Source organism: Bradyrhizobium manausense (assembly GCF_018129685.1).
GTDB classification, from domain to species: domain Bacteria; phylum Pseudomonadota; class Alphaproteobacteria; order Rhizobiales; family Xanthobacteraceae; genus Bradyrhizobium; species Bradyrhizobium manausense_D.
In genome coordinates, this window is sequence record NZ_JAFCLG010000007.1 from 1 (window position 1) to 54,854 (window position 54,854).

General features: G+C 64.0%; 59 protein-coding genes and 1 pseudogene (1 of these 60 running past the window's edge). 33 read left to right on the forward strand and 27 right to left on the reverse strand.

Annotated elements, in window-relative coordinates; genetic code table 11:
- Positions 1-165: 165 nt before the first annotated feature.
- The 6 genes from JQ621_RS18140 to JQ621_RS18165 form a co-directional block, all read right to left on the reverse strand.
- A complete protein-coding gene (locus JQ621_RS18140) occupies positions 166-1,119 on the reverse strand; it encodes an alpha/beta hydrolase (RefSeq protein WP_212236035.1) in 954 nt (317 codons plus the stop codon).
- Between the two features lie 120 nt (positions 1,120-1,239).
- Entirely contained in the window at positions 1,240-2,484 is a 1,245-nt protein-coding gene (locus JQ621_RS18145) for an acyltransferase family protein (RefSeq protein WP_312015423.1), read from the reverse strand.
- Between the two features lie 271 nt (positions 2,485-2,755).
- A complete protein-coding gene (locus JQ621_RS18150) occupies positions 2,756-3,883 on the reverse strand; it encodes an acyltransferase family protein (RefSeq protein ID WP_249125378.1) in 1,128 nt (375 codons plus the stop codon).
- Positions 3,868-4,542, reverse strand: a complete 675-nt coding sequence (locus tag JQ621_RS18155; RefSeq protein ID WP_212236036.1) for an SGNH/GDSL hydrolase family protein — start codon at positions 4,540-4,542, stop codon at positions 3,868-3,870. The genes JQ621_RS18150 and JQ621_RS18155 overlap by 16 nt, the downstream gene beginning before the upstream one ends.
- Before the next feature lie 128 nt (positions 4,543-4,670).
- Positions 4,671-6,167 (reverse strand): hypothetical protein, encoded by a 1,497-nt coding sequence (locus JQ621_RS18160; RefSeq protein WP_212236037.1) that lies wholly within the window; start codon positions 6,165-6,167, stop codon positions 4,671-4,673.
- 461 nt (positions 6,168-6,628) lie between these two features.
- Positions 6,629-7,513, reverse strand: a complete 885-nt coding sequence (locus JQ621_RS18165) for an amidohydrolase family protein (RefSeq protein WP_212236038.1) — start codon at positions 7,511-7,513, stop codon at positions 6,629-6,631.
- 340 nt (positions 7,514-7,853) lie between these two features.
- Here JQ621_RS18165 and ykgO point away from each other — a divergent pair, with 340 nt between their 5' ends.
- The 4 genes and pseudogenes from ykgO to JQ621_RS18185 all read left to right on the forward strand — a co-directional run bounded on the left by ykgO (position 7,854) and on the right by JQ621_RS18185 (position 9,159).
- Entirely contained in the window at positions 7,854-7,979 is a 126-nt protein-coding gene (gene ykgO / locus JQ621_RS18170) for a type B 50S ribosomal protein L36 (RefSeq protein WP_006611362.1), read from the forward strand.
- A gap of 13 nt (positions 7,980-7,992) precedes the next feature.
- A pseudogene (locus JQ621_RS36020) lies at positions 7,993-8,097 on the forward strand (hypothetical protein); the annotation flags it as partial.
- A gap of 48 nt (positions 8,098-8,145) precedes the next feature.
- A complete protein-coding gene (locus JQ621_RS18180; protein WP_212236039.1) occupies positions 8,146-8,784 on the forward strand; it encodes a tetratricopeptide repeat protein in 639 nt (212 codons plus the stop codon).
- 114 nt (positions 8,785-8,898) lie between these two features.
- The gene (locus tag JQ621_RS18185; protein WP_212236040.1) at positions 8,899-9,159 is read left to right on the forward strand and encodes a hypothetical protein; all 261 of its coding nucleotides are present in this window, start codon (positions 8,899-8,901) and stop codon (positions 9,157-9,159) included.
- Here JQ621_RS18185 and JQ621_RS18190 read toward each other — a convergent pair.
- A complete protein-coding gene (locus JQ621_RS18190) occupies positions 9,156-9,338 on the reverse strand; it encodes a hypothetical protein (RefSeq protein ID WP_200296242.1) in 183 nt (60 codons plus the stop codon). The two genes, JQ621_RS18185 and JQ621_RS18190, sit on opposite strands and share 4 nt — an antisense overlap.
- Before the next feature lie 320 nt (positions 9,339-9,658).
- On the opposite strand from JQ621_RS18190, the gene JQ621_RS18195 reads away from it, so the two are divergent.
- Entirely contained in the window at positions 9,659-10,612 is a 954-nt protein-coding gene (locus JQ621_RS18195; protein WP_212236041.1) for an alpha/beta fold hydrolase, read from the forward strand.
- Positions 10,613-10,645: 33 nt separating this feature from the next.
- Here JQ621_RS18195 and cycA read toward each other — a convergent pair whose 3' ends face one another.
- On the reverse strand, positions 10,646-11,041 hold the full coding sequence (cycA, locus tag JQ621_RS18200; RefSeq protein WP_212236042.1) for a cytochrome c-550 CycA: 396 nt from the start codon (positions 11,039-11,041) through the stop codon (positions 10,646-10,648).
- 261 nt (positions 11,042-11,302) lie between these two features.
- Between cycA and JQ621_RS18205 the strand changes: the two genes are divergently transcribed.
- The 5 genes from JQ621_RS18205 to JQ621_RS18225 all read left to right on the forward strand — a co-directional run bounded on the left by JQ621_RS18205 (position 11,303) and on the right by JQ621_RS18225 (position 17,050).
- On the forward strand, positions 11,303-12,796 hold the full coding sequence (locus tag JQ621_RS18205) for an FAD-linked oxidase C-terminal domain-containing protein (RefSeq protein ID WP_212236043.1): 1,494 nt from the start codon (positions 11,303-11,305) through the stop codon (positions 12,794-12,796).
- A 29-nt stretch (positions 12,797-12,825) separates the two neighbouring features.
- A complete protein-coding gene (locus JQ621_RS18210) occupies positions 12,826-13,989 on the forward strand; it encodes an acyltransferase family protein (protein ID WP_212236044.1) in 1,164 nt (387 codons plus the stop codon).
- Between the two features lie 70 nt (positions 13,990-14,059).
- Positions 14,060-15,298: an FAD-binding protein gene (locus JQ621_RS18215; protein WP_212236045.1), complete on the forward strand. Its 1,239-nt coding sequence runs from the start codon at positions 14,060-14,062 to the stop codon at positions 15,296-15,298.
- Complete coding sequence (glcF, locus tag JQ621_RS18220) at positions 15,295-16,617, forward strand: glycolate oxidase subunit GlcF (RefSeq protein ID WP_212236046.1); 1,323 nt, start codon at positions 15,295-15,297, stop codon at positions 16,615-16,617. Before JQ621_RS18215 ends, glcF begins: the two co-directional genes overlap by 4 nt.
- A 70-nt stretch (positions 16,618-16,687) precedes the next feature.
- Positions 16,688-17,050 (forward strand): histone, encoded by a 363-nt coding sequence (locus JQ621_RS18225; RefSeq protein WP_212236047.1) that lies wholly within the window; start codon positions 16,688-16,690, stop codon positions 17,048-17,050.
- A 202-nt stretch (positions 17,051-17,252) separates the two neighbouring features.
- Here the strand turns inward: JQ621_RS18225 and JQ621_RS18230 are convergent, their stop codons facing one another.
- The gene (locus JQ621_RS18230; protein ID WP_212236337.1) at positions 17,253-17,561 is read right to left on the reverse strand and encodes a hypothetical protein; all 309 of its coding nucleotides are present in this window, start codon (positions 17,559-17,561) and stop codon (positions 17,253-17,255) included.
- On the opposite strand from JQ621_RS18230, the gene JQ621_RS18235 reads away from it, so the two are divergent.
- The gene (locus tag JQ621_RS18235) at positions 17,479-18,501 is read left to right on the forward strand and encodes a TorF family putative porin (protein ID WP_212236048.1); all 1,023 of its coding nucleotides are present in this window, start codon (positions 17,479-17,481) and stop codon (positions 18,499-18,501) included. The two genes, JQ621_RS18230 and JQ621_RS18235, sit on opposite strands and share 83 nt — an antisense overlap.
- Before the next feature lie 217 nt (positions 18,502-18,718).
- Here JQ621_RS18235 and JQ621_RS18240 read toward each other — a convergent pair whose 3' ends face one another.
- The gene (locus JQ621_RS18240; RefSeq protein WP_212236049.1) at positions 18,719-20,482 is read right to left on the reverse strand and encodes an ABC transporter ATP-binding protein/permease; all 1,764 of its coding nucleotides are present in this window, start codon (positions 20,480-20,482) and stop codon (positions 18,719-18,721) included.
- Between the two features lie 314 nt (positions 20,483-20,796).
- Between JQ621_RS18240 and JQ621_RS18245 the strand changes: the two genes are divergently transcribed.
- Both JQ621_RS18245 and JQ621_RS18250 read left to right on the forward strand, forming a co-directional pair.
- On the forward strand, positions 20,797-22,461 hold the full coding sequence (locus tag JQ621_RS18245; RefSeq protein ID WP_212236050.1) for an L-lactate permease: 1,665 nt from the start codon (positions 20,797-20,799) through the stop codon (positions 22,459-22,461).
- 135 nt (positions 22,462-22,596) lie between these two features.
- The gene (locus JQ621_RS18250) at positions 22,597-22,998 is read left to right on the forward strand and encodes an META domain-containing protein (RefSeq protein WP_212236051.1); all 402 of its coding nucleotides are present in this window, start codon (positions 22,597-22,599) and stop codon (positions 22,996-22,998) included.
- A 133-nt stretch (positions 22,999-23,131) separates the two neighbouring features.
- Here the strand turns inward: JQ621_RS18250 and JQ621_RS18255 are convergent, their stop codons facing one another.
- The 3 genes from JQ621_RS18255 to JQ621_RS18265 all read right to left on the reverse strand — a co-directional run bounded on the left by JQ621_RS18255 (position 23,132) and on the right by JQ621_RS18265 (position 26,525).
- Complete coding sequence (locus JQ621_RS18255; protein ID WP_212236052.1) at positions 23,132-24,343, reverse strand: hypothetical protein; 1,212 nt, start codon at positions 24,341-24,343, stop codon at positions 23,132-23,134.
- 140 nt (positions 24,344-24,483) lie between these two features.
- Entirely contained in the window at positions 24,484-26,112 is a 1,629-nt protein-coding gene (gene groL / locus JQ621_RS18260; RefSeq protein ID WP_212236053.1) for a chaperonin GroEL, read from the reverse strand.
- Positions 26,113-26,228: 116 nt separating this feature from the next.
- The gene (locus tag JQ621_RS18265) at positions 26,229-26,525 is read right to left on the reverse strand and encodes a co-chaperone GroES (protein ID WP_014491914.1); all 297 of its coding nucleotides are present in this window, start codon (positions 26,523-26,525) and stop codon (positions 26,229-26,231) included.
- A 318-nt stretch (positions 26,526-26,843) separates the two neighbouring features.
- On the opposite strand from JQ621_RS18265, the gene JQ621_RS18270 reads away from it, so the two are divergent.
- Positions 26,844-27,365, forward strand: a complete 522-nt coding sequence (locus JQ621_RS18270; RefSeq protein ID WP_212236054.1) for a hypothetical protein — start codon at positions 26,844-26,846, stop codon at positions 27,363-27,365.
- 166 nt (positions 27,366-27,531) lie between these two features.
- Here JQ621_RS18270 and JQ621_RS18275 read toward each other — a convergent pair whose 3' ends face one another.
- Positions 27,532-28,311 (reverse strand): protein phosphatase CheZ, encoded by a 780-nt coding sequence (locus JQ621_RS18275; protein WP_212236055.1) that lies wholly within the window; start codon positions 28,309-28,311, stop codon positions 27,532-27,534.
- Positions 28,312-28,625: 314 nt separating this feature from the next.
- On the opposite strand from JQ621_RS18275, the gene JQ621_RS18280 reads away from it, so the two are divergent.
- A complete protein-coding gene (locus tag JQ621_RS18280; RefSeq protein WP_212236056.1) occupies positions 28,626-29,441 on the forward strand; it encodes a L,D-transpeptidase in 816 nt (271 codons plus the stop codon).
- 69 nt (positions 29,442-29,510) lie between these two features.
- On the opposite strand, the gene JQ621_RS18285 is transcribed toward JQ621_RS18280, so the two are convergent.
- From JQ621_RS18285 to JQ621_RS18310, 6 genes are all read right to left on the reverse strand, one after another.
- The gene (locus JQ621_RS18285) at positions 29,511-30,314 is read right to left on the reverse strand and encodes a DUF2076 domain-containing protein (protein WP_212236057.1); all 804 of its coding nucleotides are present in this window, start codon (positions 30,312-30,314) and stop codon (positions 29,511-29,513) included.
- A 170-nt stretch (positions 30,315-30,484) separates the two neighbouring features.
- Positions 30,485-31,330, reverse strand: a complete 846-nt coding sequence (locus JQ621_RS18290; RefSeq protein ID WP_212236058.1) for a ChbG/HpnK family deacetylase — start codon at positions 31,328-31,330, stop codon at positions 30,485-30,487.
- The gene (locus JQ621_RS18295) at positions 31,327-32,433 is read right to left on the reverse strand and encodes a glycosyltransferase family 2 protein (protein ID WP_212236059.1); all 1,107 of its coding nucleotides are present in this window, start codon (positions 32,431-32,433) and stop codon (positions 31,327-31,329) included. The genes JQ621_RS18290 and JQ621_RS18295 overlap by 4 nt, the downstream gene beginning before the upstream one ends.
- Positions 32,434-32,531: 98 nt before the next feature.
- Positions 32,532-33,509 carry an ATP phosphoribosyltransferase gene (gene hisG, locus JQ621_RS18300; protein WP_212236060.1) on the reverse strand — a complete coding sequence of 326 codons (978 nt, stop codon included), beginning with the start codon at positions 33,507-33,509 and terminating at the stop codon, positions 32,532-32,534.
- A 3-nt stretch (positions 33,510-33,512) separates the two neighbouring features.
- Complete coding sequence (locus tag JQ621_RS18305; RefSeq protein ID WP_212236324.1) at positions 33,513-34,664, reverse strand: ATP phosphoribosyltransferase regulatory subunit; 1,152 nt, start codon at positions 34,662-34,664, stop codon at positions 33,513-33,515.
- A gap of 253 nt (positions 34,665-34,917) precedes the next feature.
- A complete protein-coding gene (locus tag JQ621_RS18310; protein WP_212236061.1) occupies positions 34,918-35,127 on the reverse strand; it encodes a hypothetical protein in 210 nt (69 codons plus the stop codon).
- A 270-nt stretch (positions 35,128-35,397) separates the two neighbouring features.
- On the opposite strand from JQ621_RS18310, the gene JQ621_RS18315 reads away from it, so the two are divergent.
- Positions 35,398-35,904, forward strand: coding sequence for a hypothetical protein (locus JQ621_RS18315; RefSeq protein WP_212236062.1), 507 nt, complete (start codon positions 35,398-35,400; stop codon positions 35,902-35,904).
- A gap of 10 nt (positions 35,905-35,914) precedes the next feature.
- Positions 35,915-36,922: a helix-turn-helix domain-containing protein gene (locus JQ621_RS18320; RefSeq protein WP_212236063.1), complete on the forward strand. Its 1,008-nt coding sequence runs from the start codon at positions 35,915-35,917 to the stop codon at positions 36,920-36,922.
- A 217-nt stretch (positions 36,923-37,139) separates the two neighbouring features.
- Here the strand turns inward: JQ621_RS18320 and JQ621_RS18325 are convergent, their stop codons facing one another.
- Positions 37,140-37,916: a 16S rRNA (uracil(1498)-N(3))-methyltransferase gene (locus JQ621_RS18325; RefSeq protein WP_212236064.1), complete on the reverse strand. Its 777-nt coding sequence runs from the start codon at positions 37,914-37,916 to the stop codon at positions 37,140-37,142.
- A 212-nt stretch (positions 37,917-38,128) separates the two neighbouring features.
- On the opposite strand from JQ621_RS18325, the gene JQ621_RS18330 reads away from it, so the two are divergent.
- Entirely contained in the window at positions 38,129-38,791 is a 663-nt protein-coding gene (locus JQ621_RS18330; protein ID WP_212236065.1) for a hypothetical protein, read from the forward strand.
- On the forward strand, positions 38,788-39,720 hold the full coding sequence (ubiA, locus tag JQ621_RS18335) for a 4-hydroxybenzoate octaprenyltransferase (protein ID WP_212236066.1): 933 nt from the start codon (positions 38,788-38,790) through the stop codon (positions 39,718-39,720). The genes JQ621_RS18330 and ubiA overlap by 4 nt, the downstream gene beginning before the upstream one ends.
- A 122-nt stretch (positions 39,721-39,842) precedes the next feature.
- Here ubiA and JQ621_RS18340 read toward each other — a convergent pair whose 3' ends face one another.
- The gene (locus JQ621_RS18340) at positions 39,843-40,361 is read right to left on the reverse strand and encodes a DUF6101 family protein (protein WP_212236067.1); all 519 of its coding nucleotides are present in this window, start codon (positions 40,359-40,361) and stop codon (positions 39,843-39,845) included.
- A 276-nt stretch (positions 40,362-40,637) separates the two neighbouring features.
- On the opposite strand from JQ621_RS18340, the gene JQ621_RS18345 reads away from it, so the two are divergent.
- The 7 genes from JQ621_RS18345 to JQ621_RS18375 all read left to right on the forward strand — a co-directional run bounded on the left by JQ621_RS18345 (position 40,638) and on the right by JQ621_RS18375 (position 46,718).
- Positions 40,638-42,029 (forward strand): TldD/PmbA family protein, encoded by a 1,392-nt coding sequence (locus JQ621_RS18345; protein ID WP_212236068.1) that lies wholly within the window; start codon positions 40,638-40,640, stop codon positions 42,027-42,029.
- Positions 42,016-42,828, forward strand: a complete 813-nt coding sequence (locus JQ621_RS18350; protein WP_212236069.1) for a 3'(2'),5'-bisphosphate nucleotidase CysQ — start codon at positions 42,016-42,018, stop codon at positions 42,826-42,828. The genes JQ621_RS18345 and JQ621_RS18350 overlap by 14 nt, the downstream gene beginning before the upstream one ends.
- A 60-nt stretch (positions 42,829-42,888) precedes the next feature.
- Entirely contained in the window at positions 42,889-43,134 is a 246-nt protein-coding gene (locus JQ621_RS18355) for a DUF4170 domain-containing protein (protein ID WP_212236070.1), read from the forward strand.
- Entirely contained in the window at positions 43,131-43,856 is a 726-nt protein-coding gene (locus JQ621_RS18360) for a lysophospholipid acyltransferase family protein (RefSeq protein WP_212236071.1), read from the forward strand. The genes JQ621_RS18355 and JQ621_RS18360 overlap by 4 nt, the downstream gene beginning before the upstream one ends.
- Complete coding sequence (locus tag JQ621_RS18365; protein WP_409334233.1) at positions 43,807-45,177, forward strand: 3-deoxy-D-manno-octulosonic acid transferase; 1,371 nt, start codon at positions 43,807-43,809, stop codon at positions 45,175-45,177. Before JQ621_RS18360 ends, JQ621_RS18365 begins: the two co-directional genes overlap by 50 nt.
- Positions 45,170-46,186 (forward strand): tetraacyldisaccharide 4'-kinase, encoded by a 1,017-nt coding sequence (gene lpxK / locus JQ621_RS18370; RefSeq protein ID WP_212236073.1) that lies wholly within the window; start codon positions 45,170-45,172, stop codon positions 46,184-46,186. The genes JQ621_RS18365 and lpxK overlap by 8 nt, the downstream gene beginning before the upstream one ends.
- A gap of 229 nt (positions 46,187-46,415) precedes the next feature.
- Positions 46,416-46,718 (forward strand): hypothetical protein, encoded by a 303-nt coding sequence (locus JQ621_RS18375; RefSeq protein WP_212236074.1) that lies wholly within the window; start codon positions 46,416-46,418, stop codon positions 46,716-46,718.
- Positions 46,719-46,734: 16 nt separating this feature from the next.
- Here JQ621_RS18375 and JQ621_RS18380 read toward each other — a convergent pair whose 3' ends face one another.
- Positions 46,735-46,962, reverse strand: coding sequence for a DUF2093 domain-containing protein (locus JQ621_RS18380; protein ID WP_212236075.1), 228 nt, complete (start codon positions 46,960-46,962; stop codon positions 46,735-46,737).
- A 176-nt stretch (positions 46,963-47,138) separates the two neighbouring features.
- Here JQ621_RS18380 and JQ621_RS18385 point away from each other — a divergent pair, with 176 nt between their 5' ends.
- Together JQ621_RS18385 and JQ621_RS18390 are read left to right on the forward strand one after the other, a co-directional pair.
- A complete protein-coding gene (locus tag JQ621_RS18385) occupies positions 47,139-47,963 on the forward strand; it encodes a dienelactone hydrolase family protein (RefSeq protein ID WP_212236076.1) in 825 nt (274 codons plus the stop codon).
- Between the two features lie 46 nt (positions 47,964-48,009).
- Complete coding sequence (locus JQ621_RS18390) at positions 48,010-48,159, forward strand: hypothetical protein (protein WP_212236077.1); 150 nt, start codon at positions 48,010-48,012, stop codon at positions 48,157-48,159.
- 269 nt (positions 48,160-48,428) lie between these two features.
- Here the strand turns inward: JQ621_RS18390 and xseA are convergent, their stop codons facing one another.
- Positions 48,429-50,063, reverse strand: coding sequence for an exodeoxyribonuclease VII large subunit (gene xseA, locus JQ621_RS18395; RefSeq protein WP_212236078.1), 1,635 nt, complete (start codon positions 50,061-50,063; stop codon positions 48,429-48,431).
- 119 nt (positions 50,064-50,182) lie between these two features.
- On the opposite strand from xseA, the gene JQ621_RS18400 reads away from it, so the two are divergent.
- The 5 genes from JQ621_RS18400 to JQ621_RS18420 all read left to right on the forward strand — a co-directional run bounded on the left by JQ621_RS18400 (position 50,183) and on the right by JQ621_RS18420 (position 53,551).
- The gene (locus JQ621_RS18400) at positions 50,183-51,193 is read left to right on the forward strand and encodes an alpha/beta fold hydrolase (RefSeq protein WP_212236079.1); all 1,011 of its coding nucleotides are present in this window, start codon (positions 50,183-50,185) and stop codon (positions 51,191-51,193) included.
- 310 nt (positions 51,194-51,503) lie between these two features.
- Positions 51,504-52,094, forward strand: coding sequence for an inner membrane-spanning protein YciB (locus tag JQ621_RS18405; RefSeq protein ID WP_212236080.1), 591 nt, complete (start codon positions 51,504-51,506; stop codon positions 52,092-52,094).
- 11 nt (positions 52,095-52,105) lie between these two features.
- The gene (locus tag JQ621_RS18410; RefSeq protein WP_212236081.1) at positions 52,106-52,657 is read left to right on the forward strand and encodes a hypothetical protein; all 552 of its coding nucleotides are present in this window, start codon (positions 52,106-52,108) and stop codon (positions 52,655-52,657) included.
- Positions 52,657-52,956, forward strand: coding sequence for a winged helix-turn-helix domain-containing protein (locus tag JQ621_RS18415; RefSeq protein WP_212236082.1), 300 nt, complete (start codon positions 52,657-52,659; stop codon positions 52,954-52,956). The genes JQ621_RS18410 and JQ621_RS18415 overlap by 1 nt, the downstream gene beginning before the upstream one ends.
- Positions 52,957-53,362: 406 nt before the next feature.
- Entirely contained in the window at positions 53,363-53,551 is a 189-nt protein-coding gene (locus tag JQ621_RS18420) for a hypothetical protein (RefSeq protein ID WP_212236083.1), read from the forward strand.
- A 78-nt stretch (positions 53,552-53,629) separates the two neighbouring features.
- On the opposite strand, the gene JQ621_RS18425 is transcribed toward JQ621_RS18420, so the two are convergent.
- The 3 genes from JQ621_RS18425 to JQ621_RS18435 form a co-directional block, all read right to left on the reverse strand.
- Positions 53,630-53,905, reverse strand: coding sequence for a hypothetical protein (locus JQ621_RS18425; protein ID WP_212236084.1), 276 nt, complete (start codon positions 53,903-53,905; stop codon positions 53,630-53,632).
- A gap of 76 nt (positions 53,906-53,981) precedes the next feature.
- Positions 53,982-54,338, reverse strand: a complete 357-nt coding sequence (locus JQ621_RS18430; RefSeq protein WP_212236085.1) for a hypothetical protein — start codon at positions 54,336-54,338, stop codon at positions 53,982-53,984.
- Positions 54,339-54,534: 196 nt separating this feature from the next.
- Positions 54,535-54,854: the end of a hypothetical protein gene (locus tag JQ621_RS18435; RefSeq protein ID WP_212236086.1), read on the reverse strand. The gene runs 1,399 nt beyond the window's last position; 320 of the gene's 1,719 nt are visible here — the last part of the coding sequence; its start codon lies off the right edge, out of view; its stop codon occupies positions 54,535-54,537.

The window sequence follows — 54,854 nt, forward strand, 5'->3', positions numbered from 1 at the left end:
CGACAAGCGCGCAGACATCTTCCTGTCTGCAATCCTGTTGGCAGCCGCAGTCTCATGGTGGACTAATTGAGTCCGGACCCTAGTCCGCCGATCGGCACGGTCATCGCTGCCATCAACAGACGTCCTGTCCGACAGCAGTGCGCTCGCGAACCGCGCTGGAGAAGCCTAATCAAAATACCGCCGGGCAAATTTGCGGAAGTTTTCCATCAAGAACCGATTCGCGCGCCTGCTGATTGGAGCGTCCGGTACCATCATATCGAAACCATGATAGGCGCCGTCGAACATTTCAAACTCAACCGGAATGTTGGCCCGGCGAAGATTTTCGACGTAGATCTGTGTTTCATCCCGAAACGGCTCGAGACTGCCGACGAACGTGATCGTCGGCGGCAATTTGGTATAGTCGGTGCAGCGTGCCGCCGCCGCGTAAGGCGTAATCGTCGTCACGCCGTCGAGATAGCGGGACCATGCCAGCCGGTTGGCTTTTTCATCCCAGACAGGCGCGTCGTTTCCGACGACCGATGCGCTATTCTGCCGGTCATCGATCATTGGATAGAGCGGCATTTGAAACGCTATTTTGACGTCGTCCGTGTCGGTCGCCTTGAGCGAGACGGCGGCCGCAAGCCCTCCGCCCGCGCTATGGCCCGACACGATGAATTTGTCGGTTCTTCCGCCGAGGGAGGCGGCGTGATCCCTGATCCACAGCAAGGTATCGTAGCAGTCATCGAATGCGGCGGGGAATGGCGCTTCAACGGCCTTTCGATAATCGGGCGCGACGATGATGCACGGCTCCGTATCGATGAAATTCCTGATGACCGAGCCGAATTGCTCGGGCACCCCGTGAACGTAACCGCCACCATGCAGGTAGAGCATGATCGGCAGCGGTCCACTGGCTGCGATCGGCCGATAGATTCTGACACGAATAGGCGCCCCGCCATTCGTGCGTGGAATGTGTCGCTCTTGGTTGACAAGTCCCCGGATGTTGCGTCCCCGCAAGACGGCCGCTGAGAAACGGAATACGAGCAGAGAGAACCATCCGGTATGAACAAAGCTCGCGACGATGCGGCCGACGGCATATCGGCCGCGCAGATCTTCATTCACCATTACTCTGGTGACCTTCATCCGACACGTCCCGCTTTAGCTCGAGGAACTCCCGCCATCCGCAGGCGCTGTTTGACCCAAGGCAGATGCGACAAGCTCGGCAAGCTAGTCTAAGGCGCGAAGGCCCCAGCAGGCTATCTTCTATCGCAGCGTCGCGATCATCTTTGCCGCGACGGGCGGCCGAAGGCCCAGCCCCCGGGAAAATTTCGGGCGCTTCGATGTCGGCAGTCTTTCGGGAAGCTGTCCGAAATATTTGATCGTCGTGGTCATCGCGCCCCTGATGACCGGCTCGACCTTCGTGCAGATCAACCAGCAGATCAGGACGAGGATGACCAGCTGGACCCACACCGCCGTGGTGGCATCCAGGCCGGCATCGACCAGGGCATGAATAACGGCGGTGCCGACGACGTTGTGGCTGAGATAGAGCGGATAGGTGATCAGTCCGAGCGTTCTCCAATAGGCCGGCGCCTCCGGAGCAGCGATACCGGCAGCGCACCTGTTCCTGTTCCGGTTCGCGGCCACGGCGATGAGGAGCACCGCGGCAGCCCAAACCATGATCGGCACGAGGGCTGACTGGTCCGCGATGGCCGGTATGCCGGTCAAGAAGAAAGACGCAAAATAGTAGATCTCCGCGGCCCCCGAAAGACAGGTGACGGCGACGGCGATCCGTTCGAGCTTCGTCAATTCCCTGTTTGCAGAAATGAACAGCCAGATGCCCAGTGCAAAGAAGCAGCCGTGATTCAACAAATATGCTGCGGCCGGCACCCGGAACATCAGAATGATGAGATAGAGCAAATCGGACGGCGTCGTGCACGACAGCACCAGCAGCGAGAAGGCATTGAATACCGCGCTGTAGATGGTGAGACCCCAGGCCAGGTGCCTCAGCGTCACCTTCTTCGACAGCATCGCGCAGTACACGAGCCCGTAAAACGCCGTCTCGGCAGCCAGCGTCCAGTACACGCCGTCAAGCCACTGACCCGTGACACCCTTGGGGACCATCAGCATGGCGTGGATGTAGGGCAGGATGAATTCGGAGGCCGGTCCGCTTCCGAAGACAAGCAGAACCAGGAGGGTCGCGGTGGCGCAGATCCAGACCGCCGGATAAAGCCTCAAGGCCCGACCGAGCAAGAACTCGCCGGGCGAGGACTTGCAGGCGGAATTGGCGATCACGAAGCCGGAAATGACAAAGAAGATTTCGACGCCCACCCAGCCGAACCACGTGAAGGGCGCGGCAGACGGGTAGAGCACGTCGGCGGCGACGTAGCGCTCGAAGCCCGGGACGCCGATCGAAACCCAGGCCCATGACCAGAACATCTGGTGAAAAATGGCGACCCCGAGAGCGGTGGCGAAGCGCAGCGGATCCAGCAGTGCAAAATGGTTTTTCACGGGAGGGCTTCCGATCCAAGAAACGATCCAAGAAACGATCCCGTTGCAGATATTGGATCCCTTCATCGGGCTCTGCGACGTTGGTCACACTGTCTCCGCCCATGGTTCAAAATGCGCGGATTCTCCGCACGTATTGCCGGGCACTCCGGGCCGTGCTTCCGCGCTGCGTGATGCGCCTCACGAAAGCGCTGTCGCTGTCGCTGGATCGAATTTGGGATCGGCCCCGTCGCGTCCGGGTGGCTCGCTCGGCGCGGGGCGTAGCGCTCGCGTCTTATGGCGAAGCGATAGATGCCCCGGCGGCGCGCGGTTGTAACAAGGCGTCGCGGATCAGCCGCTGTGCCGGCGCTTCGAAATGACGGTAAATCAAATACGAGGCAAGCAGCGTCGTGCCGACGAAGACTCCGAAGAAGGCATTGTCATAGAGGGGGACTGGCGCCCGGATCAGTGAAAAGCCCAGCATCATCGTCAACTGAATTGGGAATTGCAGCAGATAGCTCGAATAAGTCATGTTGCCGGCAGTCTCGACAACCTGCTGCAGCCGGGCCGGCAGGATCACATCTCGGGAAAGACTGTAGAGCAGCACGGGGGTGCAGATCAGCATTACCGGCAGACCTATCGATTCCAGATGGCCATTCGTGAGCCGATATCCGCATAACAGGAACACGCCGGCAGCGAGCCAGCTTGCGCCCTCGACCGCCAGGGGATGAATCGTTCGAGACGTTACGCATTGCCGCGCCATCGCCGCGAGGCCGCCTGCATAAAAGAAGGCGAAACAGTCTGCGATCTGTCCGGGAATCATCAGGCTGATGGCGATGACCACCAGATTGAGCAGCCACGACCGGGTCACCAGCAACATCACGAAGAAAAAGAAATAGACCAGCACTTCGACGGAGATCGACCAGATCGGTCCGTTGAAACTCAGGGCGTCCTGGGTCGTGCCGTTGCTCGACATCAACAGCTGAAGAAGAAAATGGAGGGCATCGTTGTTCTGGTAGACGAAGAAGGATCCGGTGAGCTGGAAGTACAGCGGCTGAAGCGCGGCGACCAGCAGAAGCGTCGCGACGTGCAGCGGATAGAGCCGCGAGAAACGCAGGACGAAGAATCTCCATCCGTCGAGCACGCGACCGGCGATCGCATCGCGATACTTCCAGAAGAAAATGAAGCCGCTAATGCACCAGAATATCCGGACCGCATACGGGCCGCTCTGGTAGAGCGGGCCGAACAGCCAATGGAGCGGCAGCTGATCCTGAACGAGATCCACTTCCCTGTCGCCCACGAAGGCGAATTGGCGATAGTGGAACAGCAGAATGGCAACAGCCGTCAGGAAGCGCAACAGCTCCAATCCCGGAAGCTTGTTCGATCGCACAGCATCAGCCGCCGGTTTCATGTCGGGTCGCATGAGACCGCTGCTCCCTTCAAAACGGCCTCATTCCAAAGCTGATACCCCGCGGCGCTCAGATGTACGCCGTCGATCGTGTGCGGCGTCGGCAGCGACGGCAAGGCAGCGAAGGTCGCGCCGTTGCGGACGGCGAGGGCCGGCAGAGCGGAATTGTAGCTGTCGATGAGCGGCGTCGCCTTCGTTCGCCTCTCGACGGGAAGACGAGGCGACGCGTCGAGCGGCGGAATGCCCAGCATGATCACACGGGCGGTCGCCTTCGAAAGCGTCGCCACGAGCGAGCTGTAGTTCGCCTCGAACTGCGGCACGTCCCGCGCGGCTCCCAGCGCGTCATTGATCCCCAGCGCGATCACGATGGCGGCGGCGGGTTTGCCGTCGAGTGCATCCATCAGCCAGCCGCCCAGATCGCTGGTCGTCGAGGCACCATCCAGGCCAGCGTTGACGATGGCATGGCCGCACAGCTCGCGCGGCAGGGTAGAGGCTTCGACAATGCTGTCGCCCAGAACGATGATGGGATGATCGATCCGGCTCAGCGTGTAATAAAGGATGGTTTGCCGGCTTCGACGGTGCGACTCGGCAAAGGCCTGCTTTTTGACGATGGAGGCGCTGACCGAAACAGCACCGATTGCAAGGACCGCAAGGCCGATAAGCACCCGGTTCATGTACGCACTCGAACATATCAGTGGTTCAAACCGGTAAAAGATAGACCCGTGAAGGTTAAGACAATCCGCCAACGATCAGCAAAATGATCGTGACCGGCTGGCCGCGGACATGTTTGGTCTATGCCTCGTCAACGTCCCGGTGCCGGCCTCGTATAGACGCTCTCGTAAAGACCGGTATGCGCCTCCGTCCATCCCCGCTTTCCGACGAGGAACTGTCTCAGCTGTTCATGCCCCTTCAGCCACAACACGGCGTCGATGTGGTATTTTTCAAGCACGTCGTCCCAGGTGCTTTCGTCGACCTCCCAGTGAACGAGCCTGAAATAGTCTCGCAAGAGTTCGTCTGGATAGGCGGTCGCGGCCCGCCCATCCACGAACAGCGGGATTGATCCATGGGTGAGAAGGATCAGATATCCTCCCACGTTCCAGTGATTGAGCACGCGCGCATGCGCGAGATGTGTCTGCAGATATTCGGCGTCTTGCTCCGATAGCATCTCGGGCAGCGCCAGCGCCGGCTTGATCTGAAGGAACGTCAGAGGGAGCACACACACGCCGGCGATCGCTGCGGTCATGAGGGCGCGCTGAACCTGTCGCTGAGGCAGCCGCTCGGGCAGAAATCGATCGAGGTGCACAGCCACGGGAATCGCCGAAAAAATGAAGAAGAACGACAAATAGCGAAACTGGTAGAGCCCAAGGGCAAGAAAGACCCAGGAAAGAATGCGAGGCTCGAGGCGAATTTTCGTGGAGGCGCCATAGCGCAATTCGAGTGCGACAAACGCCAGAATGTAAGCCATTCCGGGAATGCTGCCTGGCATTTCGATGTTGTGGGAGTAGGGCAGCCACTCGCCGATATTCGCCTGGACAAAGTGTCCCAAGGTCGCGGTCACACCTTCGTAGACCTGCCAACCCAATGGATTGACGAAGGTCGCAGCGAAGCAACCGACCCCGGCCAGCGTTATGGCTTTGAGGCTGCTCCAGTCGCGCCGGAACAGGGCCCCTGCGCCGAAGACGGCGAGGATCATGAAGCCCAGCACGAATCCTCCGTGCAGGTTGACCCAAAGCATCATCAGCAAGGGCAACAGCAGGATTTTCAATGGCCGCAAGCACTCGCGGTAAAAGATGACGCTGAACAACATGGTCGCGACGTTCGGAGATGCTGCCAGGTAGATGTTGGGAGCAGCCTCGTAGGTGGGATACAACAGGCAGGTCGCGAAAATTGCGATGCAGGCAGCGAGCCCGGAAGCCCCGGCCCTCAAGCAGGCAGACGTCAGATACCCGGCGATCAACGCGCCGCACGCGACAACCAGGCCGACCAGACCCCCATAGCCCGCATATTTGAAAATCAAGCTGGCGATGACATCCCATAGCCAGGAGAGGTTGAACCACTGCCTGGTCCCGAGCGTGAATGACCAGGGGTCCTGGAACGGAACCTGCGCTTCGCTTCTGATCAGGTCGCCCGCGGCCAGATGCCAGCCGAGGTCGTAATGACCCAGGATGAGCGAGGCGTTGGAAATGTAGAATACGCTCAAGAGCGAGATCAGGAATGCATAGGTTCCGAACGTCGACGGCGGTGTCGCCCCTGATGGCCCGGCAGGGTTCTGGAGCACCTGGACATTCCGCGCGTTCATTCCAATACTTCCAACTCTGACCTACGCCGGCTTGCTGCCGCCGGTTGTCATTCCGCCAACCGCTTATCAGCGAATGATCTAAGGTAGAGTGAAGATTGATTGTGCAATCGAAGTTCCACAAGCAACAGAAAGGGATAGTTAATGCCGGCTTAGGCCTGGCAGCGCGCATCTTGTGCGCCGACGTCCGCCCTCAGGCGATCAGCGGACGTCGCGGAGACGCGCCTAAAGCGCGATGGAGTCAGGTTCGATCGGCGTCAGGGTTTACCTCTCCCCGACGGGGAGAGGTTGGATTGCTATGGCGCGCAATTGCGCGCCTGAGCAATCCGGGTGAGGGGCCGCGGCAACCAGTGAGACCGAAACCCCTCACCCGGATCGCATCTTCGATGCGATCCGACCTCTCCCTGCGGGAGAGGTGATCTGAGCTCTCGGTTCGCATCGATTCAACCAAAACACATCATGCTTCAGATCCCCAATATCTTCCTTGCGTTGGCCTTCAGCACCTTCGGCCGGATCTCGTCGCGGATGTCGAGCTTGGCGAAGTCGGCGAGCCAGCGGTCCGGCGTGATCACCGGCCAGTCCGAGCCGAACAGCATCTTGTCCTGCAGGATCGAGTTGATGTAGCGCACCAGGATCGGCGGGAAGTATTTCGGCGACCAGCCGGAGAGGTCGATGTAGACGTTCGGCTTGTGGGTCGCGACCGACAGCGCCTCTTCCTGCCAGGGGAAGGAGGGATGGGCGAGGATGATCTTGAGGTCGGGGAAGTCGGCCGCGACGTCATCCATGTACATCGGGTTGGAATATTTCAGCCGCATGCCCATGCCGCCGGGCATGCCGGAGCCGACGCCGGTCTGGCCGGTGTGGAACAGCGCGATTGCGCCGCCATTGTTGATCTCTTCGTAGAGCGGATAGGCCATGCGGTCGTTGGCATAGAAGCCCTGCATGGTCGGATGGAATTTGAAGCCGCGCACGCCGTATTCCTCGATCAGTTTGCGCGCTTCGCGGGCGCCCAGCTTGCCCTTGTGCGGGTCGATCGAGACGAAGGGGATCAGGACGTCGAGATGGTCGGAGGCGACCTCGATCATCTCGTAATTGTTGTAGCGGCGGAATCCGGTCTCGCGTTCAGCGTCGACCGGGAAGATCACCGCGGCGATGTTCTTGGAGCGGTAATAGGCCGCGGTCTCCGGGACGGTCGGCGGATGCTTGTGCGGCGACTTGAAATAGTCGGCCATCTGCGCCTGGAAATCGTCATAGCCGTCGTCGCCATGCATGCCGCACGGCTCCTCGGCATGGGTGTGGATGTCGATCGCGACGACCTTCTCGATATCAGGCAGCTTCAGCTTCGGCATTGTTTCCTCCCGAGGGTTGTCGAATTGATTATATGATATAACGAATTTGGCAAGGCGTTGCTGGACGGAAAACTGCAGTCGGCGAAAGTCTTTGCCTGATTTGGCGGGGCGAAGTCAGGATCGGGCCGATCCGGCCGTTTCTACTGTGCATGGGGTTGTTTTCACCGATTTGGCTGAGTGGAACCCGGCAGTTAACATTGACACGACCTCCCGCCATGCCTTAAGAACCGCCCCGTCCCGGGCGGTCGGTCCGCCAGCGGGAAAGATCTCATTTTGCCACATTCGCGCGTGCCGAAACGGCTGTGCCGAACACGGCCTTTGGAACGTTCAGGATTCTGCCATGAAGGTCCGTAACTCGTTGAAGTCGCTGCGCGGTCGCCATCGCGCCAACCGCCTGGTCCGCCGCAAGGGCCGGGTCTATGTGATCAACAAGGTGCAGCGCCGCTTCAAGGCTCGCCAAGGCTGATCTCAGCAACGCTGATCTCAGTAAGGCTGATCTCAGTAAGGCTGATCTCAGCAGGCTGAGTTGCCCTCGCGATCGCCTTACGCGCGCCCCGCAAGACCACGGTCTCACACGAGTTTGACGCCGCCTTTGCTTGGCAAGGGCGGCTTTGCGCGTTTAGACTTGCCGCATGGCAGTGAGATTCCTTTTCGCGCGCATGCTGGGCCTGGCCCTGGTCCTCGGAGCGGCCGGCATCGCGCCGGTGCTGGCGCAGAACGATCCGGCACCGCCGGCAAAGCAGCTGAAGAAGCTGCCCGAGCCGCCCGCCAAGCTGCCCAAGGCCGATCGCACCAAGAATCTCGATTTCCTGTTCGGCGCGCTGAAGGCCGCGCCCGATGACGTCAGCGCAAAGCATGTCGAGGCGCGGATCTGGGCGATCTGGCTGCAGACGCCGAGCGACACCGCCGCACTCCTGATGACGCGGGCCAAGGCAGCCGTCGATGCGCAGAAGATCGACGTCGCGATCAAGCTGCTCGATTCCGTCATCAAGCTCCGGCCCGACTACATCGAAGCCTGGAACCGGCGCGCCACGCTTTATTACATGCAGAACGACTATGGCCGCTCGCTTGCCGACATCCGCGAGGTCCTGACCCGCGAGCCCCGTCATTTCGGCGCGCTCGCAGGGCTCGGCATGATCATGCAGGACGTCGGTGACGAGAAGCGCGCGCTCGAGGCCTATCGCAAGGCGCTCGCCGTCAATCCGCACCTCGAGAAGATCCCCGAGCAGGTGAAGGCTTTGACCGAGAAGGTCGAAGGCCGCGACATCTAGTCGACAAGTTGAGCTGATGTGGCGCGGCGGGGTTAACCACGATCGGAAGCGCTGTGTCGCAAGGACTATTGCCGGCGCGGCCGCGGGTTTACCTGCATGGCAGGAGCAAAAGCCATGAAGCGTTTGATCTTTGCTTGCAGCTTGCTGTTGGCGTCGGAAACGACGAGCCTCGCCGACGGGCTGTTCTGGGTGGTCGGCAATCGCGCCACCGGCAAATGCAACATCGTGACCAGCAATCCGGTCATCTACGGCGACGTCTGGTTCGGCGACGGTCCTTACAAGTCAAAGGACGACGCCAAGCTTGCGCGCTCGACCATCCGCGCCTGTCCCGCGCTCTCGCCCGAGGAGCAAAAGGCCGAGGACAGCGCTGGTTAGTGCAGGACGCTGGTGCCGCGTTCGGCGAGACCGCGATCAGCCGCCGCGGCGTAGGCCTTGGCGAGCTCGGTCTCGAGATGCTCGTTGATCAGCAGCAGCGCCCGCACGGCACCGCGCAGATCGCCGTTGCAGCTTGCGACGATCTCGTCGATCGCGGTGTCGTTCGATCTGAAGCTCATCGAAAATCCTCCGGTTCAAACCAGGACAACCCTACCGGTCTTTCCCGCGTCCCCTGAGGTTGCGAGGAGGGATCGGCGCCCATCCGCTTCCAAGTGGCGGAACCGACCGTGGCGATTATAAGGAAGGCGCGATGACGGCTGCATGAAGCTGGTTCGTGGCTTGTGTGTCCGCGCGCGCCGCCATTGATTCTGCTGGGTTTTTAGTTCGGCAATTATGCACATATCCACAGGGCCGGCATTTGCGCCGGGCCTCCTCGTGCGAAACTACCGTCTGGGCTACTCGTAACTGTCATGTGCCCTGGATTGTCCGGACTCTCTCCATGATTGTGTTGTCAGCCGTGACGGCGCTGGCGGTTCTCGCGCTGGTGACGCAGGCCGGCGTTCTTGCCGTGCAACGTTCTTTTCCGCCCCAAGGCCGCATGATCGAGGTCGATGGTGCGACGCTCCATGTCGTCGACATCGGCCCGCGCGACGGCCTGCCGGTCGTGATGCTGCACGGTGCGAGCTCGAACCTCGAAGTGATGCGGAATCCGCTCGGCGAGATGCTCGCCAAGAACCATCGCGTCATCCTGATCGACCGCCCCGGCCACGGCTGGAGCACGCGTGCCCGCCTGCAGGATGCGACGCCTGACATCCAGGCGCGGATGATCGACGAGGCGCTTGGCAAGCTCGGGATCGATCGAGCGGTTTTCGTCGTGCATTCCTGGAGCGGCGCGCTCGGTGCGCGGCTGGCACTTGATCACGCGGGCCGCGTTGCCGGCCTCGTGATGCTGGCGCCCGTCACCCACCCCTGGCGCGGCGGCGTCGGCCGCTACAACGAGATCATCGCGACACCGGTGATCGGCCCGCTGCTCGCCTACACCATTACGCTGCCGCTGGGCTATTTCATCACGGGGTCTGGCGCGCGCGACGTGTTCCTGCCGCAGACGATGCCGGACGGCTTCGTGGAGGAGTCCGCAACGCCGCTCTTGCTGCGGCCGCGCGAATTCATCGCCAACGCCTATGATCTGGTGACGCTGAAGGCGTCGGTGGCCGCGCAAGCGCCGCGCTACGGCGAGATCAGAGTGCCCGTTACGATCATCGCCGGCGAGCCCGACAAGACGGTGCGGACCGACATCCACGCGCGCCCGTTCGCGGCGGCAGTGCCGAACACAAAGCTGATCGTGCTGCCCGATCTCGGCCACATGGTGCAGACCGCGATGCCGGATCTCGTGAAGACGGAGATCGATACGATGATCCGGAAGATCGCCCCGGTGCAGGCGGCCGCCGACTAAAGCGCGTGGCTCTGGCGGCCGCCATTGTCAGGTTTATTGCTTGATCTTCCCGTCCTTGTCGAACTGCGAGACATAGGTCCAGAGATTGTTGATCTCGGTCTCGTTCTTGATGCCGGCGAACGCCATCTTGGTGCCGGGGATCTTGGCCTTCGGATCCTTGATGTATTCCTTGAACTGCGCCTCGTTCCAGGTGATGCCGGAATTCTTGTTCGCGTCCGAGTAATTGTAGTCGGGCGCGGTGCCGGACTTGCGGCCGTCGAGACCGTTGAGCTCGGGGCCGACCTTGTTCTTGGCGCCTTCGCCGATCGCATGGCAGGCCAGGCACTTGTTGAATGACGTCTTGCCGGCCGCGGCGTCCTGCGCCATCGCGCTGGTGGCCGTGGCAGTGACGGTGAGGATCATCAGCGCGCCAAAAGTCAGTTTTTTCATGGGGTGCTCTTCGTCTCTTTCCCGGTGGGGTATCATTTCGTCGGCGATCGTCGAACCTGCCGGTTTTGGCATGGCCCGCTCGGCTTGGACAAGCCACGAAACCATGACAGGTTTCACGATTGTATGCTTGTTCCAGAGCGAACTTGCCCGCGATTGTCGATGCGACCTTCGGATGACCTACCCAAATCGTTCAGGACGTGATTGATTTGCCGCGAAAAATTGATCTGGCGGCGTGAGCCGGAAGTCCCGGAAGGATAAGTCATGGCCATCACGATGCCTGCGAGCGACCAGGCGGTGCTTGCACGCCGCGCGGAGATCGTTGCTGCATTGCGCGCAATCGTGCCCGGCGAAGGCGTCATCGACAGCGCGGCGGAGATGCGGGCCTATGAATCCGACGGGCTGACCGCCTATCGGCAGCCGCCGATGGTCGTGGTGCTGCCTGACACCACAGAGCAGGTCTCGCTGGTCCTGAAATATTGTGCCGCGCAGGGCATCAAAGTGGTGCCGCGCGGCTCCGGCACGTCGCTATCGGGCGGCGCGCTGCCGCTCGAGGACGGCGTGCTGCTCGGGCTCGGCAAGTTCAAGCGCATCCGCGAGATCGATTTCGACAACCGGGTCGTCGTCACCGAGCCCGGTGTCACCAACCTCGCGATCAGCCAGGCCGTTGCGCATGCCGGATTCTACTACGCGCCCGATCCGTCCTCGCAGATCGCCTGCTCGATCGGCGGCAATGTCGCGGAGAATTCCGGCGGGGTGCACTGCCTGAAATACGGCATGACCACCAACAACGTGCTCGGTTGCGAGATCGTCCTGATGAGCGGCGAGATCCTGCGCATCGGCGGCAAGGGGTGCGAGAACTCCGGCTACGATCTCATGGGCATCATCACCGGCTCCGAAGGCCTGCTCGGCGTCATCACCGAGATCACCGTGCGCATCCTGCAGAAGCCGGAAACGGCGCGCGCGCTGATGGTCGGCTTCGCGGAGGTCGAGGCAGCCGGCGAATGCGTCGCGCGCATCATCGGCGCCGGTATCATTCCAGGCGGCATGGAGATGATGGACAAGCCGGCGATCCACGCTGCCGAAGCCTTCGTCCATGCCGGCTATCCGCTCGATGTCGACGCCCTGCTGATCATTGAGCTCGACGGCCCCAAGATCGAGGTCGACGAGCTGATCACGCGGGTCGAGGCCATCGCGAACGCCTGCGGCTCGACCACCTGCCAGATCTCGACCTCGGAAGCGGAGCGCAATTTGTTCTGGGCCGGCCGCAAGGCCGCGTTTCCCGCCGTCGGCCGCATCTCGCCCGATTATCTCTGCATGGACGGCACCATCCCCCGCGGCGCGCTGCCGAAAGCCCTGGCGCGCATCCGCGAGCTCTCGGAAAAATACCAGCTCGGCTGCGCCAACGTGTTCCACGCCGGCGACGGCAATCTGCATCCGCTGATCCTCTACGATGCCAACAAGCCCGGCGAGATCGAGCGCGCCGAAGCCTTCGGCGCCGACATCCTGCGCGCCTGTGTCGAGTTCGGCGGCGTGCTCACCGGCGAGCACGGCGTCGGCATCGAGAAGCGGGATCTCATGCCCGAGATGTTCACCGAAATCGACCTGAACCAGCAGCAGCGGCTGAAATGCGCCTTCGATGCGCAGGGCCTGCTCAATCCCGGAAAAGTGTTTCCGACCCTGCACCGCTGCGCCGAGCTCGGCCGCATGCATGTGCACGCGGGGAAGGTGGCATTTCCCGACATTCCAAGGTTCTGAGCGTTTGACATATCAGTCCAGGTGGCGGCATGGCCGACATTCCGATAGGTGCGACGACGATAACATCAGCCGCGACGCAGGCGCCGCCGCGGCTGCTGTTCATCGACAACATCAGATGGTCGATGATCATTCTCGTGCTCAGCATGCACGCGGCCGACACCTACTCTCCGTTCGGCAACTGGTACTATGTGGACCGACAGGCGACCGGCTTCGGGACGGCCCTGTTCTTCGGCATCTATCAGAGCTTCCTGCAGGCTTTCTTCATGGCCGCGCTGTTCTTCATCGCCGGCTATTTCGCGGCCGCATCGTTCGACAGGAAAGGGTTTTCGGCCTTCGCCCGTGACCGGTTGTTTCGCCTCGGCGTGCCGACCCTGGTCTACATGCTGGTGATCGGCCCGCTCACCCAGTATTTCCTGTCGCGCACATGGGGCCGTGGCGGCTTCGGTCATCAATGGCTCACCCATCTCGGCGATGGCGAATGGCTGTCGGAGACCGGGCCGATGTGGTTCTGCGCCGTGCTGCTGCTGTTCTCGCTGCTCTACGGGCTGATCCGGCTGTCGGGCCAGCAGGTGCAGGTGGTTGCGCTGCGCGGACCGATGGTCGTGGTCTTCGTCCTGGTCATGGCGGCCGCGACCTTTGCCGTGCGGGTCGTCGTGCCGGCCGGTGCATCAGTGCTCAACGTCCACCCCGGCGATCTGCCGCAATATGTTCTGATGTTCGCGGCCGGGGCCTATGGCTATCGCGGCGACTGGATGATCGGGCTTGCCGATCGATCCTGCCTGCGTTGGGGAGGCCTGGCGCTGGCGATCTCGGCGCCTCTGTTCGCGGCGCTGGTGCTGTTCGGTGGCGGCCTGAACGGCGACACGGCTCTCTATGCCGGCGGCTTCAATCTCGTCAGCGCGGGCAAGTGCCTGTGGGAGGCACTGGTCTGCGTCGGCATGGGCCTGTTGATGCTGACGGTCTATCGGCGCCATTGCGACACGCAAGGTCCGGTCGCCAAATGGCTCTCGGACAATGCCTTTGGCGTCTACCTGATCCACCCGCCGATCCTGATCGGTTTCGCGCTGCTCCTGCACACGCTGCCGCTGTTCGCCCTCACCAAGGCGCTGCTGCTGACATTGCTGGCGGCGATCGGCAGCCTGGCCGTTTCGGCGTTGATCCTGCGCCAATCGCCGCTGCGCGCGATCATCTGATCGTGCCGCGGACGGGCAAGGCAGGCCGGGCGAATTGATTTTCGCCGGGAATTTCGCTACCGCCTTTCCCGTGGATACGCTCAAGGTCAGAGACGCCAAAGACGTCGAAGAGGTGGTGCGCGCGGCGATTGCCAACGAGCAGCCGCTCGAGATCATCGGTCATGGCAGCAAGCGCAGCATCGGACACGCGATGGCGACCAACGCCGTGCTCGACGTCTCCGCGCTGAATGCCGTCACCTCCTACGAGCCGAATGAGCTCATCATCACACTCCAGGCCGGCGCGCCGCTGGCCGACGTGCTGTCGCTGATCGATGCCAAGAACCAGCAATTTGCCTTCGAGCCGATGAATACCGCGCCGCTGCTGGGCACGCCGGCGCTTGGAACCATCGGCGGCATGATCGCTTGCGGGCTCGCAGGCCCGCGCCGGATCAAGGCCGGTGGTGCGCGCGACCATCTCCTCGGCGCGCACGCCGTCTCCGGCTTCGGCGACAGCTTCAAGACCGGCGGCAAGGTGGTGAAGAACGTCACGGGTTACGACCTCTGCAAGCTGCTGGCGGGGTCCTGGGGCACGCTTTCGGTGATGACCGAAGTGACGCTGAAGGTGATGCCGAAGCCGGAAGCCGAGCGGACGCTTCTGCTGCGCGGGCTCGATGATGCCGTCGCCAACAGGGCGATGACCGCGGCCCTCGGCTCGCCTTACGATGTTTCCGCCGCCGCGCATCTGCCGTATCAGGCGTTTCGGGCCAGGACCGAAGGGCTTGGCGATATCGCCGGCCAGGGCGAAGGGGTGACCGCACTGCGGCTCGAGGGCATCACGGCTTCCGCCAGCCACCGCGCCGGCTCGCTGCGCGAATTGCTGGCGCCGTTTGGAACCGCGGCTGTTATCGAGGATGATGCGTCGTCCGCGCTGTGGGCCGCGATCCGTGACGTCCTACCATTCGCGGCCGACGGTGCACTCGGCGCCTGGCCGGTGTGGCGCATCGTCTGCCCACCGGCCTCGGGCGCGGCTCTCGGCGCGCAATTGGCGCGCGAGACCGGCGGCGACGTCATCTACGATTGGGGCGGCGGACTGATCTGGGCAGCGTTGCCGCCGACGAGCGATGCGCATGCGCCAAGCGTGCGCCAGCGCGCCGCTGCGTTCGGCGGACATGCCACGCTGATCCGGGCGACCGAGGACGTCAGGCGCGGCGTCGAGGTGTTCCACCCGCAGGCCTCGGGCATTGCCGCCCTCAGCGAGCGGGTCCGCGCCGGTTTCGATCCGAAATCCATCCTCAACCGGGGACGGCTGACGCGAGGCGCCACGGCATGAAGACCGAATTCTCGCTTGCGCAGCTCGCCGACCCCGACATTGCGGAAGCCGACAAGATCTTGCGCGCCTGCGTCCATTGCGGCTTTTGCACCGCGACCTGCCCGACCTATGTCCTGCTCGGCGATGAGCTCGATAGCCCGCGCGGGCGCATCTATCTGATCAAGGAGATGCTGGAAAAGGACCAGGCGCCAACGGCTGACGTGGTCAAGCATGTCGACCGCTGCCTGTCGTGCCTGGCTTGCATGACGACCTGCCCCTCCGGCGTGAACTACATGCACCTCGTCGATCAGGCCCGGGTCAGGATCGAGCAGCGTTATCAGCGGCCGCTCGCCGAGCGGCTGTTGCGCCAGGTGTTGGCTTTCGTGCTGCCCGACCCGCAGCGCTTTCGCATCAGCATGCAGCTGGCGCGGCTGGCCCGGCCGTTCGCTGTTTTCCTGCCGACCCCGCGCCCCTCGGCTACGCCCGGCCTGGTCCAGCGCCTGAAGGCGATGATGGCGCTGGCTCCCGGCCGGCTGCCCGCCCCCGGTGCCCTTCCGGGCAGCGTGTTCGCAGCGCTCGGCAAGAAGCGCGGCCGGGTCGCCCTGCTGCAGGGCTGTGCCCAGCAGGTGCTGGCGCCGCGCATCAACCAGGCGGCCATCAACCTGCTCACCCGCCACGGCATCGAGGTCGTCCTCGTCAGGGACGAGCAATGCTGCGGCGCGCTCACCCATCACCTCGGGTACGACGAGGATGCTCTGGCCCGCGCCCGCGCCAACGTCACGGCGTGGCAGAGGGAAGCGGCCGGCGAGGGGTTGGATGCCATCCTGGTGACGGCGTCCGGATGCGGCACGGTGATCAAGGACTACGGCTATCTGCTGCGCGAGGATCATGCCTTCGCAGCCGATGCGGCAAGGGTGTCCGCACTCGCGAAGGACATCACCGAATACGTCGCTGGTCTCAGTCTCGCGCCGAGCACGCGACAGGACAATATCGTCGTCGCCTATCACTCTGCATGTTCGTTGCAGCACGGGCAGAAAATCACGGGCCTTCCGAAAGAATTGCTTTCCAAGAATGGATTCGTGGTGAAAGATGTGCCGGAGAGCCATTTGTGTTGCGGTTCGGCGGGGACCTACAACATTCTCCAGCCCGAGCTTGCGGGCAGGTTGCGTGATCGCAAGGTCGCCAACATCGCAAGCGTCAAGCCGGACATGATTGCCGCGGGCAATATCGGCTGCATGGTGCAGATTGCCAGTGGCACGTCAGTTCCGGTCGTACACACGATTGAGCTTCTCGATTGGGCTACGGGCGGGCCGCGGCCGGCGTTGAACACGTCGCACTGAGCTTTCGTCCGGAGGTGACGGCTGAAGGATGCCCGATCGACCATTGTTCGGCGGCAACAGGAGGACCACGATGGCGAAAGCGAGCAAGAAGAAAAGCAAGAAGGCCAAAAAGGCCAAGAAGGTTGTAGCAGCGAAGAAGGCGACGAAGAAGAAGGCGGCCAAGAAGTCTGCGAAGAAGGCGTCCAAGAAAACCGCCAAGAAGGCTGCGCCGAAGAAGACCGCCAAGAAGGCCGCCAAGAAGGCCAAGAAGGCTGTAGCGAAGAAAGCGGCGCCGAAGCCCGCCGCAAAGAAAGCAGCACCGAAGAAGGCGAAGGCAGCTCCCGCGCCGAAGCCGGCTCCAATGGCCACGCCGGCTCCCGAGCCAGCTGCCGAGACAAGCTGGGCGATGCCTTCGTCTTCTGCGGAACCGACGCCGGCCGAAGGGCAAGGCTAGGCCCGCTGGCCAAGCCGGGGTTCGGGCTCGAGCCGGAGGCCGACCTATCCCTCGACCGATTGACCAGGAGAAGGCCGCAGCGGCGACGCTGCGGCCTTTTTGCATCGCCTGCCAGGGCCGCCGGGGATTGCCCGTTTTTGAGTCAGTTGATTCGTCCCACGCGGCCGGGGAGCCTCGGGCCTCCGTAGGAACCCGGGCCTTGCTATGCACTTCGGCGTGAAAATAATGTGATCGAGAAGCAACACCGACCGACAACCTTTTGTAGAATCGCCATAACGCCCAAAAAGTCGGCAGATGCCCGCGTTTTTTGCTTCTCGCTTGAGGTCGTTCCCTCCAGATTGCCGCTGTAACGCAATTTTGCAGTCAGGTCGTACGCCCGGGGGGCTTCCGGGAAATCGGACTGGGTGGAACTGGTAATGGGGATCGAAATGAAGAAAGTGGCTTTGTTGGCAACGGCGCTGGCAATGGTGACGGGCTCGGCTTTCGCGGCGGACATGGCTGTGAAGGCCAAGAAGGCCCCGCCTGTGGCTGCGTTCGATCCCTGGGATATCGCCTTCGGCGGCGCGGTCATGAACGACTACATCTTCCGCGGCGTGACGCAGTCGAACCACAAGCCGTCGGTCGCGGCCTATTTCGAGCCGCGTTACAACGTCACGAAGGACCTTCAGCTCTATGTCGGCCTGTCGGCCGAGAGCATCTCCTTTGCCAACCGGGCCGCAGCTGAAGTTGACATCTACGGCGGTATCCGCCCGACTTTCGGCGCCTTCGCCTTCGATATCGGCGTCTGGGGCTACCTGTATCCGGGCGGAAACTGCGCCGACAACGTGCTTGCTGCCGGCAACATTCCCGGTGGCGGCGTTTGTCCGGTCAGCACCAACACCATCTTCCTTGCCAACGGCAACGTCATGAAGAAGGACGTCAGCTTCTTTGAAGTCTACGGCAAGGTGACTTACACCATCAACGACAACTGGTCGGTCGGCGTGAACGAGTACTACTCGCCGAACTTCCTGAATTCGGGCGCTTGGGGTGACTACGCCTCGATCACCGCCAAGTACACCGCGCCCAGCACCGTCTTTGGTTCGAGCGGCGTCGGCATGTACGTGTCGGGTGAGTTCGGTCGCCAGTTTCTCGGAACCTCCGATGCGTTCTACGGCACCGCCTTCACCAATCCCGGATTCGCCGGTCCCTTCCCGAACGGCATCAAGTACGCCGACTACAACACCTGGAACATCGGGATCGGCTTCACCTACAAGGTGTTCACGCTCGATCTGCGTTACTCTGACACCGATCTGAACAAGGGTAACTGCAACGCCTTCACCAGCGCCTTCAATGGCTCCGGCACCACCAACATTACCTCGATCAACCCGACCGGCGTTGGCTCGAACTGGTGCGGCGCGGCAGGTATCGCCAAGCTGTCGTTCGACCTGACGGCGATGACCAACCTGAAGTAAGTTTGTCCCGAGACGACTCGACGAGGGCGGCAGAGCGATCTGCCGCCCTTTTGTTTTGGGGGACGCTCGGCTAGCCGCTTGAGTTAGCTGGCACGCTCGTCATGGCCGGGATTGTCCCGGCCATCCACGTCATCCACGTCTTGGCCGTGCGGAAGGACGTTACGTGGATGCCCGGGACAAGCCGGGTCATGTCCGCGCCGAAGGTTCAGGGCTCCAATTAGCGTGCCACGCTCGGCTCCGGCTCAGCCGGTGCCTCGCCATTGCCCAGCACGTGAATCGCGCCATCCTTCACCATCGTGACCTTGCGGGTGTGGAAGGCCTCGAGCGTCGAGCGGTGACCGATCGAGACGATGGTGGCCTGGGGCAGCTTCTCCATCAGTAACTGGTACAGCCGCGCCTCGGATGGCTCGTCCAGTGAGGCGGTGGCCTCGTCGAGGAACAGATAGTCCGGCGCGTGCAGCAGCGCGCGGGCAAGCCCCAGGCGCTGCTGCTCGCCGAGCGACAGCATCCGGTTCCAATGGCCGTCCTCGTTGAGCCGCTCGGCGAGGTCGGGCAGCCCGACCGCGATGACTGCATCGCGGATCCGGGCCGCCTGGAAGGCGCCGGGCGCGGCCGGATAGATCACCGCATCCCCCAGCGCGCCGACCGGGAAATAGGGGCGCTGCGGCAGCATCATCAGCTTCGCTTGCGGGGGGATGACGATCGAGCCGGTGCCGAACGGCCAGATGCCGGCAATCGCCCGGAACAGCGTCGACTTGCCGGAGCCCGACGGCCCGGTCACGAGCACGCGCTCCGGCGTCTGGATGGCGAAGCCGTCGGCCGCGACCAGCGGCGTGCCGTTGGGGAGATACACGCAGAGCCTCTCAAGGTCGATATTGCGGCTGCCGCCTGCCGCCTTGAGCTCGATCGTCGCCTGATGCGCCGGCAGGTTTGCCGCGCTGTCGACCGACATCTCGAAGCCGTCGAGACGAGCGACGATCGCACGCCATTCGGCGATCGAACGGTAGGCCGTGACGAAGAAGGACAGGGCATCCTGCACGCTGCCGAAAGCCGAGCCGGTCTGCATCATGTCACCGAGCTGGATGCTCTTGGCGAAGTAGGCTGGCGCCACCACCACATAGGGAAAGATCACCGCGGCCTGGCTGTAGCTTGCCGTGAAAGCGGTCAGGCGCTTGGTCCGCCCCATGATCGCGTACCAGTTGCCGATCACGAAGCCGAAGCGGTCCAGGAGGCGGCTGCGCTCGGCACCTTCGCCCTTCAGCAGCGCGATCTGCTCGGAGTTCTCGCGAACGCGAACGAGGTTGAAGCGGAAATCGGCCTCGAAGCGTTGCTGCTCGAAATTGAGGTTGATGAGCGGTGAGCCGATCCAGTGCGTCAGCGCCGTACCCAATATTGCGTAAACCAGCGCACACCAAAACAGAAATCCAGGGATGACGATATCGGTGCCGTAAAGGTGAAGAGGTGCCTTGTTGGAAAGACCCCACAGGATGACGACGAACGAGGCCAGCGTCACGATGGACGATAGCAGGCCCAGGCCGATCACCAGCGTTTGCTCGACGAAATTCTTGACGTCCTCGGTGATGCGCTGATCCGGGTTGTCGGCAGCGTCGCCCGTGAGCTGCATGCGATAGTGCGTGGCGCCGTCGAGCCATTCGCCGAGATAATGCTTCGTCAGCCATTGCCGCCAGCGGATCTGGAGCCATTGATTGAGGTAGAGCTTGTAGACGGCGAGCGCGATGAAGATGGACGCGAGGCCGAGAAAGATCCAGATCTCCCTGACGAACCGATCCAGATCGTATTCCTGGATCGCCGTGAAGAACCGGTTCTGCCATTGGCTGACGAGGACGTTGATCGCGACGAGTGCCAGCTCCATGGCGACGACCGCCGCAAGCAGGCCGCGGCCGGCCCATTTGTCCTCCGATCGGAAATAGGGGATGGCGATTCGCCAGACGATCGCGAGCGTGGCGCGGATGTTGTTCACAGAGGGAGATCTCCTGAAGGATATTCACAGCGGCCCTGAAGCCAAGCGGCTGAAGCCATGGCGAAAAGGGGGCGCGCTTAGACTAAAGTCGCAAGTTCTACAATTTGCGTTGGCGAGCCGCTGCTTGCAACCCTAGCATGGGCATAACGGCGTGGGGTGGGGGCCTCCAGATTTTCGCGAGCTTGTGAGCAGGCGGGAACCGCTGTTCTCGCGAGGAATTCGCGTCCAGCTCGGGGGTTATCGCTTCCAACGCCAAGCAGGTTCGGCCGTCCACGCGGGCTGCCTGCGTTACAGACGCGTGGGGGAGGAAGACCATGTGGAATCAAATCTATGACCCGCTGCACAGCCCCGTGCTGTCGACGATCGCGGCGGCGATACCCGTCGTCACGCTGCTGGTCCTGATCGCGAGCGGGCGTGTTCAGGCGCACATCGCGGCAATCGTCGCCGTCATCGTCACCAACCTGATCACGATTTTCGTGTTCACCATGCCGGTGAACATGTCGATCCGCGCCTCGATCCTCGGCATCGTGACCGGCTTCTTCCCGATCGGCTGGATCGTTCTCAACGTCATCTTCCTCTACCAGGTCACGGTCACGACCGGGCGGTTCGAATTGTTGAAGCGCGCGGTCGGCGGGGTCACCGAGGACCGGCGGCTGCAATTGCTGCTGATCGCGTTTTCGTTCGGCGCCTTCTTCGAGGGCGCCTCGGGCTTCGGCACGCCGGTGGCGATCACCGGCGCCGTGCTGATTGGTCTGGGCTTCTCGCCGCTTGCGGCCTCCGGCCTGTCGCTGATCGCCAACACCGCGCCCGTCGCCTTCGGCGCGCTGGGCACGCCGATCCAGGGACTCGCCTCGGTCACCGGGCTCGATCCCTACATTCTCGGCGCGATGGTCGGGCGGCAATTGCCGCTGTTTTCGCTGATCGTGCCGTTCTGGGTGGTGTGGGCGTTCGCGGGGTGGAAGGGCATGAAGGACGTCTGGCCGGCGATCCTCGTCACCGCCGTGTCGTTCGCGGTCCCGCAATTCGTGATCTCGAACTACGTCAATCCCTGGATCGTCGACATCGGTGCGTCGCTGATCTCGATGGGAGCGCTGATCCTGTTCCTGAAGGTCTGGCAACCCAGGCAGCTCTGGCTGTCGCCGGCCCTGCGCGGACGCGATGAATCGGCGGCGACCATGGCGACGGCAAAGCCGATCGACAAGACGCCGCTGACGCAAAGCGAGCTCTTCAGCGCATTGTTGCCGTGGATCATCGTCTGCGTCGTCATGCTGGTCTGGGGGAATGGCGGCTTCAAGACTTGGGCCAACTCGATCTTCGTCTGGAACTATCCTGTTCCGGAACTGCACCAGATGATCAACAAGATGCCGCCGGTTGCGCCGGGGCCGACCAAGGAATCGGCTGTGTTCGGCTTCACCTATCTGTCCTTCACCGGCACTGGCATGCTGATCGCCGCGATTATCTCGGGCGTCGTCATGGGCGTGGGTCCGGCCCGGCTCTTGCTCGAATACGGACGCACCATCCGGCTCTGCGCGATCTCGCTGATCACGATCTCGGCGATGCTCGCGATCGGCACGCTGACGCGCCTCTCCGGCGTCGACGCGACGCTGGGTCTCGCCTTTGCCGCAACCGGCGTGCTCTATCCCTTCTTCGGCACGCTGCTCGGCTGGCTTGGCGTGGCGTTGACCGGATCGGATACCTCCTCGAACATCCTGTTCGGCAACCTCCAGAAGATCACCTCCCAGCAGCTCGGTCTGTCGCCGATCCTGATGGCGGCGGCGAACTCGTCCGGCGGCGTGATGGGCAAGATGATCGACGCGCAATCGATCGTCGTCGCCTCCACGGCCACCAATTGGTACGGCCACGAAGGCACCATCCTGCGCTTCGTGTTCTGGCATTCGATCGTGCTGGCCTGCCTCGTCGGTGTGTTCGTGACGCTGCAGGCCTACGTCTATCCGTTCACGGCGCTCGTCCTGAAGTAGCAGGCGGCATATGCCTCGACGCAAGTCCCCGCGGGATGCTCCCGCGGGGATTTTCATGCCTGGAGCCGGCGAACCTTCTCAAAGGCTTTCCGGTCTTATAGAAGACCCGGCAAACCGGGTCGGTCGAGAGGTCTCATGGTGTCTTTGAAGCGGGTTGTGTGTGCGGCGGTCGCGGTGCTGTCGATGTCGGTTGCCGCCGCGAAGGCCGAGGACGGCTTTCCCTTTGGCACCGAGATGACGCTGGAGGCCGTGCCGCAGGCCGGCTCGAAGCGCATTCCGAACATCGAGATCGGCGACAATGGCGAGGTCGTGCTCGAGCTGTGGTGCAAGGGCGGCAAGGGCCAGTTCTCCGTGGCCGGCAACACCGTGATCTTCGTGCCCGGCGCAATCCAGGATCGTTCCTGTCCGCCGGCAAGAGCCCAGGCCGACGACGATCTCGTCGCCGCGCTCGCCGCCGTCGAGACCTGGAAGCGCCAGGGCGATGTGCTCACGCTGATCGGCCCGAAGTCGCTGCGCTTCCGCGAGAACGGGAATTAGCTTGCCGCTGTCGTACCCCGGCTTGACCGGGGTACCCAGTACGCCGCGGCCTCTCGATTCAACACGGATGTCTCGGAGTACTGGATCGCCCGGTCAAGCCGGGCGATGACCGAGAGTTGATATTCGCGTCACGTCACTTCCACACCGACTTGTCGGCATCCCAGCGCTGGCCCTTCAGCTCCTTGGCCAGCGCCTCGATCGAGCCGTTGTCGTCGGGCTGGTCGCCTTCCTCGTCGGCCGCGGCCTCGTCCGAGACGTTGAGCTTCGCGCCCGCGCTCTCGTCGGCGGTCGTCGTTGACGGGCTGCCGATCCAGACCATCAGCTTGTCTGATGTCCCCGGCTTTTCGGCGGAGACGAGTCCGGAGACCTCGATCGTGTCGGTGAGCTCGAGCGCCGGGAAATCCTGGTTCGGCCGCTTGAACACGAGCTTGAGCTTGCCGGTGGTCGGGCTGAAGCTCTGCGAGACCGGCTTGGCCGCGAGCGTCTTGCTCAGCACGCCGGCAATTGCGGTGGCGAGCTTGTCGCGGTTGATCTTGTCGCCGTCGCGCCAGTCGGCGGCGGCGATGCGGATGGTGCGGTCCATCTCGGCGAGCCCTGCGGTCCAGCCGGCAGCCGTGACACCGGGCATCGTCTTGAATTTCGCGAGCAGCGCGGCCGCGCGCTCCGGATCGACCGACATGTTGATGGTCTGCTCGCCGGCGCGTAGCGCATCGCAACCGACCGAGAGGCTTGAAAGCGTTACCTCGACGTCCTGGCCCTTCAGGCTCTTCAGGAAGTCGGTCGCGTTATCGAGCTTGACCTTGACCGCAATCGCCTCCGGCGAAACTTCGGTAAAATCCTTCGGCTGCGGCGTGATGCCGTCGTCGCTGGTCTGGTTGTCAAGAAACTCCTTCTCGCTGAGATCGGCATTGTCGGGCGACGTCACTTCGGTCACGGCTCCGCCGATGCCGATCTGGCCGCGGAACTCGTAGGTGTCGCCGGTGGCTTTTCGCGTCAGCTTGACCGTGACAGGCGCCTTGGCGCCGAGGCTCGAGGTCGTGCCGGTCAGCGTCTGGCCGGAGACCTGGAGATTGACGACGAAGCGGTCCTTGCGATCGGAATTCTTCGCCACCGGATAGCAGACATCGAGCACGGCCGCGGTGACTGTCTTGCCCTGCCGCGTCTCCTTCAGGATGATGTCGGCATTGCCGTCCATCAGCCCGTCGATCGAGGTGAAGTAGCGCGTTTCGGTGCCGCCGGGCGCCGTGGCCTTGGGCGACAGCTTCATCTGGGCGGCTGCGATCCCCGGGGATATCACGAGCAGGGCCGCCAAAAGAGCCGTCGGACAAACCAGAAGCGCGCGCATTGACGAAATCCTCAAATCAGAATCGGCGCGCCACCGTAGTGGGTTTCGGCGGCCGGTTGAATCGGAAAGCGTGGGGCAGGATCGACAAAAAAGAAGGCCGCCCCGAGGCGGCCTTCGCAACATCGTCACGTGAGGGGGGTCTAGAAGCCGCCCATGCCGCCGCCGGCGGGCATCGCGGGGGCTTCGTTCTTCGGCGCTTCGGCGACCATCGCCTCGGTGGTCACCAGCAGGCCGGCCACGGAGGAGGCGTCCTGCAGCGCGGTGCGCACCACCTTGGCCGGGTCGATGATGCCCTTCTCGATCATGTCGACATAGTCCTCGGTCTGGGCGTCGAAGCCGAAAGTCTCGGACTTGTTCTCGAGGATCTTGCCGACAACGATCGAGCCCTCGACACCGGCATTCTCCGAGATCTGGCGGATCGGAGCTTCCAGCGCCTTCAGCACGATGTTGATGCCGGCCTGCACGTCGGCATTGGCGTTGGTGAGGCGGCCGACCGCCTTCTTGGCCCGCAGCAGCGTCACGCCGCCGCCGGGGACGATGCCTTCCTGCACCGCGGCGCGGGTGGCGTTGAGCGCGTCCTCGACGCGGTCCTTCTTCTCCTTGACCTCGATCTCGGTCGCGCCGCCGACGCGGATCACCGCGACGCCGCCGGCGAGCTTGGCGAGGCGCTCCTGCAGCTTCTCGCGGTCGTAGTCCGAGGTGGTCTCCTCGATCTGGGCCTTGATCTGGCCGACGCGGGCCTCGATCTCCGGCTTCTTGCCGGCGCCCTTGACGATCGTGGTGTTCTCCTTGTCGATCACGACCTTGCCGGCGCGTCCCAGCATCTTCACCGTGACGTTCTCGAGCTTCATGCCGAGATCTTCGGAGATCAGCTGGCCCCCGGTCAGGATCGCGAGGTCTTCCAGCATGGCCTTGCGGCGATCGCCGAAGCCCGGCGCCTTGACGGCGGCGACCTTGAGGCCGCCACGCAGGCGGTTGACCACCAGGGTGGCGAGAGCTTCGCCTTCGACGTCCTCGGCGATGATGACCAGCGGCTTGCCCGATTGCACCACGGCTTCCAGCACCGGCAGCATGGCCTGCAGGCCGGAGAGCTTCTTCTCGTGCAGCAGGATGTAGGCGTCCTCGAGCTCGGCGGTCATCTTCTCGGGGTTGGTGACGAAGTAAGGGCTGAGATAGCCGCGGTCGAACTTCATGCCTTCGACGATGTCGACTTCGGTGTCGAGCGACTTGTTTTCCTCGACGGTGATGACGCCCTCGTTGCCGACCTTCTGCATCGCCTGGGCGATCATCTTGCCGATGGCGGCATCGCCGTTGGCCGAGATGGTGCCGACCTGGGCGACCTCGGAGGAGGAGGCAACCGGCTTGGCGCGCTTCTCGATGTCCTTGACGACGGCTGTAACCGCGATGTCGATGCCGCGCTTGAGGTCCATCGGGTTCATGCCGGCGGCAACCGCCTTGGCGCCTTCGCGCACGATGGACTGGGCCAGCACGGTCGCGGTGGTGGTGCCGTCGCCGGCGGTGTCGTTGGTCTTGGAGGCGACCTCACGCACCATCTGGGCGCCCATGTTCTCGAACTTGTCCTCGAGCTCGATCTCCTTGGCGACGGTGACGCCGTCCTTGGTGATGCGGGGCGCGCCGAACGACTTCTCGATGACGACGTTGCGGCCCTTAGGACCGAGCGTCACCTTGACGGCGTTGGCGAGAATGTCGACGCCGCGCAGCATGCGTTCGCGCGCGTCTCCGGAAAACTTGACGTCCTTGGCAGCCATGGTCTGCAATCCCTGTTTGTCGTGATGTCTCGTGCTTGGTGTTATCAGGCGGAATGATGGATGCCCGGATCTGATGACCCGGGCATGGCATTCAGCGGCCGTTCAGGCGGATGGCCCTAGGCCATCACGCCCATGATGTCCGACTCCTTCATGATCAGGAGCTCTTCGTTGTCGATCTTGACCTCGGTGCCCGACCACTTGCCGAACAGCACGCGGTCGCCGACCTTGAGGTCGATCGGGATCAGCTTGCCAGCCTCGTCGCGGCCGCCGGGGCCGACGGCGACGACTTCGCCCTGGGACGGCTTTTCCTTGGCGGTGTCGGGGATGATGATGCCACCCTTGGTCTTTTCCTCGGCGTCGATACGTTTGACCACGACACGGTCATGCAGCGGACGAAATTTGGACTTAGCCATGACGTTTCCCTTTGGAGGCTCGCTTTTCCGAAAGCAGCGGAATGGGTGAGGGCGGCGCTCCGGTTCCCCCTCGTCGGCGAGGGTCGAACGGCGCGCTTAGCAATCGGTCTTTCCGAGTGCTAATAGTGCGCAGGGGATATGGCTTGGCTGCGATCCTGTCAAGCAAAGGTGGTTAAGCGATTGTTGAGGCGGATATAGGATGGTGGCATTGGAAACTCGTTCGGGGCAGAGGCGTATCTCAGGACGTCATTGCCCTGGCTGCGGTTTTGCGCTTGGCTGCGGGAGGGATGCGGCCATGGTCTTGTTCGGGGGAATGCCATGATCAGTTCAGCTCACGCGCGCACGGTTGCCAATCTGGCGGCGGCCTCCTGCCTGGCGCTGCTGCTCGGCGCCTGCGGCGGCGGTATGAGCCTGCCGTCCTTCTCGTCGTCCCAGCCGGCGGTCGAGACCGAGCCTGGCGTTGCGCCGGAAATGCCGGCCTCGATCCGTGCCGACGAGATCGTCGGCCGCTGGGGCCTTGCCTCGTTCCAGAACCCGGCCGACCGTGCCCGCACCGAGGCGGCGGCGCGGGCCCAGTGCAAGAATCCTTACGTGATCGGCGCCGGAACGTCCGGCGGCGTGGTCATGCATCTGGCCGACCAGGCGACGCCCCAGGAACTGCGGTTGAAGGGCTCGCCGAGCGGCAAGAACTATATCGGCCCCTCCGGTCCGACGCCGGGCGAGCAGGACCGCGAGATCGTCTCCTTCGACGGCCGCGTCATGATCACCCGCTTCGTCGACAAGGACGCCGCCACCCGCTACGGCAACATGGTCTACGTCCGCTGCGCGCCGAGGGCGTGATGTTTGATTGTCGTTCCGGGGCGGTCCGCAGGACCGAACCCGGAACCTCGAGATTCCGGGTTCGATGCTGCGCATCGCCCCGGAATGACAGCGTGAGATGAAGCCCCCAAAACAAAAACGCCGGCATCCGCCGCCGGCGTTTTGCTGTCTCTTCCGGCGCGTTCGCTTAGTCGAACAGCGCGTCGATGTCGTCCTGCGAGGCGTGGCCGACGTCGCCGGCGAGCTTCGGGCCATTGAGAAGCTTGTCGTCCTCGCTGCGGGTGTCGACCTGGGCCGGCACATGGGCCTTGATCGCGTCGACGCCACCCCAGATGTCCATCATCGCATTGATGTGCTGCTCGATGAACTTCATCGTGGTCATGACCTTGCTGATGCGCTGGCCGGTCAGGTCCTGGAAGTTGCACGCCTCGAAAATCGAGATGACGCGTTCCTGGATGTCGTCGGCGAGGCGCTTCTGCTGGTCGACCGAATCGACCTTGCCGAGCGCGGAAGCTGCCTGGTCGATCGACTCGGCGGCTTCGAGGATCTGCTGAGTCGCCTGTTCCGTACCGCCGACCACTGCGCCGAGCTCGCCATTGACCTTGGCCATCTCGCCGCCGTCGAAGCTCTTGCCGTGCAGGGTCGCGATCTCGCGCTTGGTGCGGTCGATGGCGTCGTGGATGAGGTCGAGTTCGACCTTCAGCTTCTCGCACTGCTCGATCTGGGCCCGATAGGTCTCCAGCATCGTGCGCGCTTCTGAAAGCTCCTGGGCGGTGGAGGCGTCGATCGCGGCCATCGCCGCGCTGCCGGACAGGGGCACGCTGCTCTTCGCCATCTGTGCGCGGATCGCGCGCAGCTCCGCCATAATCTCGTTGTGCATCGGGCCTGCCTCTTCTGCTACGTCAAGAATCGGCATCTCGCCACCGACGATGTCCTCGACACGAAAACGCTTGCGGTGAACAGCCATCAGGATACTCCCCCACCTCACTCACGCGTCTTTGTAGACAGAAGCGATTTAACACGAGGTTCACAACCGGAACTGTTGTGCGGCCGCGCGCGACGCCGCGCCAACGCACGATTAACCATGCGGCGTTGCCCTTCATCGAAAATAAACGCTGATCGCCAAATTGCCGCGCCGTTCGCGACGTGGTGAATCGAAACGCCTGTCCTGTTTACCAAACGCAACGGAGTTTGCTCTTTATTGACCACGTCGAGGACGCGGCAATCAGCCAACGCGTCCTGCGGCGAATGCAACTAGACGAAACAGTACAGAGTACGTCGATGTTCAAGAAGATGTCTGTCGCGCTGCTCGGCAGCGCATGCGCTTTCATTGTCGGCGCCACCGGCGCGAGCGCCTTCGACAATACCGTGCCGAACGATCCGCCTGCGGTGCTCTACCAGCCGCACGTCGCCCCGGCGCCGGTACGCGTCGCCTCCAACGCCAATATGGGTGGCGGCTTCATCGAGTTCCTGTTCGGCGATGGTCCCGGCCGCGGCCCGGCCTATGCGCCGCAGCAGTCGATCTATCAGCAACAGCCCGCTTACGCCGATCCGCACCGCATGCCGCCGATGGGCGAGCCGCAGATGCAGGGTGGTTATCAGCAGGGCGCAAGCTACCAGCAGGAGGCGGTCGATCCGCGCCAGCGCCCGTTCGATCCGAAATTCGAGAAACAACTTGTTGACTATAGCGGCAAGGAAAGTGCCGGCACGATCGTGGTCGATTCCAACAACAAGTTCCTCTACCTCGTCGAGGGCAATGGCCGCGCGATGCGCTATGGCATCGGCGTCGGACGCGAGGGCTTCACCTGGACCGGCGTGAAGTCGATCACGGCCAAGCGCGAATGGCCGGATTGGACGCCGCCGGCGGAAATGCTCGCCCGCCGTCCCGATTTGCCGCGGCACATGGAAGGCGGTCCGGAAAACCCGCTCGGCGCGCGCGCGATGTATCTCGGCTCCACGCTCTACCGCATCCACGGCTCCAATGAGCCCTGGACCATCGGCACCAATGTCTCCTCGGGTTGCATTCGCATGCGCAACGAGGACGTCATCGACCTCTACGGTCGCGTCAATGTCGGCACCAAGGTCGTGGTGATGTGATCGCTTGACGTTTGAAATGAAAACGGCCGCCTCATCGGCGGCCGTCTTTGTTTGGTGCTGAGAGCAGCCTCACGCGTAATCGCTGCCGCCATCGTCGCCGCCGCCGAAATCGCTGTCGTCGGCCACGTCGATATTGCCGTTGTCGTTGTTGTCGTCATCCTGATCGTTCGACGCCTGGTCGAAGAAGCCTTGACGAGAATCCCGGTTGGATCCGATGTCGTCGAGGCCGGCATCGCGCGCCAGCGAGCCGCCGGAGGCGTCGCTGCTCCACGGCGAGCCGCCACCACGCTCCTCGATGATGGTGGTATCGCCAAAGGCCTGGTGCGATCCGCCGCCCATCATGCCGCGGATGCTGGAGAGCAGCAGCGAGCCGCCGACCACGCCGGCTGCAGCAGCCGCCGCCGTGCCGAGGAACGAGCCGCCGCCGCCCATCGGGGGGACGCCATAGCCTTGTCCGTAACCCTGGCCCTGTCCGTAAGCCTGACCATAAGGCGGCTGGCCATAGCCCGGCTGGGCCGGCTGCATCGCCTGGCCGCTGTTCCAGACAGGGCGGGAGTCGCGCGGCGGCACGTTCGGAACCGAGCCGCGCGATTGGCCTCCGCCGAACAGGGTGTCGCGCATGGTGTCGAGGAAGCCGCCGGATTGGGGCTGCTGTGGCGCCTGCGCCGCTTCCAGTTCCTGGATGCGGTTATGGGCGCGCTTGAGCGCTTCGTCCTGCAGCAGCGTGGTCTGCACCAGCGCATAGACGGCGCCGGGCGCCTTGCGTAATCCGTCCGAAATCGCGGCGATCGCGTCGGGATCGCGCGGTGCATTTTCCAGTTTCGAAAGCCGGTCGAAAAGGTCGTCGACGAGCTGGCGTTCCTGCGGCGTCATGGTCGGTCTCCCTCGCGCGAAACAAGCGCAAGCGGGATGTAGGGTTCCATTGTGGCCCCAACAGAGCCGGCCGGATTAAATTTCGGTATGCGACTGACTGCCCCAAGGCCTACCTTTCAAGCCTTACCCTTCAAGGCTTACCTCTCAGGGCCGGCTGGCTTTTGCCGGCTTCATCCCAATGTCACATGGCTGGTCGCGAGAAGCTGCGCGAAGGCGTCGCTGGCGAGATAGGCATGCTCGCGCTCGCGGACTTCGGTCATCGGGTCGAGGCCGGTGAGGATGTCGTCGACGAAGCCGGGATGGCACATCACGAGGCCGCCGTCAGGCAGGCCTTCCAGGAACTGCCGCATGAGCTCGCCGAAATCGGCCGCGCGCGTGAAATCATAGGCGCCGGCGAAAGCGGGATTGAACGAAAGACCGGCGCGCGCGGCGTGGCGGCGAAATTGCGCGCTGAGGAGATCGAGCACCATGGCCTTTGGAGAGACCAGCCGCCGTGTCAGCGGCAAATCACGTCCGCCTTGGCGCACCCAGGCCTTCGGCGCGATCTCGCTGACGGCGTCGACAAAGCCGTCGCGCACTTGCGGAAACAGCTGCACATGTTGATGGCCGTCGACGAAGTCGGGCGGCCGGCCGAAGGCTTCCGCGAACGCGAGAAGCTGCGCCCGCACCTCATTGCGAAAGAACTCGCTGTCGAGCCGTCGCAGGAGCCCGGCGCGCAGCAGCTTGGGAAAGGCCATGAACATGTCGCCGTCGAGCGGACGGAAGTGCATGGTGAGAGGGCGGAACGGCGCCGACAAGGTCACGTGCAATCCGATCGCGCAGCGCGGGCTCGCTATCGCGGCGGCCTGAAGCGCCTCGACTTCGCCCGGCTCGATTGCGGGGCCCACCATCATCACCGAGGTGGCGTTGAGGCGGCCGCGCGCGACCAGGTCGCGAATGGCACGGTTGACGCCCGGGCTGATGCCGTAATCGTCGGCGCAGAGCCAGATCTTCCGCGGCGCCGCCGCCGCGCTCATTCGGCTGCGGTCCTGCTCGACGCGTCCTGGCTCGAGGCGTCTTGGCTTGAGGTGTTTTGGCTTAAGTCGTCTTGGCTTGAGGTGTTTTGGGCCTTGTCGGCCTCAAAATGCTTTTCGCTATGCTCGGCAACGAAGTAGATCGGACGCGCCTTCAGCTCGGAGAGGATCTTGCCGATATATTCGCCGACGATGCCGATCATGATGAGCTGCACGCCGCCGATCGTCATCAGGCCGACCACCAGCGAGGGATAGCCCGGCACCTGCTTGCCGGTCGTGAACACCTCCCAGAGGATCGAGAGACCGAACAGGAAGGCGACGCCTGCGAGGAGGATGCCGAGCAGGCTGGCGAAGCGCAGCGGCGCCACCGAGAAGGATGTTACGCCTTCGATCGACAGGCCCAGCAGGCGCGCGGCGCTGAAGGTGGTCACGCCATGGACGCGCGGGGCGGGTTCGTAGTCGACGCGGATCTGGCGGAAGCCGATCCAGCTTGCGAGCCCCTTGAAGAAGCGGTTGCGCTCCGGCAGTTGCCTCAGCGCCGTGACCGCGCGGGGTGACAGCAAGCGGAAGTCGCCGGCATCCTCCGGGATCTTCTGGCGCGCGCCCCAATTGATCAGCGCATAGAAGACGTGCACGGCAAGGCGGCGCAGGAAGGGCTCGTTGTCGCGATGCGCCTTGGCGGTATAGACGACGTCATAGCCGTCCTCGATCCAGTGCCGGACCAGCTGTTCGACCAGCGCAGGAGGATGCTGGCCGTCGCCGTCCATGAACATCACGGCGCCGAGCCGGGCATGGTCGAGGCCGGCCATCAGCGCCGCCTCCTTGCCGAAATTGCGCGACAGCGACACCACCTGCACGTCGACCGCGTCGGCCGGCAGCGCGCGCGCAACCGACAGCGTCGCATCGGCGCTCCCGTCGTCGACATAGACGACTTCGCAGGCGAGCCGATAGCGTTGCCGCAGGGTCTTGGCGATGTCGCAGATGCGCTGGTGCAGCCCGGCGAGGCCCGCCGCCTCGTTATAGACGGGGACGACAATCGACAGCCCCTTCGCAGCGGCGGTCGCCGCGGTGGTGGTCAGGCCGGAAACGTCAGAGCCCAGCGTCATCGATCAAGGTTCCAGAGGCATTGAGGTCGTCCCGTCTGCATATGGTAGCTGATGCTTGCTGTCGCCACGCTGAACAGAGCTGCCCAACAAACTTGGATTCATTGCCCCAGGAACGCTGCGAGCTTGGCGAACAGCGGGTTCTCCCGGTCGAACACATAGTCGAGCGAGACCACCGAGACGGTCTCGGCGCCATGTTCGCGCAGGAAGCTCGCCAGCGCATAGAGCTGCCCCGGTGGGCAGTGCAGCGTGAGCATGCCGGACGAGGTCGGTGCACCGAACGGGGCTTCGACGCCGAAGCGGCTATGGGCTTCGGCGAGCAGCGCGGCGTCGCACTGCCTGAACCGGGTCCGGACCTCGCGGTATTTGTTGGCGCGCGCCCGTGCCGCGATGTGGTCGAGGATGACGCGCGCGGTCTCGCGGGCCTGCGGCGACCAGTCCGCGCCTTTCGAGGCCACCAGATTGGCCTGGCTGCGCAGGATCACGCCGTCGTCGAGCACCCGCAGGCCGTTGGCGGCGAGCGTCGCGCCCGTCGTGGTGATGTCGACGATCAGTTCGGCGCTGCCGGCCGCGGGTGCGCCCTCGGTCGCGCCCGCGCTTTCGACGATGCGGTAATCGCTGATGCCGGCTTGCGAGAAGAACGCGCGGGTGAGGTTGATGAACTTGGTCGCCACCCGCATCCGCATGTGATGCTGCTCGCGGAAGCCGGTGGCGACATCGTCCAGATCAGCCATGGTGCGGACGTCGATCCAGGCCTGCGGCACCGCGACGACGACGTCGGCATAGCCGAAGCCCAGCCCGTCGATCAGCGACACGCGCTTCTCCGCGTCAGCGATGTTCTCCCGCACCAGGTCTTCGCCGGTGACGCCGAAATGCGCCAGGCCGCGGGACAATTGCGCGGCGATCTCGCTCGCCGACAGATAGGCCACCTCGACATTGTCGAGGCCCGCGATCGTGCCGCGATAGTCGCGGGCGCCGCCGGCCTTGGACAGCTTGAGCCCGGCGCGGGCGAAGAAAGCTTCGGCGTTTTCCTGTAGGCGGCCCTTGGAGGGAACGGCCAGAACGAATGGCGCGCTCATCGATTAAGCCCCCACCTTGCGGCCGATCCTGGTCAGCGCGTCCACCCAGACCGAGAAGCCGACTGCCGCGATGGGAGCGGGCGATCCGAGTTGGGTCATCAGTCCATCATAGCGGCCACCGGCCACCAGCGGCTCGACGCCGTTGCCCCGGTGATGCAGTTCGAACTCGAACCCGGTGTAGTAGTCGAGGCCGCGCCCGAACGCGGTCGAGAAGCGCGTGCTCTTCACGTCGATGCCGCGCGCGGCCATGAAGCCCACCCGGCTCTCGAGCTGGTCGATCGCAGCATTCAGATCGAGCCTCGCCTCGGCGGTGAGCGCGCGGAGCGCAGCGACCGCCTCGTCCGGATTGCCCGAAATCGACAGGAAGCGCTTCAGCACCGCGATCGCCTCGGCCGGCAACGCGCCGCCCTTCAGCGTCGACTGCTCGAGGAAGCGGTCGGCGATCTCGGCCGTGGTGCGGCCGCCGACATTGGTGGTGCCGGCAATCGACATCAGATCGGTCACGAAGGCCAGCGCCGCCTTGCGGTCGGAGCCCGCGAGTGCGGCCAGCACGCCTTCATATTCGCTGCGGGCCGCGGTGGTCTCGGCCGCCAGCCGCTCCAGATCCTGCTCCAGGCTGATCTTGCGGTTGAAATCCTTGACCAGGCGCCGGCGCCAGACCGGGTACAGGTTGAGCGCGTCGAGCAGTGCGTTGAAGAGCGCGACGTCGCCGGTGCGGATCTCGACGTCGCGCACGCCGAAGGCGGCGGTCGCCTCCAGCGCCAGCGCCAGCGTCTCGGCATCCGCGGCCGCGCGGTCCTGGCGGCCGAACGATTCGATCCCGGCCTGGAGGAACTCACTGGCCTGTCCGCTGCGATAGCGGAACACGGGCCCCAGATAGCTGAACCCGGCCGGCTGGCCCGCCCGGTTCGACGCGAGGTAGTCGCGCGCCACCGGGATCGTCAGGTCGGGGCGCAGGCAGAGTTCTTCGCCGGACAGGTCCGTCGTCAAATAGAGGCTCTTGCGGATGTCCTCGCCCGACAGGTCCAGAAACGGCTCGGCCGGCTGCAGGATGGCGGGCTCGGCCCTGACATAGCCCGCCTGCGCGAACGACAACAGCAGCGCATCCGCCCAGGCGGCGGAGCCGGCAGCATTTGAGGTGGCAGTCGCGGTCATCTCGGGGTCCATCGTCCCGGGAGAACCGGGCGGGGCAAGGGGAGGTGCTCGAATTGCCGCAGCCCTTAGCATGGCCGGAAAACGGTTTCGACCTCCAAAGGATCAATCGCTTAACGACTTTGAAGCCGTCCGGGCCTTCGAGCATGTGTCGGATGCCGCGCGGCGCGACCTTACCGATGAAAGGTATAAAAATACCGTAATGCGATGTCCGCGACGCCAGTTCACGCCGGCGCGGCAGCGGTTGTCGTTCGCATCACTCGAGTCGGCCGGAGCTGTCCTTGTAGTCCTCGATCGTCGGCGTCTTGGCCGGACCAGACTCCGGGCCGTTGAACGCGGCGTTCCCGGCGAGGTGTTCTGCCAGATCGACAATTCGCTGCCTCTTGCTGGAATCCGTGATGCGGAGAAACATCTTGATGAGACGCAGTTCCTGGCGTCGCATCTCGAGCCCAGCATCGTCGTCCATGGCCATTCATCCCGTGCCCGCGTGGTCGCCGGGGTGAGATCGAGCCGGCGTCGTCGAAGCGAAAAGATACGAACGTCGTGCAATCGAGTTTCAGCGCCGTCGATCGGCTGCGAACATCCGACGCACGCGCCTCATCCATCCGCGACGTCCGAGTGCTTCACAATGAGAGATTGAGAACCCTTGGCAAGTTGTCACATACTCAATTTGGGTATGCTGGATGAGACGTTCGCTGCCGCCTTCGTTTACAAGATGAAAGCTGGTTTCCGATTCATGCAAAATGCTTCCGATATCATCCGGACAGTCTCGCGACACACACTGGCCTACATGCTGTTTTCGATCAGCGAGATGTTCCGCAACTACGACGAATTCGATCCGATGGACCTTCTGATCATTCACGCGATTCTCAATGCGAACGTCATCAGTGTGATGAACGATCCGTCGCTGGACGAGAAGTTTTCGAGCATCCACACGGTCGAGCCGGATGCGATCAAGCAGGGCGTGTCGCGAGCGGCGCTCTCGCGCTTCCTGAGCCTGCCGCTGGAGACGGTTCGCCGTCGCGTGACGGGACTGAAGAGGCGGAAGATTCTCGCCGAGACAAAGGCCGGGCTGATCGTGACAGAGCAGAACGCATTCAAGTTCGGTAACAACCACGAACTCCAGAAGACCAACATGCTGTTGCTCACCAAGCTGCTTCGCGACCTCAAGCGCGCGGGCATCAATGGGCCGGACGATCTACGTGCGCCCGAGAGCGCGGCATCGACCAGGAAGGCGAAATAGGCTGCGGGACATGGATCAAAGCCTTCTCGACATTGCACGCGACGGAGCGAGCAAGAGTGCGGCGGAATGCCTGTTGTCGTTCCAGGGTCTCAAGGCATCCTCGGCACTCGAACTGCAATCCTACGACATCGATCATTTCGGCGACAGCGAGCGATATGCCGGTGCGTCGAGCATGCCGTTATCAGCCGGCTCCACTGCGATCATGCGTGCGCGGCTCAGCCTGCCGAACCTGAGCCTGTCGCTGGTCAAGACCTTCCCGCGGATCATCAGGGGTTACCAGCTGGCGCATGCTGCGGCCGTGGTGGTGCCGATGGATCACGTGACCACCACCCGTATCAATGGGCAATCGATCGGTAGCTCCATCGTCGTCCTGAAGGGCACCTCCGATTGCCTGGTCTACGAGCCCGTCGGCCGCATGATCGGTGTCATCTACTTCACGCCGCCCGCGAGCGAGCTCTGGTCTCGGCTGGATGGCTATCATTTGCTGAGTCCGGCACCGGACATGCTCGCGGCCCTGCGCGGTCAGATTTCCACGACGCTTGAGACCGCGGCCAATGATCCGGATTTGCTGAACGCGCCGATGTCGCGTGCGTCGGTCGAACGATCGCTGCTCGGCGCGATGGATGCCGCCCTCGAAACCAGCGTGGACATCCGATCGACGCACGCCACGACGTCGACCTATCTGCGGATCGTCGCCGAGATGGAGAGCTTGATCCGGCACGATCTGACGATCTGGCACAAGACCACCGAGATGGCAGCGCGGGTGGGGGTGTCGGTTCGCACGCTGCAGAGTGCGACGCAAGCCATCTGCGGCATGAGCCCGCATCGCTACTCCAGGGTCCTGCGCCTCTGGTCGGTGCGCCGGCAGCTGCGCAGCGGACCGGGACGCCGCAGCGTGAAGGCCTGCGCCATTGCGCATGGCTTCTGGCATCTGAGCGAGTTCGCGGCGAGTTACCGGGCGGCGTTCGGAGAGCTGCCGTCCGAGACGCTGCATCGGTCGATGCGCGAGCACAGCTAGCCGGCCACAGCGACGTGGTCATGACGAAATAAGGCTCGGTCGGACTGGTTTACCTCTCCCCAACGGGGAGAGGTCGAATTTCGCAGCAATTCGGGTGAGGGGCCGCGACACCCAGTGAGACCTGAACCCCTCACCCGGATCGCATCTTGTGATGCGATCCGACCTCTCCCTTCGGGAGAGGTGAAATCCCCCGGCCCCGCATCGATTCAACTAAGACTTACCTCTCGGCAGCTCCGGGCCCCCAATCGCCCAGCACGGCCTGGACCAGTGCCAGTGCCGCCACCGCGGCCGTGTCGGCCCGCATGATCCGCGGGCCAAGGGCGAGCCGCAGGATGTTCGGCTGCCGCAGCAGCAGGGCGCGCTCTTCCTCGGCAAAGCCGCCTTCAGGGCCGATCAGCACGTCGATGCCCATTCCGCCTTGGCCATGGCCGGCCTTGCCTGCGTCTTGCAGGCTTTGAACAGGGCTTTGGACCTCCGCTGCCTCGTCGCAGAAGATGAGCAGGCGGCCTGCGGGGCGCTGACTGAGATACCGCTCCAGCGGCACCGGTTCTGCAACCGCGGCGATGCTCAGAATGCCACACTGTTCCGCGGCCTCGACGACGTTGGCGCGCATCCGCTCGGTATTGACCCGGGAGGCCTGGGTGAACCGGGTCAGGACCGGTTGAAGCGCGGCGGCGCCCATTTCGATCGCTTTCTGGACCATGTAGTCGAGCCGGGCATGCTTGAGCGGGGCGAAGACATAAGCGAGGTCGGGCAGCTGGTCCTGGGGCCGGACCTGCTGGAGGATGACCAGATTGTCCGGCCGCTTGCGGCCTTCGATCGCAGCTTGCCATTCGCCATCGCGGCCGTTGAAGGCCAAAACCTCGGCCCCGGCGGCAAGCCGCAGCACATTGCCCAGATAATTGCTCTGGTCCCGGTCGAGCGGAACCCGGGCGTCCAGGGCCAGGGGGGCGTCGACGAACAGGCGTGGGGCGCGAAAATCGTGGCAGGGCATTGATCAAAGGTCCAATCTGGCCCCGTTCTTAACCGAAAGCCGCCGTTTCGGGGGTTAATATCGTTCGAATCAGTTCGTCGGCACGCCGCGCTCTTGCCCTATTCGACGGGTTGTTAAGCGCTGGCGGGAATCGTAAAATCGCCAGCATGCTGGTTGCGCTTCAATTGGGAAGCCGCCGAGCCCCGTAAGCTCCTGCCGGAGAGACTATCCTGATGATCCGTCGTTTGATGGTTCCGATCACTGCCGCCATGGTCGTCATGGGGACTGCGGGTGCTTGCGCCCAGGGGTTCCCCGCGCCGCTGCCGGGCCAGGCCGCAAGCGATTCTGCTTTTCCGCCCGTCAACGGCCGGGCGCCGGTTGCCGCCATCGGCGGCGCGCCACAGGCCTCGTTCCCGACCGGCGGCGCGGCCCCTATCGGTGGTGCCGCCGGCGTGTTCGGCGCGGCTCCGCCGACGCAGGCCGGTCCGGGCCCGGATTGCATGAAGGCGTTCGTGCCGCTCCGCGAGGAAGCCGAGAAGCGCGGCAAGCTGATCAAGGCCGCGAGCGATCGCCACGCTCCGCCAGACGAAGCCTGCAAGTTGATCAAGAGCTTCGGCCAGGCCGAGCTCAAGATGATCAAATACGTCGAGGGCAACGCCGCCAAATGCGGCATCCCGCCGAACGTCGGCGCGCAGATGAAGGACGGTCACAAGGCGACCGAGGCGATGCAGACGAAGGTCTGCAACGTCGCGCAGCAGATGGCGAATGGGCCGCGCGGTCCGGCCGGTCCGTCGCTGAGCGAGGTGGTGGGGTCGGGCGCGGCGCCGGAAGCCAATCCCAGCAAGAAGGGCGGCAGCACTTTCGACACGCTCAACGGCAACATCCTCACCCGATGAGTGACACATCCGCCCGCGTTGCCGATTCCACCGGCAACTGGGTCGATACGCTCGCACCGCAATGGGCGCGTCCGTATCTGCGCCTGTCCCGCTTCGATCGTCCGATCGGCTCCTGGCTTCTCCTGATGCCGTGCTGGTGGTCGGCGGCGCTCGCGAGCGGCATGGCGCATGACGTCCACCGCCTGCCGCTGATCATCATGTTGTTCTTCGTCGGCGCCTTCGTGATGCGCGGCGCCGGCTGCACCTGGAACGACATCACCGATCGCGACCTCGACGACAAGGTCGAGCGCACCCGCTCACGGCCGCTGCCATCCGGCCAGGTGACGACGAAGCAGGCGCTGGCCTTCATGATCGCGCAGGCGCTGATCGGTCTCGTGGTGCTGCTCCAGTTCAACCGCTTCGCGATTGCGACCGGCATCGCCTCCCTGCTGATCGTCGCGATCTATCCCTTCATGAAGCGCATCACATGGTGGCCGCAGATCGTGCTCGGGCTCGCCTTCTCATGGGGCGCCTTGATGGGATTTGCCGTCACCTTCGGGCGCATCGACGTCACCGCGCTCGTGCTTTATGCCGGCGCGATCTCATGGGTGATCGGCTATGACACCATCTATGCGCATCAGGATGCCGAGGACGACGCGCTGATCGGCATCAAGTCCACGGCGCGCCTGTTCGGTGCACACACGCACCAGGCGCTGATCCTGTTCTACGGGCTATCGGTGATGCTGATCGGCGTCGCCCTGGCGTCGGGCGATGCGCGCTGGCCGGCGTGGTTCGGGCTTGCCGCGTTTGCCGTGCACCTGGGCTCGCAGATCATGCGGCTGAGGATTGACGATCCGGAACTGTGCAAGCGCCTGTTCTATTCGAACAAGCATGCCGGGGCGCTGCTGTTTGCGGGATTGCTGACCGACGCGGTGATGCGGGCAGCTTAATTCGCGGCTCTCATAGGGTGGGCAAAGGCGCACTTGCGCCGTGCCCACGATCTCTCAATGATTTCGATAGAAAAGGTGGGCACGCTTCGCTTTGCCCACCCTACGGCACCTGTGTTTGACGCTCAATTTCGCGCGATGATCTCGCGTTCCTGGCGATGAATCGGCAACTCCCGCGCCATGGCGGTGCGACGGCGCATCAGGAATTTCGGGCGGCGGGCGCGGATCGCATTGGCGCGGCGGCGGCGCGGTGCCGGCTCGCGGGCGCCCTCGTCGAGCTGCGGCAGCGCAAGGATCTCGCTCCAGATCGCCCAGGCCTCTGCGAGTTCGTCGCCATCGGCGCTGACCAGCAGCGGAACTGACAATGAGGGATCGCGATGCACGAGGACGAGGCTCTGCGCTTCGTCATTGCCGCGCAGCGCGACGCCGGTGAAGTCGCTGACGCGGACGTTGATCGCCATCCGCATGCCGCGGACGGCGCGGCGCAGCACGACACGCTCGCGATGAAGCTCGATCTGCCTGGTATAGCCGTCGGCGCGCGGATCATGCGCGTCGAAGCGGACCGGAAGGGAAAGAGGGTCGAGCCGCAAGCTGCGGCTCGACCCGGCGGGAGCGACCCCGCATGTTGCTGTTTGACGCCTCACGGCTTTCGTTCTCCCCGCCAGGATTATGTTCCCGGTCGATGCGAGCACCTTAGCGCGGGCCGTTCCGAAACCGCTTAAAAAGGCTGGTTAATCCAGCGTCACCGCCCGCCATGATTGACAAGACCTTGGCGCAGATGATTGACGAGACGTTGCGCGGAAGCTGCGAATCTGAGCTTTTGGCAGGCTGAAAATGCTTGAAGTCCGCACCATTTGGGCACATCTGGTGTTCAGGGCCGTTACCGCCCCGAAACCTCCCGCCCCAACAGGATTTCGTTTGTGAACCCTTCACCAAGCTCGACGCTTTCGCCCAAAGCCAATCGCGACCTGTTCGATCAGTCCGCGCTCTCGGATCTCGCGCAGCGTCTGGTCGAGGCGGCAAAGCGCGCCGGCGCGGATGCGGCCGATGCAGTCGCGGTGCGCGGCATCTCGCAGGGCGTCGAGGTACGCGATGGCCGTGTCGAGGAATCCGAGCGGTCCGAGGGCGACGATGTCGGCCTGCGCGTGCTGGTCGGCCAGCGCCAGGCCGTAGTCTCGACCAATGACGCCAGCGGCGATGCCGTGACCAAGCTTGCAGAGCGCGCAGTCGCGATGGCACGCGTGGCGCCTGATGACAAATATGTCGGCCTCGCCGATCCCGCGCTGCTCGCGCGCGATTTCCCCGATCTCGATCTGCTCGATCCCGATGTGCCCGCGACATCGGAGCTCGAGCGCCGCGCGCTCGAGGCCGAGGCGGCCGCGCTTGCCGTGAAGGGCGTATCGAAATCCGGCGGCGCTTCCGCCTCGTCGGGCATGGGCGGCATGGTGCTCGTCACCTCGACCGGTTTCCACGGGTCATATTTGCGCTCCAGCCAGGGCATCTCGGCGACGGCGATCGTCGGTGAAGGCACCAGCATGGAACGCGACTACGACTTCACCTCGGCGCCGCACGGTGCCGATTTGTTGTCGCCCGAGATGGTCGGCCGCTCGGCCGGCGAGCGCACCGTGGCGCGCTACAATCCGCGCAAGGTCGAAACCTGCAAGGTGCCTGTCGTGTTCGACCCGCGCGTCGCGGGCTCGCTGGTCGGCCATGTGGTCGGCGCCATCAACGGCGCCTCGATCGCGCGCAAGACCAGCTTCCTCAAGGACAAGCTCGGCCAGCAGCTGTTCTCGAAGAACATCCGCATCATCGACGATCCCCTGCGCAAGCGCGGCCTGCGCTCGCAGACGTTTGACGCCGAGGGCGTCGCGGTGAAGCGGATCGCGCTGGTCGACGAAGGCGTGCTGACGACCTGGCTGCTCGATTGCGCCACCGCGCGCGAGCTCGGCCTCACCACGACAGGCCACGCCCATCGCGGCGTCTCGTCCTCGCCGTCGCCAGGGCCGTACAATCTGCATCTCGAAGCCGGCACGCCGACGCCGGCCGAGCTGATCTCCGACATCAAGCAGGGCTTCTATGTCACCGACCTGATCGGCTCGGGCGTGAACGGCGTCACCGGCGATTACAGCCGCGGCGCCTCCGGCTTCTGGATCGAGAATGGCGAGCTCACCTATCCCGTCAGCGAAGTCACGATCGCCGGTCATCTGTTCGAGATCTTCAAGTCGATGCAGCCGGCCAACAATCTCGAGTTCCGCTACGGCATCAATGCGCCGACGGTGCGCATCGAGGGCTTGACGCTTGGCGGACGCTGACCTTTCCGACGCAGCCATCCTGACGCACGACGCGGCGCTGCTGCAGCACACGGTGCGGGAGGCGGGTGCGCTGGCGCAGTCGATGTTCCGCACCGAGCTGAAGAAGTGGATCAAGGGCGCATCCTCGCCGGTTTCGGAAGCCGACATCGCCGTCAACGACTTGCTCGAAGCCCGCCTGCGCGGCGCCACGCCCGATTATGGCTGGCTGTCGGAGGAGAGCGCCGACGATTCCACGCGGCTGTCGCGGCGCCTGACCTGGGTGGTCGATCCGATCGACGGCACCCGCAATTTTCTCGGTGGCCATGACGAATGGTGCGTCAGCGTCGCGCTTGTCGAGGTTTCAGCGCCAGTGCTCGCCGCGGTGTTCGCGCCTGTGAGCGGCGAGTTCTTTTTCGCCGTCCGCGGCCAGGGCACCACGCTCAATGGCAAGCCGGTCCAGGCCAGCGCCGGCACCGCGCTCGACTTTGCCCGCATGGCCGGCCCGAAGCCGATGGTCGAGCGACTCAATACGGGGGCCAGCGACATCAAGCTGCATCCGCGAATCGGTTCGCTGGCGCTCCGGCTGTGCCGGGTCGCCAATGGTGCCCTGGATGCGGCTTTTGCGGGTGGCAATAGCCATGATTGGGACCTTGCAGCGGCCGATTTGATCGTGCAGGAAGCGGATGGTAGGATGAGCGACCTCTCTGGAGAACCCATCCTCTATAATCGCCGGGAAGTGACGCACGGGGTGCTGGTGGCAGCGGGACGCGATCGTCATGCGAGCATTGTCGCGCATTTTCGAAACCGTCCCCTGGCTTGAGCACTGACGTCGTGCTTGTCGACCACTGCTTTGCCGGGCAGCCTCTTAGGAACCGAACCCATGCCAGATAGTGCCCCGCAACAACTGCTTCACCTCGTCATCGGCGGTGAGCTGCTCGACCTCGAGCACAACATTTTCAAGAACCTCGATGAGGTCGAGATCGTCGGCCTTTATCCGAACTATGCCTCCGCCCATGTTGCCTGGCGCGCCAAGGCGCAGAGCACGGTCGACAACGCGCAGATGCGCTATTTCATCGTCCACCTTCACCGGCTGCTCGACCCGAATCAAGAATCGAAGGCACGTTGAAAAAACTGCTTCGCAATACGCTGCGAAGCAGCTGGTTTCAGCGTGCCGTCGGGTTCCTGGCGGCCGAATGGCTGCGTCTGGTCTGGCGGACCAACAAGTTCTCCTTCGACCCGCCGGACGTCTATGAGCGCGTCGAGGCGCAGATGCCGGCGATCTTCGCGTTCTGGCACGGCCAGCATTTCCTCACCCCCTTCATCAAGACCAAGGACTGGCACCAGGCCAAGGTCCTGATCTCGCGCCACCGCGATGGCGAGTTCAACGCCATCGCGGTGGAGCGGCTCGGCATCGGCACGATCCGGGGCTCAGGCGACCACGGCGGCGCCTTCCATCGCAAGGGCGGTGTCGGCGCCTTCAGGGAAATGGTGTACACGCTTCAAGACGGTTGTAATGTCGCGCTGACCGCCGATGTCCCCAAGCGTTCGCGCGTGGCCGGCCTCGGCATCATCATGCTGGCACGGGAATCGGGGCGGCCGATCATGCCTTTTGCGATGGCGACCAGCCGCTTCATCCGGCTCAACAACTGGGACCGCACCACCATCAACCTGCCGTTCGGGCGCGGCGCGCTGGTCGGCATCAAGGAAATCCGCGTGCCGCCGGACGCCGATGCCGCCACCATGGAAGCGCTGCGGCAGGATCTGGAGGACACGCTGAACGAAGCGACCCGCCGCGCCTATGCGCAGCTCGGCCGGCAAGGGCCTCAAGAGGGGCCTGTCGATGGCTAGCTCGCTGCCTCGTGCGCTGCCCAAGTCGCTACCGATGACGCTGCGGATGTACCGGCGCCTGGCGACGAGCCTGGTGCCGCTCGCGCCGGCGCTGATCAAGCGGCGGCTGAAGCAGGGCAAGGAAGATCCCGCGCGCGTCGGCGAGCGGCGCGGGCTCAGCCGGGATGTGCGGCCGCACGGCCCGCTGGTGTGGATCCACGGCGCCAGCGTCGGCGAGGTTCTGGCCGCGGCCGCGCTGATCGAGCGGCTGCGCGATCTCAATCTGCGCATCCTGCTGACCTCGGGCACCGTCACCTCGGCGGCGATCGCCGCCAAGCGCTTTCCACCCGACGTCATCCATCAATACGTGCCGTATGATTCCCCGCGCTATGTCGCGCGCTTCCTGGATCACTGGAAGCCGTCGCTCGCTTTGTTCATCGAATCCGACCTGTGGCCGAACCTGATCCTGGCGGGCGCGGCGCGCCGGGTGCCGATGGTGCTGATCAACGGGCGGATGTCGCCGCGCTCGTTCCCGCGCTGGCGGCGGATGCACGGCACCATCTCGGCCCTGCTGTCGCGCTTCGACATCTGTCTGGCGCAGTCGAAGACGGATGCCGAGCGTTTCGCCGCGCTCGGCAGTCGCGACGTGGTCACGACGGGCAATCTCAAGCTCGACGTGCCGGCGCCGCCGGCCGACCCCGCCAGGCTCGACCGGCTGATGGCGGCGACGCGCGGGCGCCCGATCATCGTGGCGGCCTCGACCCATCCCGGCGAGGACGAGATGCTCGTCGCGGCGCATCGCAGCCTCGTCGGCATCTTTCCGCGGCTTCTGACCGTGATCGTGCCGCGGCATCCGGATCGCGGCTCCCAGATCTCCGGCATGGTCACCGCATCGGGCCTGAAGCCGGCGCTGCGCTCGCGCGACGAGCCGCTCGCGGCCGCCACCGACGTCTATGTTGCCGACACGATGGGCGAGCTCGGCCTGTTCTATCGCCTCTCGCCGATCGTGTTCATGGGCGGATCGCTGATCCGCCATGGCGGACAGAATCCGATCGAGGCGATCAAGCTCGGTGCGGCCATCGTCCATGGTCCGCATGTCTTCAACTTCGCCGATGTCTATCAGGCGCTCGACGGCAGCGGTGGCGCGCGCCAGGCCGACACGCAGGAGGCGCTGGTCAAGCAGCTCGGCCTGTTGCTGGCCGAGCCCGCCGTGCGCGACAAGATCCACCAGGCCGGCGCCGGCGTGGTGGAGGAGCTCGGCGGCGCACTCGATCGTACCATGACGGCGCTCGAGCCGTATCTGATGCAGTTGCGGATCGAGATGGGAGCCGCCAATGCGTGAGCCGGCCTTCTGGTACCGGCCGCGTTCCCCGAAGTCGCATCTGCTCAGCCCGCTGGCTGCGCTCTATGGCGCCATCGCCGCACGCCGCATGGCGCGCAAGGGATTCGACGCCGGCATCCCCGTGCTCTGTGTCGGCAATTACCATGTCGGCGGCGCCGGCAAGACGCCGACCGTGCTGGCGCTGACCAGGCTGCTGCGCGAGCTCGGCGAGACGCCTGTCGTGCTCAGCCGCGGCTATGGCGGACGCTTGCATGGCCCTGTCATGGTCGACCGGATGCGTCACGACGCATCCGATGTCGGCGACGAACCCATGATGATGGTGCGCGACGTCCCGGTCGCGGTCGCGCGCGACCGCATCGAGGGTGTCGCGCTGGCCAAGTCGCAGGGCGCCACCGTCATCCTGATGGACGACGGCTTCCAGAATCCGAAGCTGATGAAAGACGCCGCGCTGATCGTGATCGACAGCCAGCGCGGCCTCGGCAACGGCAAGGTGTTCCCGGCCGGTCCCCTGCGCGCGCCGCTGAAGCCGCAGCTCGCCCACACCGACGCGCTGGTGCTGATCGGCGACGGCCACGCCGCGGACGGCATCGCGGCCGAGATCGCCGCGCGCGGCAAGCCGGTGCTCCGTGCGCGGCTGAAGCCTGACGCGGCGTCGGTTGCGCAGCTTCTTGACAAGCAGGTTCTTGCCTTCGCCGGCATCGGCGATCCCGAACGGTTCTTCAGGACCTTGCGGGCGAGTGGGATCGAGGTCGCGCGCACGCGTCCCTTCGCCGATCATCACGCGTTTTCGCGCGACGAACTCGCCGCGCTCGCCGCCGACGCCGCGCGCGAGCAGCTCACGCTGGTGACCACGGAAAAGGATCTCGCGCGCCTGCGCGGCAGCGAGGGCGCGCCTGATGGCATCGTGCCGTTCGCGGTCCAGCTCGAGTTCGACGACCAGGCCAGGCTGAAGCAGCTGATTGGCGATCATCTCTACAAGGCGCGCGAGCGCAGGTTCAGCAATCGATGACTTCGTAGGGTGGGTTAGCCCCGCGACTGCGCGGAGCGCAGTTGCGCGGCGTAACCCACCAACGTCGTCCCGCGTTCGCCGAAACATGGTGGGTTACGCCCAGCGAGCTGCGCTTCGCGCAGTCGCAAGGCTAACCCACCCCAAGGCTAACCCACCCTATGGCACCTGGCCATTCAGCCGGCATTCATCGCCAGCTCTCTATCGATCCCACACGATTCTGGAGACTGCGATGAAACTGCCCTTCGCGGCCCTTGCCGCCGCCCTTGTGTGTCTGACTGTTGCGCCGGTCTTTGCGCAAACGCCGCCCGCTTCTCCGACCGCCACGGTGCCGGTTCCCGCCACCAAGCGCGTCAATTGCCTCGCAACCACTCAGAATTTGCAGGGTCAGGACAAGCGCGACCAGATGCAGCTCTGCATGGCGCAGGCGCGGCTCGATTGCCTGAAGCAGGCGATCGATCAGAAGGTCGTCGGTGAAGCGCGCAAGGCGGCGATCAAGACCTGCGTGGGCACGGAAGGCGCCGAGCAGAACTAGCCGGCGGCGCGGGGCCTCACGATTGCGGTCTCGGCGCGTTCGGAAAATGCCGCTGCAGCACGGCGGTAGGCGTGGCGTAGGCTTCCTGCAGGTCTACGCTCCAGTACTTCAATTCGTCGAGCGGTATCCGCATGTCCGTGATGGCGCAGCGCACGAAAGTCCCCGGCGAGATCACGCGGAAATCGCCGTCGAGATATTGCACCTGGGCTTCGCCATGCCCCGAGGGGCCGAACTTGTTCAGCACGGTCGAAAGTCTCCGTGGGAGGGCCTCCTGGGAAAACCTCGGAGGGCACGATGTGTCGGACTTGAAATAGCATAGATGGGGTGGCTTGTCCGCCCGTTAAACCCACCGGTTTGTGATGTTTTGCCGCCGTTTGCGCATGATAGTGCTTGAGGCCGTGCGGCCCTCCTGAGAGTCCGATGCGCCCCTTATTGTCCGCCCTGGTCCTGCTACTCTTGATGTCATCCGCGCATGCCGCGCCGGCGCCGCAGGCCGTCGAGATTCCGCTGTCATCAGGCGTCCTGCATGCGCAGCTGTTCAAGCCCGAAGGGGAGGGACCGTTTCCGGCCGTGATCGCGCTGCACGGCTGCGGCGGCCTCGGCAGCCATTCCGAGTCCGTGTCGCCGCGCTATCGCGACTGGGCCGAGCGCCTGCTCAAATCGGGCAATGCCGTGCTGCTGCCCGACAGCTACGGCTCGCGCGAGCTCGGGCCGCAATGCCGCGTCAAGGAGGTCCACGTCAAGGCACGGCGCGAGCGCGTCACCGACATCGCGGCCTCGCGTGCCTGGCTGATGAAGCAGAGCTGGGTGGCGCGCGACCGTGTCAGCCTGATCGGCTGGGCCAATGGCGCCAGCGCCCTGCTCTGGGCGGTGCGCCCGCAGAGCGCGGCGCGCGATGCAGGGCCGGATTTCCGCGCCGCGATCGCGTTCTATCCGGATTGCCGGATTTCCGCCGGCCTCGGCTGGAGCGCGCGGGTCCCGACTCTGGTGCTGATCGGCGCCCTCGACGACGTCTCCTCGCCGCCGGCCTGCCGCCAGATGGTGGATGGCGCCCATGGCCGCAGCGCGCTCGCGCGCATCGTGGTCTATCCCGGCGCCTATCACGATTTCGACCGCGCCAACACGCCGCTGCATGCGGCCTCCGCCAGCTCCGATGCCGCCGTTCCCGAGCACGGTCATCTCGGCACGGATGCCGAGGCGCGCGCGGAGTCGCAGAAGGAAGTGGCGGAGTGGCTGGCGCGATAGGTGCGATGCCTTAGTTCGACCATGATGTCGGCTAAACGCATCGCTCATGCGCAACCGCTTCATCATCTTCTCCTCCGCACTGGTCGTCTTCACCGTCGCGGTCTTCCTGTTCGAAGCCCAGGCCGGCGCGCCCCCGCGCGCGCCCGAGCATTGCGGCTTCTGGACCACTATCGACGCGGGCTTGTCCTGTAGGTAGGGGGCTACGGGCTGCCTCAACGCCGTCATTGCGAGCGGAGCGAAGCAATCCAGATTGTCTCTGCGGAGGGATTCTGGATTGCTTCGTCGCAAGGGCTCGTCGCAATGACGAGGATGGGCTGCGTGCATCCCCAACACCAGTGTCATCGCCCGGCTTGACCGGGCGATCCAGTACGCCGAGACGTCTGTGATTTATCGAAAAGCCGCGGCGTACTGGATTCCCCGCTTTCGCGGGGAATGACAGTGAGGGCGACGCGCCGCCATCGCGCCTCAGAACAAACTGCCCTGATCCACCGGCTTCGCCACGCGCTTCGGCGCAGGCTTCGCCTCCTGCGCCGCGGGCTTCGGCTGCGCGCGCTTCGGCGTCGGCTCGGTGCGATCCGCATCCGCTGTCGCGCCCACGCGGCCATCGGCGAACTCGATCGCGATCCGCGCATTCGGGCCGACGCTGTCGGCCGAATGCAGCGGATGCCCGGCCTCGTCGCGCACCAGCGCGAAGCCGCGGGCGAGCACGCCGCGATAGGACAGTGCCGAGAGCAGCTTGCCGCTGGCCTCGACGCGGGCGTCCAGCCGCTGCAGCAGCGTGATCAGCGCGCGGCCCGCGCGTTCGGAGAGCCGTTGCGTGCGCTCGCGCTGGCGGGCAATGGCGTTGCGCTGCGCCTGCGCGTTGGAGAGCCTTGAGGCACGCAGGCGCACCTCAAGCCCGGCAAACCGGTCGCGGCGTTGCCGCAACAGCGAGCGCGCGGAGAGACCAAGCCGCTCGCCGCACACCGTGAGCCGGTGCCCCGCCTGCGCGACCTGGCCGTGCAGCACGCGCAGCGTCAGTTTTGAACTCGCCGCGGTGAACCTGCGGAAATGCGCATGCGTGTTGGCCTTGAGCCCGCGGGGCAGGGCGCTGCTCGCCGAATCCAGCCGCTGCCGCGGGATCGCAAGGAGATCGCCGGCGGCGGGCAGCGCGCGCGCCGCCGCACGCAACTCGCTGCGCCGGCTCTCATGCGCGCGTTGCCAATAGGCGCGCGTGCGGCGCGCCAGATCAGCGACCTCGACGAACAATTCGCTGCGCACCGGCACCGCCATCTCGGCCGCCGCCGTCGGCGTCGGCGCGCGCTTGTCGGCGACGAAATCGATCAGCGTGATATCCGTCTCGTGCCCCACCGCCGAGATCAGCGGGATCATGCTCTCGGCCGCTGCGCGCACTACGATCTCCTCGTTGAACGACCAGAGGTCCTCCAGCGAGCCGCCGCCGCGCGCGACGATGAGAACGTCGGGCCGCGGAATCCTGCCGCCCTCCGGCAGCGCATTGAAGCCGCGGATCGCGGCCGCGACCTGTTCGGCCGAACCTTCGCCCTGCACCTTCACCGGCCACACCAGCACGTGGCGGGGAAAGCGGTCCTCCAACCGGTGCAGGATGTCGCGGATGACGGCGCCGGTCGGCGAGGTCACCACGCCGATCACCTCGGGCAGCCAGGGCAGGAGCTGCTTGCGCGCCTCGTCGAACAGGCCTTCGGCGGCGAGCTTCTTCTTGCGCTCCTCCATCAGCGCCATCAGCGCGCCGATGCCGGCCGGCTCCAGCGCCTCGATGACGATCTGGTATTTCGACGAGCCCGGATAGGTCGTCAGCTTGCCTGTCGCGATCACCTCGAGCCCCTCCTGGGGCTTGAAGCGCATGCGGCCGTGCACGCCCTTCCAGATCACCGCCTCGATCTTGGCGCTCTCGTCCTTGAGCGCGAAATAGCAGTGGCCGGAGGAATGGGCGCCGCGGAACCCGGAGATCTCGCCGCGGACCCGGACATGGCCATAGGTGTCCTCCACCGTCCGCTTCAGGGACTGGGAGAGCTCGGAGACGGTGAATTCGGGCGTATTGGGCAGCGGTTCCGCAGGCGGCATCGGCAAACGATTCGGCATATTGGGGTCGTGTGGGACGTTAAGGATTTTCGCCTGAGAGCGCGAATCCCGCTCTTGATCTCAAGAGTACTCTGTAATATAGAGTTCTCTATTGGTAATCTGGTCAGGGAGTTCTAGCCATGGCGATGCTGGTGCTGCGAGGTGCGCTGAACGTGCTGAAATGGGGTCTGGTCGCGGTCGGCGCCGTGGCGCTGATCTTCACCGCCCTGATCGCGACGCCGCTGGAGCGGCCCCCGGAGATGCGCTCGGTCTCGGAGTCGGTCAAAGGCGTCGATTTCTCGACCCTGCCGGTGCTGGAGCGTTTCCAGGCCCGCGACGGCACCTGGCTCGGCTACCGCCACTATCAGGCGAAGGGGGCGGAGACGGGTCGCGGCGCGATCTTCATCCATGGCTCCTCCGCCTCGTCTGCGACCGTCAACCACGCGCTGACGGCGGCGATGGCCGCCCACGGCGTCGAAACCTGGGCGCTCGACACCCGCGGCCACGGCGCCTCGGGCACGCATGGCGACATCGGTTATGTCGGCCAGCTCGAGGACGACCTCGTCGACTTCGTCGCACATATCCGCAGAAGCGCGCCGGATCTGCCGCTGACATTGATTGGCCATTCCGCCGGCGCCGGTTTCTCGCTGCGCATCGCCGCGACGCCGATCATCCAGGATCTGTTCGTCCGCACCGTGCTGGTCGCGCCCTATCTCGGCTATGACGCGCCGACCAATGTCGCGCATTCCGGCGGCTGGGCCAATGCCGACATCCCGCGTCTGCTGGGGCTCGCCGCCTTGCGCAAGCTCGGCATCGATTGCTGCGCGCAGCTCCAGGTGCTCGCCTTCGCGGTGCCGCCGGGTTCGGCGCTCTATCTGACGCCTGTTTATTCCGACCGCCTGATGCGCAATTTCGCCACGCGCGGCTACCGCGTCGATCTGCCTGCCGTGACGCATCCGATGACGATCTTCGGCGGCACTGAAGACGAGATGATGATCTCGGCCAAATACACGGACGTCGTGCAGGCGATCAAGCCTTCCATCGACGTCAAGATCATCGACGGCGTCAACCACATGGGCATGGTCACGGCCCCGAAGGCTGTGAATGCGATTGCCGAGGACGTAGCGACGCGCGGGAGCGGGCAGTCGTGATGCGGCCTGCTGCTGGCAGGGCATTCGCAGATGAGAGCGAACGATGGAGCGGCATCGGCGGTAAGCTCCCTCCCCCGCTTGCGGGGGAGGGTTGGGGAGAGGGCTGTCTCAGCACTGGGACCGTCGCGACTTGCGGAGAAAATCCCCAAGCGGAGAGAGCCCTCACCCGCCGCGCGCGGGACGATGCTGGCGCATCGCCCGGGGCGCGTCGGCCTCTCCCGCAAGCGGGAGCGGCGGGAGCAAGCCGCGCAGTCCGCCTAAAATCCATATGCGATTGTCCTGCCGTTGCAGGCAAGCCGTGGAGATGTCAGTGAAAAACCTGTTCGAAGCGGCCAAACTCCTGCTGCTCGACATGGCGGCGACGCTGTTCTTTCTCGCGCTTTATCTGCTGACCCACAACGTGCCCCTGTCGGTCGTGCTCGGCATGGTGCTGGGCGTGGCCCAGATCGGCTGGCAATTCGCGCGTCGCAAGCCGGTCGACACCATGCAATGGATGAGCCTGTTCCTGGTGCTCGGCGCCGGCACCGTCACGCTGATCACCGCCGATCCGCGCTTCGTGATGATCAAGCCGAGCGTCATCTACGTCATCGTCGGCGTCGTGATGCTGAAGCGGGGATGGATGAACCGCTACCTGCCGCCGATCGCGATGGAGCTGGTGCCTGATGTCGCCAACATTGCCGGCTACGCCTGGTCGGCGCTGATGTTCGTCTCCGCGGCGCTGAACGTGATCGTCGCGCTCAATGTCGACGTTGCGACCTGGTCGATCACCATGTCGATCTACGGCATCGTCAGCAAAGCCTTGATGTTCCTGGCGAGCTACGTGGTCATGCGCACCATCGGTGCTGCGCGCCGCAGGCGTGCCGCCAGCCGCCAGCACGATGCCGCGATGATGCCGGGTTGATGGGGGCGGACATGATCGACAGCAAGCAGGCGGCCGAATCGCTCGCCGAGATCGACGATATCGTCCAGCGCGTGAAGCAATCGCAGCTCTACGAGCTCGCCAGCACAGCCGCCATCTGGTGGGGCGTGCTGGTTTTCGCCGGCAACGTCATCACATGGCTGTGGCCAACTTACGCGCGCTACGCCTGGCCCGCCGTCGACATCCTCGGTGTCGGCGGCCTGGTCGCGATTCGGTTGCTCACCCCGCCGCGGCCGCACGCGCCAAGCTTCGACATCAGGATCGTGCTTGTCTTCGTGCTGTTCTTCGCGTTCGGCAATCTCTGCACCAGCGTGCTCGGTCATTTCGGCGGGCGTGAGCTCGGCGCGTTCTGGCCGATCTATTTCATGCTGTTCTACACGCTCGCCGGCCTCTGGTTCGGCCATGCCTTCGTCGCGATCGGCCTCGTCATCACCGCGCTGACGCTGATCGGCTTCTTCACGATCGGCGAAGCCTTCCCGCTCTGGATGGCCTTCGTCAACGGCGGCGGCCTGATCGTCGGCGGCCTCTGGATGCGGCGCATCTGATGGCCGAGCTCGACGACATCATCCATCAGCCGCTGCGGCTGAAGATCATGGCAGCCCTCAACGCCCTGCCGGTCGCATCAGGCCTGGAATTCGCGCGGCTGAAGAAACTCACCGGCGCCACCGACGGCAATCTCGGCGCGCACATCGAGACACTGGCGAAGGCCGGCTATGTCTCGGTGGAAAAGGCATTCGTGGGGAAGAAGCCGCAGACGACGGTGACTGCTACAGCCACCGGCCGCGGCGCGTTCGCGCGGCATGTGGCGACGTTGCAGGAGATCATTGCGGGGAAGCAGGGGTGATCGTCTGAAGCCTCACTGCTAGTTCCGTCATCCTGAGGTGCGAGTGGCGCGATGCGTCAGCATCGCGCCGGGAGCCTCGAAGGATGAACGGCCCCGCTGCAGCAGCCGGGCCGTCGCCCTTCGAGGGCCGCTGAAGAAGCGGCCACCTCAGGATGACGGATGACGATGACAGTGCACTAAATGATGTCAACCGATGCTTTGGCTTCGGCTTTGGATTTAGTGCACCGTCTCCGTAATGGCATACTCCAATTGTGGACCTACTACCGTGAGTCAGCTGGCGACCAGGGCTTGGCGAGCATGCTCTGCGCTCGGCTTGCGGGTCGAGCTAGGGTTTCGGCTCGTGCCGTCGAGCGGTCAAGCCGTCGTTACGGTCGCGCGAATTGCGGATCTTGGAGCTCCTAACGGAATGCTCTTGTTTCGCGCTTACGACGGAATTCGCGGCCATGTTCAGGAATTGCAGGATGCCGGCTACGGTTTCTCGGTCGTCGACGAGCCCCGGCCGGACGAAGAGTTCGACGTGACAGCATTTCAAGAAATGTTCCGCGATTGGGGGTGGAGCGGCCGGTTGGGAGCCAAGCCTGCTTGGATGCAATAGTCTGAGGTCGCGAAGCGACAACAGAGTTACGGTGCAGTCCAGCACTGTCACCGTAATTCCATTCGTCTGTTCCGACGGTCATGGCTTCGCAAGCGTCATACGAAGCAAACCATCGATCATATGCTTCTCATAATCACTTAGCGGTTCACCGCGCTTAAGCTTCTCCGCAATCTTGTCATCACGCACAGCATTCAGCGCAAACTCCAACACATCACGAGTAAGAGGCTCATCCTTCTTCAAATTACGCCTCACACGATTCAACAGCTTATTGAAACGCTTACGCTCGGGATTCTTATCCTCCTCCATGAGCTGCAAAAACAGCTTAGAACTCTTAGCCGAATTGAATCTTCCCATGCCTGCTCCTCCTATCGAGGAGGAAGACACATTTGGGAGCGCTTCGCAAATCTGCCGTTCAGTATTGCTCGCGCATCTACGCTTTGTTGTGCTCAGACAATGCTGATATCCAGGAGCATAGTGCTGCCGGTATCGCTCCCACTGATGCATAATGGACGGACGGGCGCTCCCCCAGATAGCGCGCCCAGACCAAAGCAAGTACGGCGGTTGCACACGCCGTTATGGCGAGACGCACACAACGGTGCTGCTTGTACAACATCCCGTCGACAACGGCAGCAAAGCACGCGGGTATCAAGACGATGAAGTAAGCGAATTGTTCTGCAAAAAGCCAGAAACTAGCTTTCGGCAGGCCTTCCTTCAGTATCGAAGGAGCCACGAACACAAACAGCGCGAACTGAGGCATGAGAAGCGGGAAGACAAGGATACGCATCATTCGGACACCATAACCCGGATCTCAGCTTCGCTTTTGTGCAGATTTTCAGGAGTCTTCGGGAGGCGCATAAACTCGGCACGAGCTGTGGAGCTGTGGAATTTAGTGCGCTGTCAACGTAATCCAACCGGGCGCGTCCGGCGATGCCAACATCGCGCGGGAGGCGGAACGCGTGTCGAATTACGGTGACAGTGCACTGTCACCGTAATTCCGCGTCGAGGGATATCAATCTCCTCAAATCGCTAATCAAAAGATCACCAGATTTTCGCTTGTGAAAGATCTCTTTGTAAATTCCGTACCCGATACCGATTTCGGCGACAATCTGATCGACGTCTGATCGCTTCTCCTCCCGGCGGGCCCGGTTCACAACCGTCGCTATGCTAGTCCTGTAGTATTCGAACAAGTTCATTATTAATGAATCTAGATAAGTCGGGACCCGACCGGCGTGGACGAGATTGTTCCGCGCCCTGTAAATACGATGGATCTGCCACTCCACCCGGCGCTCGTGAGAACTGAGAG

Excerpts from the sequence above, each read along its gene's own strand:
- JQ621_RS18270 (WP_212236054.1), top strand. The coding sequence starts at position 26,844 with ATGATCAGTTCAGCTCACGCGCGCACGGTTGCCAATCTGGCGGCGGCC.
- JQ621_RS18235 (WP_212236048.1), top strand. The coding sequence starts at position 17,479 with ATGAAGAAAGTGGCTTTGTTGGCAACGGCGCTGGCAATGGTGACGGGC.
- JQ621_RS18330 (WP_212236065.1), top strand. The coding sequence starts at position 38,129 with ATGATCCGTCGTTTGATGGTTCCGATCACTGCCGCCATGGTCGTCATG.
- JQ621_RS18195 (WP_212236041.1), top strand. The coding sequence starts at position 9,659 with ATGATTGTGTTGTCAGCCGTGACGGCGCTGGCGGTTCTCGCGCTGGTG.
- JQ621_RS18245 (WP_212236050.1), top strand. The coding sequence starts at position 20,797 with ATGTGGAATCAAATCTATGACCCGCTGCACAGCCCCGTGCTGTCGACG.
- JQ621_RS18325 (WP_212236064.1), bottom strand. The coding sequence starts at position 37,916 with ATGCCCTGCCACGATTTTCGCGCCCCACGCCTGTTCGTCGACGCCCCC.
- JQ621_RS18160 (WP_212236037.1), bottom strand. The coding sequence starts at position 6,167 with ATGAACGCGCGGAATGTCCAGGTGCTCCAGAACCCTGCCGGGCCATCA.
- JQ621_RS18420 (WP_212236083.1), top strand. The coding sequence starts at position 53,363 with ATGCTCTTGTTTCGCGCTTACGACGGAATTCGCGGCCATGTTCAGGAA.
- JQ621_RS18185 (WP_212236040.1), top strand. The coding sequence starts at position 8,899 with ATGAAGCGTTTGATCTTTGCTTGCAGCTTGCTGTTGGCGTCGGAAACG.
- JQ621_RS18320 (WP_212236063.1), top strand. The coding sequence starts at position 35,915 with ATGGATCAAAGCCTTCTCGACATTGCACGCGACGGAGCGAGCAAGAGT.
- JQ621_RS18255 (WP_212236052.1), bottom strand. The coding sequence starts at position 24,343 with ATGCGCGCGCTTCTGGTTTGTCCGACGGCTCTTTTGGCGGCCCTGCTC.
- groL (WP_212236053.1), bottom strand. The coding sequence starts at position 26,112 with ATGGCTGCCAAGGACGTCAAGTTTTCCGGAGACGCGCGCGAACGCATG.
- JQ621_RS18285 (WP_212236057.1), bottom strand. The coding sequence starts at position 30,314 with ATGACGCCGCAGGAACGCCAGCTCGTCGACGACCTTTTCGACCGGCTT.
- JQ621_RS18165 (WP_212236038.1), bottom strand. The coding sequence starts at position 7,513 with ATGCCGAAGCTGAAGCTGCCTGATATCGAGAAGGTCGTCGCGATCGAC.
- JQ621_RS18140 (WP_212236035.1), bottom strand. The coding sequence starts at position 1,119 with ATGAAGGTCACCAGAGTAATGGTGAATGAAGATCTGCGCGGCCGATAT.
- JQ621_RS18275 (WP_212236055.1), bottom strand. The coding sequence starts at position 28,311 with ATGGCTGTTCACCGCAAGCGTTTTCGTGTCGAGGACATCGTCGGTGGC.
- JQ621_RS18355 (WP_212236070.1), top strand. The coding sequence starts at position 42,889 with ATGCCAGATAGTGCCCCGCAACAACTGCTTCACCTCGTCATCGGCGGT.
- glcF (WP_212236046.1), top strand. The coding sequence starts at position 15,295 with ATGAAGACCGAATTCTCGCTTGCGCAGCTCGCCGACCCCGACATTGCG.
- JQ621_RS18225 (WP_212236047.1), top strand. The coding sequence starts at position 16,688 with ATGGCGAAAGCGAGCAAGAAGAAAAGCAAGAAGGCCAAAAAGGCCAAG.
- JQ621_RS18315 (WP_212236062.1), top strand. The coding sequence starts at position 35,398 with ATGCAAAATGCTTCCGATATCATCCGGACAGTCTCGCGACACACACTG.
- JQ621_RS18190 (WP_200296242.1), bottom strand. The coding sequence starts at position 9,338 with ATGAGCTTCAGATCGAACGACACCGCGATCGACGAGATCGTCGCAAGC.
- xseA (WP_212236078.1), bottom strand. The coding sequence starts at position 50,063 with ATGCCGAATCGTTTGCCGATGCCGCCTGCGGAACCGCTGCCCAATACG.
- JQ621_RS18290 (WP_212236058.1), bottom strand. The coding sequence starts at position 31,330 with ATGAGCGCGGCGGCGGCGCCGCGGAAGATCTGGCTCTGCGCCGACGAT.
- ubiA (WP_212236066.1), top strand. The coding sequence starts at position 38,788 with ATGAGTGACACATCCGCCCGCGTTGCCGATTCCACCGGCAACTGGGTC.
- JQ621_RS18205 (WP_212236043.1), top strand. The coding sequence starts at position 11,303 with ATGGCCATCACGATGCCTGCGAGCGACCAGGCGGTGCTTGCACGCCGC.
- lpxK (WP_212236073.1), top strand. The coding sequence starts at position 45,170 with ATGCGTGAGCCGGCCTTCTGGTACCGGCCGCGTTCCCCGAAGTCGCAT.
- JQ621_RS18390 (WP_212236077.1), top strand. The coding sequence starts at position 48,010 with ATGCGCAACCGCTTCATCATCTTCTCCTCCGCACTGGTCGTCTTCACC.
- ykgO (WP_006611362.1), top strand. The coding sequence starts at position 7,854 with ATGAAGGTCCGTAACTCGTTGAAGTCGCTGCGCGGTCGCCATCGCGCC.
- JQ621_RS18400 (WP_212236079.1), top strand. The coding sequence starts at position 50,183 with ATGGCGATGCTGGTGCTGCGAGGTGCGCTGAACGTGCTGAAATGGGGT.
- hisG (WP_212236060.1), bottom strand. The coding sequence starts at position 33,509 with ATGAGCGCGCCATTCGTTCTGGCCGTTCCCTCCAAGGGCCGCCTACAG.
- JQ621_RS18155 (WP_212236036.1), bottom strand. The coding sequence starts at position 4,542 with ATGAACCGGGTGCTTATCGGCCTTGCGGTCCTTGCAATCGGTGCTGTT.
- JQ621_RS18265 (WP_014491914.1), bottom strand. The coding sequence starts at position 26,525 with ATGGCTAAGTCCAAATTTCGTCCGCTGCATGACCGTGTCGTGGTCAAA.
- JQ621_RS18250 (WP_212236051.1), top strand. The coding sequence starts at position 22,597 with ATGGTGTCTTTGAAGCGGGTTGTGTGTGCGGCGGTCGCGGTGCTGTCG.
- JQ621_RS18150 (WP_249125378.1), bottom strand. The coding sequence starts at position 3,883 with ATGCGACCCGACATGAAACCGGCGGCTGATGCTGTGCGATCGAACAAG.
- JQ621_RS18415 (WP_212236082.1), top strand. The coding sequence starts at position 52,657 with ATGGCCGAGCTCGACGACATCATCCATCAGCCGCTGCGGCTGAAGATC.
- JQ621_RS18305 (WP_212236324.1), bottom strand. The coding sequence starts at position 34,664 with ATGACCGCGACTGCCACCTCAAATGCTGCCGGCTCCGCCGCCTGGGCG.
- JQ621_RS18365 (WP_409334233.1), top strand. The coding sequence starts at position 43,807 with ATGCGCAGCTCGGCCGGCAAGGGCCTCAAGAGGGGCCTGTCGATGGCT.
- JQ621_RS18375 (WP_212236074.1), top strand. The coding sequence starts at position 46,416 with ATGAAACTGCCCTTCGCGGCCCTTGCCGCCGCCCTTGTGTGTCTGACT.
- cycA (WP_212236042.1), bottom strand. The coding sequence starts at position 11,041 with ATGAAAAAACTGACTTTTGGCGCGCTGATGATCCTCACCGTCACTGCC.
- JQ621_RS18410 (WP_212236081.1), top strand. The coding sequence starts at position 52,106 with ATGATCGACAGCAAGCAGGCGGCCGAATCGCTCGCCGAGATCGACGAT.
- JQ621_RS18385 (WP_212236076.1), top strand. The coding sequence starts at position 47,139 with ATGCGCCCCTTATTGTCCGCCCTGGTCCTGCTACTCTTGATGTCATCC.
- JQ621_RS18295 (WP_212236059.1), bottom strand. The coding sequence starts at position 32,433 with ATGACGCTGGGCTCTGACGTTTCCGGCCTGACCACCACCGCGGCGACC.
- JQ621_RS18180 (WP_212236039.1), top strand. The coding sequence starts at position 8,146 with ATGGCAGTGAGATTCCTTTTCGCGCGCATGCTGGGCCTGGCCCTGGTC.
- JQ621_RS18430 (WP_212236085.1), bottom strand. The coding sequence starts at position 54,338 with ATGATGCGTATCCTTGTCTTCCCGCTTCTCATGCCTCAGTTCGCGCTG.
- JQ621_RS18425 (WP_212236084.1), bottom strand. The coding sequence starts at position 53,905 with ATGGGAAGATTCAATTCGGCTAAGAGTTCTAAGCTGTTTTTGCAGCTC.
- JQ621_RS18280 (WP_212236056.1), top strand. The coding sequence starts at position 28,626 with ATGTTCAAGAAGATGTCTGTCGCGCTGCTCGGCAGCGCATGCGCTTTC.
- JQ621_RS18310 (WP_212236061.1), bottom strand. The coding sequence starts at position 35,127 with ATGGACGACGATGCTGGGCTCGAGATGCGACGCCAGGAACTGCGTCTC.
- JQ621_RS18210 (WP_212236044.1), top strand. The coding sequence starts at position 12,826 with ATGGCCGACATTCCGATAGGTGCGACGACGATAACATCAGCCGCGACG.